Annotated in this window: 48 protein-coding genes (2 of these 48 running past the window's edge); 15 read left to right on the forward strand and 33 right to left on the reverse strand. The window is 73.8% G+C overall.

What is annotated here, in order from left to right:
• Positions 1-292, reverse strand: partial view of a GNAT family N-acetyltransferase gene (locus QP090_RS05155; protein ID WP_285937296.1) — the 5' portion only. 188 nt of this gene lie to the left of the window's left edge; only the first 292 of its 480 coding nucleotides appear in the window; it begins with the start codon at positions 290-292; its stop codon lies off the left edge, out of view.
• Entirely contained in the window at positions 292-1,329 is a 1,038-nt protein-coding gene (locus QP090_RS05160; protein ID WP_285937297.1) for an LLM class flavin-dependent oxidoreductase, read from the reverse strand. The genes QP090_RS05155 and QP090_RS05160 overlap by 1 nt, the downstream gene beginning before the upstream one ends.
• A gap of 91 nt (positions 1,330-1,420) precedes the next feature.
• Between QP090_RS05160 and QP090_RS05165 the strand changes: the two genes are divergently transcribed.
• The 5 genes from QP090_RS05165 (at position 1,421) to QP090_RS05185 (ending at position 6,701) form a co-directional block, all read left to right on the forward strand.
• Positions 1,421-1,822, forward strand: a complete 402-nt coding sequence (locus QP090_RS05165; RefSeq protein ID WP_285937298.1) for a Zn-ribbon domain-containing OB-fold protein — start codon at positions 1,421-1,423, stop codon at positions 1,820-1,822.
• Entirely contained in the window at positions 1,819-2,160 is a 342-nt protein-coding gene (locus tag QP090_RS05170) for a VOC family protein (protein WP_285937299.1), read from the forward strand. Before QP090_RS05165 ends, QP090_RS05170 begins: the two co-directional genes overlap by 4 nt.
• Positions 2,161-2,232: 72 nt before the next feature.
• On the forward strand, positions 2,233-3,804 hold the full coding sequence (locus tag QP090_RS05175) for a class I adenylate-forming enzyme family protein (protein WP_285937300.1): 1,572 nt from the start codon (positions 2,233-2,235) through the stop codon (positions 3,802-3,804).
• Between the two features lie 25 nt (positions 3,805-3,829).
• Positions 3,830-5,953, forward strand: a complete 2,124-nt coding sequence (locus QP090_RS05180) for an acetate--CoA ligase family protein (protein WP_285937301.1) — start codon at positions 3,830-3,832, stop codon at positions 5,951-5,953.
• Positions 5,940-6,701, forward strand: a complete 762-nt coding sequence (locus tag QP090_RS05185) for a glucose 1-dehydrogenase (RefSeq protein WP_285937302.1) — start codon at positions 5,940-5,942, stop codon at positions 6,699-6,701. Before QP090_RS05180 ends, QP090_RS05185 begins: the two co-directional genes overlap by 14 nt.
• Positions 6,702-6,755: 54 nt before the next feature.
• Here the strand turns inward: QP090_RS05185 and QP090_RS05190 are convergent, their stop codons facing one another.
• Positions 6,756-8,135 carry an amidase gene (locus QP090_RS05190; protein ID WP_285937304.1) on the reverse strand — a complete coding sequence of 460 codons (1,380 nt, stop codon included), beginning with the start codon at positions 8,133-8,135 and terminating at the stop codon, positions 6,756-6,758.
• Positions 8,136-8,206: 71 nt separating this feature from the next.
• Between QP090_RS05190 and QP090_RS05195 the strand changes: the two genes are divergently transcribed.
• Positions 8,207-8,791, forward strand: coding sequence for a TetR/AcrR family transcriptional regulator (locus QP090_RS05195; protein ID WP_285937305.1), 585 nt, complete (start codon positions 8,207-8,209; stop codon positions 8,789-8,791).
• Positions 8,792-8,808: 17 nt separating this feature from the next.
• On the opposite strand, the gene QP090_RS05200 is transcribed toward QP090_RS05195, so the two are convergent.
• The 6 genes from QP090_RS05200 to QP090_RS05225 form a co-directional block, all read right to left on the reverse strand.
• The gene (locus QP090_RS05200; RefSeq protein ID WP_285937307.1) at positions 8,809-10,509 is read right to left on the reverse strand and encodes a BCCT family transporter; all 1,701 of its coding nucleotides are present in this window, start codon (positions 10,507-10,509) and stop codon (positions 8,809-8,811) included.
• A 116-nt stretch (positions 10,510-10,625) separates the two neighbouring features.
• Positions 10,626-11,483, reverse strand: coding sequence for a TIGR03619 family F420-dependent LLM class oxidoreductase (locus QP090_RS05205; RefSeq protein WP_285937308.1), 858 nt, complete (start codon positions 11,481-11,483; stop codon positions 10,626-10,628).
• Entirely contained in the window at positions 11,480-13,192 is a 1,713-nt protein-coding gene (locus QP090_RS05210) for a hydantoinase B/oxoprolinase family protein (protein ID WP_285937309.1), read from the reverse strand. Before QP090_RS05210 ends, QP090_RS05205 begins: the two co-directional genes overlap by 4 nt.
• Positions 13,189-15,273 (reverse strand): hydantoinase/oxoprolinase family protein, encoded by a 2,085-nt coding sequence (locus QP090_RS05215; RefSeq protein WP_285937310.1) that lies wholly within the window; start codon positions 15,271-15,273, stop codon positions 13,189-13,191. Before QP090_RS05215 ends, QP090_RS05210 begins: the two co-directional genes overlap by 4 nt.
• A gap of 10 nt (positions 15,274-15,283) precedes the next feature.
• Complete coding sequence (locus tag QP090_RS05220) at positions 15,284-16,249, reverse strand: acyl-CoA dehydrogenase family protein (RefSeq protein WP_285937311.1); 966 nt, start codon at positions 16,247-16,249, stop codon at positions 15,284-15,286.
• Positions 16,246-17,364 (reverse strand): acyl-CoA dehydrogenase family protein, encoded by a 1,119-nt coding sequence (locus QP090_RS05225; protein WP_285937312.1) that lies wholly within the window; start codon positions 17,362-17,364, stop codon positions 16,246-16,248. The genes QP090_RS05220 and QP090_RS05225 overlap by 4 nt, the downstream gene beginning before the upstream one ends.
• A gap of 50 nt (positions 17,365-17,414) precedes the next feature.
• On the opposite strand from QP090_RS05225, the gene QP090_RS05230 reads away from it, so the two are divergent.
• A complete protein-coding gene (locus tag QP090_RS05230) occupies positions 17,415-18,203 on the forward strand; it encodes an SDR family oxidoreductase (RefSeq protein ID WP_285937314.1) in 789 nt (262 codons plus the stop codon).
• A 9-nt stretch (positions 18,204-18,212) separates the two neighbouring features.
• On the opposite strand, the gene QP090_RS05235 is transcribed toward QP090_RS05230, so the two are convergent.
• The 8 genes from QP090_RS05235 to QP090_RS05270 form a co-directional block, all read right to left on the reverse strand.
• Positions 18,213-18,638, reverse strand: coding sequence for an NUDIX hydrolase (locus QP090_RS05235; RefSeq protein WP_285937315.1), 426 nt, complete (start codon positions 18,636-18,638; stop codon positions 18,213-18,215).
• Positions 18,628-19,389 carry a GntR family transcriptional regulator gene (locus QP090_RS05240; protein WP_285937316.1) on the reverse strand — a complete coding sequence of 254 codons (762 nt, stop codon included), beginning with the start codon at positions 19,387-19,389 and terminating at the stop codon, positions 18,628-18,630. The genes QP090_RS05235 and QP090_RS05240 overlap by 11 nt, the downstream gene beginning before the upstream one ends.
• 174 nt (positions 19,390-19,563) lie before the next feature.
• The gene (locus QP090_RS05245) at positions 19,564-20,205 is read right to left on the reverse strand and encodes a PaaI family thioesterase (protein ID WP_285937317.1); all 642 of its coding nucleotides are present in this window, start codon (positions 20,203-20,205) and stop codon (positions 19,564-19,566) included.
• A gap of 71 nt (positions 20,206-20,276) precedes the next feature.
• Positions 20,277-22,337 carry an ATP-binding protein gene (locus QP090_RS05250; protein ID WP_285937318.1) on the reverse strand — a complete coding sequence of 687 codons (2,061 nt, stop codon included), beginning with the start codon at positions 22,335-22,337 and terminating at the stop codon, positions 20,277-20,279.
• Between the two features lie 124 nt (positions 22,338-22,461).
• On the reverse strand, positions 22,462-23,499 hold the full coding sequence (locus QP090_RS05255; RefSeq protein ID WP_285937319.1) for a DUF8017 domain-containing protein: 1,038 nt from the start codon (positions 23,497-23,499) through the stop codon (positions 22,462-22,464).
• A gap of 40 nt (positions 23,500-23,539) precedes the next feature.
• Positions 23,540-24,280: an ABC transporter ATP-binding protein gene (locus QP090_RS05260; protein WP_285937321.1), complete on the reverse strand. Its 741-nt coding sequence runs from the start codon at positions 24,278-24,280 to the stop codon at positions 23,540-23,542.
• Complete coding sequence (locus QP090_RS05265) at positions 24,277-27,045, reverse strand: ABC transporter permease subunit (protein ID WP_285937322.1); 2,769 nt, start codon at positions 27,043-27,045, stop codon at positions 24,277-24,279. Before QP090_RS05265 ends, QP090_RS05260 begins: the two co-directional genes overlap by 4 nt.
• 28 nt (positions 27,046-27,073) lie before the next feature.
• The gene (locus tag QP090_RS05270; RefSeq protein ID WP_285937324.1) at positions 27,074-28,321 is read right to left on the reverse strand and encodes an ABC transporter substrate-binding protein; all 1,248 of its coding nucleotides are present in this window, start codon (positions 28,319-28,321) and stop codon (positions 27,074-27,076) included.
• Positions 28,322-28,479: 158 nt separating this feature from the next.
• Here QP090_RS05270 and QP090_RS05275 point away from each other — a divergent pair, with 158 nt between their 5' ends.
• Positions 28,480-29,577, forward strand: a complete 1,098-nt coding sequence (locus QP090_RS05275) for a zinc-binding dehydrogenase (RefSeq protein ID WP_285938585.1) — start codon at positions 28,480-28,482, stop codon at positions 29,575-29,577.
• 24 nt (positions 29,578-29,601) lie between these two features.
• On the opposite strand, the gene QP090_RS05280 is transcribed toward QP090_RS05275, so the two are convergent.
• Together QP090_RS05280 and QP090_RS05285 are read right to left on the reverse strand one after the other, a co-directional pair.
• On the reverse strand, positions 29,602-31,209 hold the full coding sequence (locus QP090_RS05280) for a serine/threonine-protein kinase (RefSeq protein WP_285937325.1): 1,608 nt from the start codon (positions 31,207-31,209) through the stop codon (positions 29,602-29,604).
• 167 nt (positions 31,210-31,376) lie between these two features.
• On the reverse strand, positions 31,377-32,201 hold the full coding sequence (locus QP090_RS05285) for an LLM class F420-dependent oxidoreductase (protein ID WP_285938586.1): 825 nt from the start codon (positions 32,199-32,201) through the stop codon (positions 31,377-31,379).
• A gap of 172 nt (positions 32,202-32,373) precedes the next feature.
• On the opposite strand from QP090_RS05285, the gene QP090_RS05290 reads away from it, so the two are divergent.
• The 3 genes from QP090_RS05290 to QP090_RS05300 are packed head-to-tail and all read left to right on the forward strand — an operon-like array spanning position 32,374 to position 35,342.
• Positions 32,374-33,207: an alpha/beta fold hydrolase gene (locus QP090_RS05290; RefSeq protein WP_285937326.1), complete on the forward strand. Its 834-nt coding sequence runs from the start codon at positions 32,374-32,376 to the stop codon at positions 33,205-33,207.
• Complete coding sequence (locus QP090_RS05295) at positions 33,204-34,454, forward strand: LLM class flavin-dependent oxidoreductase (protein ID WP_285937327.1); 1,251 nt, start codon at positions 33,204-33,206, stop codon at positions 34,452-34,454. Before QP090_RS05290 ends, QP090_RS05295 begins: the two co-directional genes overlap by 4 nt.
• Before the next feature lie 6 nt (positions 34,455-34,460).
• The gene (locus tag QP090_RS05300) at positions 34,461-35,342 is read left to right on the forward strand and encodes a TIGR03619 family F420-dependent LLM class oxidoreductase (protein ID WP_285937328.1); all 882 of its coding nucleotides are present in this window, start codon (positions 34,461-34,463) and stop codon (positions 35,340-35,342) included.
• Here the strand turns inward: QP090_RS05300 and QP090_RS05305 are convergent.
• Complete coding sequence (locus tag QP090_RS05305) at positions 35,326-35,997, reverse strand: cyclase family protein (RefSeq protein WP_285937329.1); 672 nt, start codon at positions 35,995-35,997, stop codon at positions 35,326-35,328. The genes QP090_RS05300 and QP090_RS05305 overlap by 17 nt on opposite strands.
• Between QP090_RS05305 and QP090_RS05310 the strand changes: the two genes are divergently transcribed.
• Positions 35,996-36,865 carry a HipA family kinase gene (locus QP090_RS05310; RefSeq protein WP_432763010.1) on the forward strand — a complete coding sequence of 290 codons (870 nt, stop codon included), beginning with the start codon at positions 35,996-35,998 and terminating at the stop codon, positions 36,863-36,865. The genes QP090_RS05305 and QP090_RS05310 overlap by 2 nt on opposite strands.
• Complete coding sequence (locus tag QP090_RS05315; protein WP_285937331.1) at positions 36,862-37,272, forward strand: DUF3037 domain-containing protein; 411 nt, start codon at positions 36,862-36,864, stop codon at positions 37,270-37,272. The genes QP090_RS05310 and QP090_RS05315 overlap by 4 nt, the downstream gene beginning before the upstream one ends.
• Before the next feature lie 3 nt (positions 37,273-37,275).
• Here QP090_RS05315 and QP090_RS05320 read toward each other — a convergent pair whose 3' ends face one another.
• The 9 genes from QP090_RS05320 to dxr all read right to left on the reverse strand — a co-directional run bounded on the left by QP090_RS05320 (position 37,276) and on the right by dxr (position 49,687).
• Positions 37,276-38,190 (reverse strand): hypothetical protein, encoded by a 915-nt coding sequence (locus QP090_RS05320; protein ID WP_285937332.1) that lies wholly within the window; start codon positions 38,188-38,190, stop codon positions 37,276-37,278.
• A 138-nt stretch (positions 38,191-38,328) separates the two neighbouring features.
• Positions 38,329-39,240: a helix-turn-helix domain-containing protein gene (locus QP090_RS05325; RefSeq protein ID WP_285937333.1), complete on the reverse strand. Its 912-nt coding sequence runs from the start codon at positions 39,238-39,240 to the stop codon at positions 38,329-38,331.
• Positions 39,241-39,308: 68 nt separating this feature from the next.
• On the reverse strand, positions 39,309-40,151 hold the full coding sequence (locus QP090_RS05330) for a GNAT family N-acetyltransferase (protein ID WP_285938587.1): 843 nt from the start codon (positions 40,149-40,151) through the stop codon (positions 39,309-39,311).
• 96 nt (positions 40,152-40,247) lie between these two features.
• Positions 40,248-41,846 carry an alpha/beta hydrolase gene (locus QP090_RS05335; protein WP_285937334.1) on the reverse strand — a complete coding sequence of 533 codons (1,599 nt, stop codon included), beginning with the start codon at positions 41,844-41,846 and terminating at the stop codon, positions 40,248-40,250.
• Positions 41,847-42,057: 211 nt separating this feature from the next.
• Positions 42,058-43,647, reverse strand: a complete 1,590-nt coding sequence (locus QP090_RS05340; protein ID WP_285937335.1) for an alpha/beta hydrolase — start codon at positions 43,645-43,647, stop codon at positions 42,058-42,060.
• A 275-nt stretch (positions 43,648-43,922) separates the two neighbouring features.
• Entirely contained in the window at positions 43,923-45,563 is a 1,641-nt protein-coding gene (locus QP090_RS05345) for an alpha/beta hydrolase (RefSeq protein WP_285937336.1), read from the reverse strand.
• 274 nt (positions 45,564-45,837) lie between these two features.
• Complete coding sequence (gene ispG / locus QP090_RS05350; RefSeq protein ID WP_285937337.1) at positions 45,838-47,031, reverse strand: flavodoxin-dependent (E)-4-hydroxy-3-methylbut-2-enyl-diphosphate synthase; 1,194 nt, start codon at positions 47,029-47,031, stop codon at positions 45,838-45,840.
• 186 nt (positions 47,032-47,217) lie between these two features.
• Positions 47,218-48,429, reverse strand: coding sequence for a M50 family metallopeptidase (locus QP090_RS05355; protein ID WP_285937338.1), 1,212 nt, complete (start codon positions 48,427-48,429; stop codon positions 47,218-47,220).
• A 25-nt stretch (positions 48,430-48,454) separates the two neighbouring features.
• Positions 48,455-49,687: a 1-deoxy-D-xylulose-5-phosphate reductoisomerase gene (dxr, locus tag QP090_RS05360; RefSeq protein WP_285937340.1), complete on the reverse strand. Its 1,233-nt coding sequence runs from the start codon at positions 49,685-49,687 to the stop codon at positions 48,455-48,457.
• Between the two features lie 157 nt (positions 49,688-49,844).
• Here dxr and QP090_RS05365 point away from each other — a divergent pair, with 157 nt between their 5' ends.
• The gene (locus QP090_RS05365) at positions 49,845-50,816 is read left to right on the forward strand and encodes a trypsin-like serine peptidase (RefSeq protein WP_285937341.1); all 972 of its coding nucleotides are present in this window, start codon (positions 49,845-49,847) and stop codon (positions 50,814-50,816) included.
• Between the two features lie 10 nt (positions 50,817-50,826).
• Here the strand turns inward: QP090_RS05365 and QP090_RS05370 are convergent, their stop codons facing one another.
• From QP090_RS05370 to QP090_RS05385, 4 genes are all read right to left on the reverse strand, one after another.
• Positions 50,827-52,236 carry a sensor histidine kinase gene (locus QP090_RS05370; protein WP_285937342.1) on the reverse strand — a complete coding sequence of 470 codons (1,410 nt, stop codon included), beginning with the start codon at positions 52,234-52,236 and terminating at the stop codon, positions 50,827-50,829.
• Positions 52,237-52,858: 622 nt separating this feature from the next.
• On the reverse strand, positions 52,859-54,235 hold the full coding sequence (locus tag QP090_RS05375; RefSeq protein ID WP_285937343.1) for an extracellular solute-binding protein: 1,377 nt from the start codon (positions 54,233-54,235) through the stop codon (positions 52,859-52,861).
• Between the two features lie 402 nt (positions 54,236-54,637).
• Positions 54,638-54,985 (reverse strand): hypothetical protein, encoded by a 348-nt coding sequence (locus tag QP090_RS05380; RefSeq protein WP_285937344.1) that lies wholly within the window; start codon positions 54,983-54,985, stop codon positions 54,638-54,640.
• A 315-nt stretch (positions 54,986-55,300) separates the two neighbouring features.
• Positions 55,301-56,608, reverse strand: coding sequence for an aspartate aminotransferase family protein (locus QP090_RS05385; RefSeq protein ID WP_285937345.1), 1,308 nt, complete (start codon positions 56,606-56,608; stop codon positions 55,301-55,303).
• Positions 56,609-56,712: 104 nt separating this feature from the next.
• Here QP090_RS05385 and QP090_RS05390 point away from each other — a divergent pair, with 104 nt between their 5' ends.
• Positions 56,713-57,093, forward strand: partial view of a PucR family transcriptional regulator gene (locus QP090_RS05390; RefSeq protein ID WP_285937346.1) — the 5' portion only. 1,233 nt of this gene lie beyond the right edge of the window; 381 of the gene's 1,614 nt are visible here — the first part of the coding sequence; its start codon is at positions 56,713-56,715; the stop codon falls past the right edge of the window.

A 57,093-nucleotide genomic window follows, 5' to 3' on the forward strand; every position in this document is an offset into this window, starting at 1 on the left:
GCAGGGCCGACGACACGCCGTGGCCGCGGTGCCCGGGGTCCACGTACATCCGCTTGAGCTCCAGGTCGGGGCCGGTCCAACGCAGCGCGAGGTGCCCGACGGGGAGGCCGCCCGGGGTGAACGCGACCCCGGTGTAGGCGACGTCGCCGTCCGCCGGGTCGGGGTCCAGCGGACGGCCCGGGACGGACGGGAGCCGGTCGGCGTAGCGCTCCCTCAGCTCGGTGATCAGCCGGGCCCGGAGCCGGGCGGCGGCCGGATGGTCCCAGGCCACGGCCCGCACGACCGCGCCCATCAGGCCGCCGCCCGGCCGGCCGGGCGCGCGAGCCCGAGGCGCCCGCGCAGGGTCGCCGCCCCGTAGGCGGTCCGGAACGCCCCGCGGCGGCGCAGCTCGGGCAGGACGTGGCCGGTGATCGCCGTCAGGTCGTCCGGGAGGGCGCCGGGACGCAGCCGGAACCCGTCCAGCCCGGCGTCCCGCCAGTCGAGCATCAGGTCGGCGAGTTCTCCGGGCGTGCCGGTGAAGACCGCCGCGTCGGACGGGCACGGCGCGCCGAGCAGAGCGTCCAGGCGGGCCTTGCGGGCGGCGTCGAGGAACACGACCAGGTCGCCGTAGACGCGCAGGGGGGCGCCGGTCCGGCCCTCGGCGGCCTCGGCCGCGCGGACCTGCCCGACGATGCTGCGCGCCTGCTCCCGGTCGTGCGGGGTGACCATGACGAGGTCGGCGCCGCGCGCGGCGAACCGGTACGGGAGCGGCGCGTGCGCGAGCGCGATGACCGGCGGCTGACCCTGCGGTGACACCGGCGGGCGCTCGCGCCAGAGGCGGCGGACCTCGCGGGCGGCGCCGGCGGCCTGTTCCAGCAGCGGGCCGAGGCCCGCGGTGCCGTCCAGCTCGCCGGGCCGCAGCGCCCGCGCGGGCTCGGCGCCGAAGCCGGGCGCCTCGGCGCGCCGTCCGGCCTGGACGCGCCATCCGGTGCGGCCCCGGCCGAGCCGGTCGAGGGTGCCGAGCGCGGAGGCGATCCGGGCCGGCTCGGTGTACAGGGTGGTCACGGTCGGGACGATCCCGATCCGGGACGTCGCCGCCAGCAGGCGCGCGGCCACCAGCGCCATGTCGGGACGGCCCCGCACCGGGCCGTTCCCGTCCGTGCCGGGTTGCAGGACGAGGGCGTCCTCAAGGGTCAGGAAGTCGGCCAGGCCGCGTTCGGCCTCGGCGGCGAGCGCGGTCCAGTGGGAGGGGGCGAACGGTCCGGGCGGGGCGGCGGCCGGGTCGCGCCAGGCGGCGGGGTGCCATCCGCAGCCGTCCAGCGCCAGGGCGACATGCAGGTGATCGCTCACCCGACCAGCCTAACCAGATGGTCCTATGTCGCACCTTGGCCGGATCTGGACCTCTTGTCCGTCAACCAAGCGTGCGCTAGGTTGGCTCGCGATGGACCACCCGCGCCCCGCCCCGACGCCGAGCCCGCTGACCGCGCCCTACTGGGACGCCTGCGCGCGCGGCGAGATGGCACTGCAACGCTGCACCGGATGCGCCCGGTTCGTGCACGTCCCCGAACCGGTCTGCCCGTTCTGCGGCGGCACGGACCTGCGGTACGAGACGGTCGGCCCGCGCGGCGTCGTGCACACCTTCAGCGTCGTCCACCGGACGTTCCTCCCCGGCTTCACGCCGCCCTACGTCATCGCCTGGGTGGACCTGCCGGAGGGCGCGCGCGTCTTCGGCGACGTGATCGGCTGCCCGCCCGGCGACGTCCGGATCGGGATGCCGGTGGAGCTCCACATCACCGACACCGAGGGCTTCGGCCCGATGCCGCACTGGAGGCCCGCACCATGACCCGAATCGGCAACGTCCTCTACCCGGCCAAGGACGTGGAGCAGGCCGTCCGCTTCTACCGTGACGCGCTCGGGCTGCCGCTGAAGTTCCAGGACGGCGGCCGGTTCGCGGCGCTCGACGGCGGCGGCACCACGTTCGCGATCGCCGGGCCCGAGGAGGACGTGACCGGCGGCGAGCCCGCCATCTCGTTCAAGGTCGACGACGTCGCCGCGATGACCGCGACGCTCACCGCGGCCGGCGCGCGGCTGATCCGCGGCCCCGAGGAGGGCCCGCACGAGATCCGCGCCGTGCTCCGCGACCCCGCCGGCAACCCGTTCGTGCTCTACGCGAGCCGGTAGCCCCCCACCCCCTGCCCGCACCACGCCCCCCACCCCAACCCCCACCCCCGTCGGAGCAGAAGGAGCCGAGCCGTGGCGCGAGAGAACAGCCCGTTCAGCAACTACGCCTACGCGATCCTCACCGCGAACGCGCTGCGCACGCCAGACAAGGTGGCGCTGACCTACTGCGGCGACCAGAGCTTCACCTACGACCAGCTCAACCGGAAGGTCAACCGGGTCGCGCACGCACTGCTCGCGGCCGGGGTCGCGCCGGGCGACCGGGTGGCCTCGCTGATGAACGAGACGCTGCACGTCGCCGAGGTCTACCTCGCGCAGATGAAGATCGGCTCGACCGTCGCCGCGCTCAACCCCTACTGGCCGGCCGACACGCTGCGGCAGGTCGTCGAGCACTCCGAGTGCACCGCGTTCGTCTACGACGAGACGGTCGCGGCGCTGGTCGAGGCGATCCGGCCCGAGCTGCCGAACGTGAAGCTGTGGCTGCGGGTCGGCGGCGGCTCCGGCGACACCGTCGACGTCGACGCGCTCGCCGAGGGCGCGAGCGAGGCCGAGCCGCCGCTCGGCGGGTTCGGCGATGACCTGCTCGCGCTCTTCTACACCTCGGGCACGACCGGGCTGCCGAAGGCGGTCATGCACACCCACTTCGGTTCGCTCTCGCTGGCGCAGATGTGGCTGGACGTGGACCGGGACCGCGCGTCGGTGATGGGCACCGGCGCGATCATCTGGGGCATCGGCTTCCCCGCCCTGGTCGGCCCCTCGTTCTACGCCGGGATGACGCTCGTCCTGGAGCAGGACTGGGGGCCGGCCAACTTCCTCAAGGTCGTGCCGAGGGAGCGGGTCACCCACGTCAGCCTGATCCCGAGCTTCTTCGCCGCCCTGCTCGGCTCCGACGAGCACCGGGACGCCGACCTGTCGTCGCTCAAGGCGATCGTCCTCGGCGGCGAGCCGCTGCTCCCCGGGCTGCGCGAGCGGATCATGCAGCGGATCCCGGGCGCGGCGATCTACAGCTACTACGGGCAGACCGAGGCGCCCTACACCTGCTTCGGCCGGCAGGACGACGGCAGCCAGGACATCGCGTCGGTCGGCCAGGCACGGATGTCGTGCGCGGTGCGGATCACCGACCCGAACGGCGTCCGCGTCGTCGGCGAGGTCGGCGAGATCAACCTCAACGGGCCGAGCGTGATGGCCGGCTACGACAAGCAGCCGGACAAGACCGCCGAGGTGCTGCGCGACGGCTGGTACGTGGGCGGCGACCTCGGCCGCATGGACGAGGCCGGGTTCGTGTACGTGCTCGGCCGCCGCGAGGACTCCATCCTCAAGGGCGGGCAGTGGTCGCAGCCGGTGCAGATCGAGGAGGCCGTGACCGGGGTCGAGGGCGTCGCGGAGGCCGGGGTGGTCGGGGTCCCCGCGCACCCCGAGGGCAAGGACGCGGTCGAGCAGAGGATCCTCGCGGCGGTGGTGGCGCGCGCCGGCGCCTCCCTCGACGGGGAGGCCGTCAGGGCGGCCCTCGCCGAACGGCTCCCCGCGCACCAGGTCCCGGACGTGGTCGTGGTGACCGATGAGCTGCCGCACACCCAGGACGCGTCCGGCGGCCCCGGCAAGCTGCTGCGCCGCGGCATCCGCGACGCCTACGCCGACCGCGTGTGACCTGCCCCTTCTTCCGAGGACGTCGATGAGCCCCCTCCCTGAGCATGTCGTCAAAGCGTGGATCTCCGGGTTCGGGGTCGGCGTGCCGCGAGGCGCGACCGCCCCCGCCCCGGAGGCGCTCGAAGCCGCCGCGCAGGACCTGGCCCCGCCGCTCGTGGTGAAGGCGTACGGCCCGGGGCTGCTGCACAAGAGCGACGCCGGGGCCGTCCGGCTCGGGCTCGGCTCGGCCCGCGCCGCCGCCGGCGCGGCGGCCGAGATGCTGGACGCCCTCACCGCGGCCGGGATCGAGCCCGCGGGCTTCCTGGTCGAGGAGCAGTCGGCGGCGGGCGTCGAGGTCATCGTGGGCGCCGTCCGCGACCCCGCGTTCGGCCCGGTGCTGCTCGCCGGGCTCGGCGGGGTGTGGACCGAGGTGCTGCGCGACACGGCGCTGCGGCTGTGCCCGGTCACCGAGTCCGACGCCCGCGCCATGCTGGAGGAGCTGCGCGGCCGGGCCCTGCTGGACGGCCTCCGGGGCCGGCCCGCGGTCGACATCGAGGCCCTGGTCGAGGTGCTGCTCGCGGTCGGCGGCGCGGGCGGAGTCGCCGAGACGCTCGGCGACCGGCTCACCGAGTTCGAGCTCAACCCGGTGATCTGCGGCCCGGACGGCGCGGTGGCCGTCGACGCCCGCCTCATCACCTCCGTCCCGGTGGACCCGACCGCCGTCGCGCCCGCCCCCGCGCCGCCCGCGGGCCCGCCCGCGGCGGGCGACTTCGCGCGGCTGTTCGCGCCGCGCGGCATCGCGGTCGTCGGGGCGTCCACCAAGAAGCCCAACTTCGGGAACATGTTCCTCGGCTTCTACCAGGCCGCCGGATTCAAGGGCCGCCTGGTCGCCGTCCACCCCACCGCGAGCGAGATCGACGGCGTGCCCTGCGCGCCCTCGCTCGCCGAGGCGGGCCCGGACGTCGACTACGCACTCGTCGCCGTCCCCGCCGCCCGCTGCCCGGAGGTGGTGCGGGAGGCGGCCGGGATCCCGTTCGTCCAGGTGATGAGCGGCGGGTTCCGCGAGATGGGCCGTCCCGAGCTGGAGGACGAGCTGCTCGCCGCCGCGCGCGAGGCCGGCGTGCGGCTGCTCGGCCCCAACTGCATGGGCGTCTACGCCCCCGCCGGCGGCCAGACCTTCCTCGGCGGCACCCCCGGGCGGCCCGGCGGGATCTCGGTGGTCTCGCAGAGCGGCGGCCTGGCCGGCGAGGTCGTCAAGGTCGGCGAGCGGCGCGGCCTGGCCTTCGCCAAGGTCGCCACCGTCGGCAACAGCGCCGACGTCACCCCCGCCGACCTGCTCGGCCACCTCGCTGCCGACGACACGACCAGTGCCATCGGCCTCTACCTGGAGGACCCGCGCGACGGGCGCGGCCTGTTCGAGGCGCTGCGCGGCGTGGCCAAACCGGTCGTCGCGCTCATCGGCGGGCGCAGCGGCCAGGGCCGCGCCGCCGCCGCCTCGCACACCGGCGGCATGGTCGGCGACGCCCGGATCTGGTCGGCGCTCGCCGCGCAGGCCGGGATCACCCTGGTCACCGGCCAGGACGACCTGATCGGCGTGCTCGACGCGTTCGACCTGCACGGCGCCCGCGCCGCGCCCGGCAGCCCCGAGATCCTGGTGATCGGGCCGAGCGGCGGCGCCAGCGTCCTGGCCGCCGACGTCTTCGACGGCGCCGGGCTCGACCTGGCCGCACTGCCGGACCCGGCCCGCGACGCGCTGCGCGCGCTCGGCCTCGGCGCGGGCAGCTCGCTCGCCAACCCGCTGGAGGTCCCGGTCGGCCCGCGCGCCGACCCCGGCCTGGTCGGGCGGGCCGTGACCGCGATCCTGGCCGAACGCCGGTTCGCCGACGTCATCGCGCACGTCAACGCGCAGAGCTTCTTCACCTTCGGGACCAGCGCCGACCCGCTGCTGGCCTACACCCGCGGCGTCGGCGCGCTCCAGGCGGAGCTGCCCGGCACCCGGATCACCCTGGTGCTCCGGAACGCCGAGTGCGCCCCGCCCGGAGTGGAGGACGCCGTACGGGAGATCGCGCGGGAAGCCCGGATCCCGGTGTACCGCACCATGGAGGCCGCCGCCGTGGCGGTGGCAGCCGTGAAGAACCACGCGTCGAGGAGCGTTCATGGGACAGCTTGACGGCAAGGTCGCACTGATCACCGGAGGTGCGCGCGGCATGGGCAAGGCCCATGTGCGGCGCTTCGTGGCCGAGGGCGCCAGCGTCGTCTTCGGCGACGTCCTGGAGGAGGAGGGCGGCAAGCTCGCCGCCGAGCTCGGCGACGCCGTCCGCTACGTGCGGATGGACATCACCGAGCCGGCCGACTGGGAGACGGCGGTCGGCACCGCCGTGGAGGCGTTCGGCGCGCTGCACGTGCTGGTCAACAACGCCGGGATCATGCGGCACAAGACGATCGAGGAGATGCCGGTCGCCGAGTTCCGGCAGGTCCTGGACGTCAACCTGCTCGGCCAGTGGCTCGGGATCAAGTCGGTGACTGCGGCGCTGCGCGAGGCGGGCGGCGGCTCGATCGTCAACGTCTCCTCCACCGAGGGGTTCATCGGCGCCGCCGGCCTGGCCGCCTACAGCGCCAGCAAGTTCGGGGTGCGCGGGCTGACCAAGGCCGCCGCGCGCGAGCTCGGGCAGCACGCCATCCGGGTCAACTCCATCCACCCGGGCGGCATCATCACCTCGATGTCGATGCAGGACGACGTCGTCCAGGCGACCGCCGACCGCGCCGACGCCCTCATCGAGGGCCTCCCGCTGCGCCGCCTCGGCAGCACCCGCGAGGTCACCGGCCTGGTCGTCTACCTGGCCTCCGACGACTCCAGCTACTGCACGGGCAGCGAGGTGCTGGTCGACGGCGGCCTGGTCACCGGCTCGGGCTACTGACGCGGAGGGCGGGCCGCCGGCGCCGGATGGACCCCCGCGCCGGCGGCCCGCCGGTCAGCCGGGCCGCAGCGCGGCCCACCCCTCGACCGCCTCGAGCTGCGCGGCCAGGGAGATCAGCGTGGCCTCGTCCGAGTCGTGCCCGAGCAGCTGCGCGCCGATCGGCAGCCCGGACCGGCTGAACCCGGCGGGCACGTTCACCCCCGGCCACCCGAGGACGTTCCACGTCCACGCGTAGGGGCAGGCCGCGGCCACGCCCGACTGCGTCCGCTGGTAACCGGCCCCCTCGAACGCGCCGACCTTCAAGGGCAACTGCGCCGTGGTGGGCGTCAGCACCACGTCGGCGATCTGGAAGATCCGTCCGACCCGCTTCCGCAGCCCCGGATCCATCCGCCTGGCCAGCGGCAGCAGCCGCTTGCCGACCAGCCGCCCGATCCGCGCCTCCACCTCGGTGCGCCGCTCCGGACGGGGGCTCGGCAGCGAGTCCAACCAGTCGGCCACGCCCGCCGTGCCGCGCGGGACGAGCCCGAGCGCGACCAGCCCGTAGTCCGGATCCGCCGGGAACACCTTGTGCCCCAGCGACGTCAGCCGCCGCGCCAGCCGCTCGACCGCCGTCCGGATCTGCGGATCGAGCCTCCCGCTCACCCCGAAGGCGGTCGTGAACGACACCGCGATCCGCAGCCGCCCCGGCTCCCGCCGCGCCGCCTCCGCGAACGGCGTGACGGGCGGATCGAGCCGGTAGGCGTCCTCGGGATGGCTCCCGGTCAGCACGTCCAGGAGCAGCGCGGCGTCCCCGACGTTCCGCGCCAGCGGCCCCCACACCGTGATCCCGTTGAACGGGTCGCGCTGCGGGAACCCCGAGACCCGTCCCCGCTGCGGCTTGATCCCGACCAGGCCCGTCCACGCCGCCGGGATGCGCACCGAGCCCGCCCCGTCCGACCCGACCGCCGCCGCGACCATGCCCGCCGCGACCGCCGCCGCCGACCCGCCCGACGACCCGCCCGGCGTGTACGCGGGATTCCACGGATTGCGCGCCCACCCGTACTCCGGCGACTCGCTGAACGGCCACAGCCCCAGCTCGCAGGTGGTCGTCTTCCCCACGATGACCGCCCCGGCCGCCCGCAGCCGGCGCACCAGCTCGGCGTCCCGCGCCACCGGACGGTGCTCGCCGGCCACCGCGAACGGCGTCGTCTCCCCGGCCAGGTCGGTGTCGTCCTTGATCGCCACCGGCACGCCCAGCAGCGGCAGCCGCTCGTCCTCGGCCAGCCGCTTGTCGGCTTGGACGGCCTCGGCCAGCGCCGCCTCCGCCCGCACCACCCGGAAGGCCCCGAGCGAGGCGCCCTCCGCGATCCGCGCCAGCGACCCCTCGACCAGCTCCCTGGACGACACCTCCCCCCGCGCCAGCAGCCCGGCCTGCTCCGCGAGCCCCAGATCCACTCGGACCACCCCTATCGTTCGTTCGAACGAACGATAGAGCAACCGGCCGGAATAGGGAACACTGGAGCACGATGAACCCAGCACGCGACCGGATCCTGCACGCCGCCCTCCGCCTGATCGGCGAGCAGGGCATCGGCGCCGTGACCAACCGCGCCGTCGCCCGCGCGGCCGGCGTCTCGCTCGGCTCGCTCACCTACCACTTCCCGAGCCAGAGCGCCCTGCTCCGCGAGGCCCTCCAGAACTTCGTCGACGCCGAGATCGCCCGCGTCACCGCGCACGTCACCGAGCTCCGCAGCGCCGACCTCGACCCCGACCGGCTGGCCGACGAGGTCGAGAAGGCCATCGCCCGCTTCGCGCACGGCCCCGAGCAGATCGCCAACCTCGAACTGCACCTGCACGCCGCCCGCGACCCCGAGGTCCGCGCCACCTCCGTCCAGTCGGTCGACGCCTACGACCGCCTCGCGACCGCCGTCCTCACCGCGCTCGGCATCCCCGACCCCGAGACCAACGCCCCCGCCGTCGTCGCGATGCTCTACGGCCTGGCCGTCCGCCGCCTCGCCACCGGCGACACCTCCGCCGCCGGCACCGCCGACGCCGTCCGCCTCCTCCTCCGCGGCGCCCTCCCCCGACCGGCTCCCGGCCCGACGGCGGCGTAAAGGGGCCGAACGCCCCCTCAAGAGGTCGGCCGGTCGCCCCCGCCGCGGACGACGCCAAGCTCGAAGTCGCCGTCGTAGAGTTCGTGCCCGGTCTTGACCGCGGTCTCCACGGCCTCCACGCCGCGCTCGCCGCGCAGGATCAGCGGATCGCGGCGCAGGTCGCGCATCAGGGCCACGCACATGCCCAGCATCACCAGCATGAACGGGACGGCGACCAGGATGGTGAGGTTCTGGAGACCGGTGAGCGCGCTGTCACCGCCGCCGCCGATCAGCAGCATGATGGCCCCGACCGCGCCGGTCAGGACGCCCCAGACGACCACCACGCCGCGGCGCGGCTCCAGGGTGCCGTGCTGTGACAGGGTGCCCATCACGATCGAGGCGGCGTCGGCGCCGGACACGAAGAAGATGCCGACCAGGAGCATCACCAGGAGGGTGGCGACGCCCGCCAGCGGATACTCGTTCAGGACGGCGAACAGTTGGCCCTCCGGGGTCGCCTCCTTGGTGAGGCCGGCGCCGCCGGCCTCCAGGCTCGTCGCGGTGCCGCCGAAGACCGCGAACCAGACCAGGCTGACGGCGCTCGGCACCAGGATCACGCCGCCGACGAACTGCCGGATGGTCCGGCCACGGCTGATCCGGGCGATGAACATCCCGACGAAGGGGCTCCAGGAGATCCACCAGGCCCAGTAGAAGACGGTCCACTGCGCCAGCCAGGCGTCGATGTTGGCGCCCGCGGTGGCCTCGGTGCGCGCGACCATCTGAGGCAGCTCACCGATGAAGGAGCCAATGGAGGTGGGCAGCAGGTCCAGGATCTGGACGGTCGGGCCGAGCACGAAGACGAACAGCAGCAGTAACAGGGCCAGCACCATGTTGATGTTGGACAGCCACTGGATGCCACGGTCGATGCCCGAGACGGCCGAGGCGACGAAGGCGGCCGTCAGCACCGCGATGACCGTCACCAGCAGGCCGGTGCTGACCCCCGACAGCCAGCCGACCTCCTCGACGCCGCTGCCGATCTGGAGCGCGCCGAGGCCGAGCGAGGCGGCCGAGCCGAACAGGGTGGCGAAGATGGCCAGGATGTCGATGACCTTCCCGACCGCGCCGCGCGCGTGTCGCTCGCCGATGAGCGGGGTGAACACCGCGCTGATCGTCTGCCGCCGGCCGCGCCGGAAGCAGCTGTAGGCGATGGCGAGGCCGACCACCGCGTAGATCGACCACGGGTGCAGCGTCCAGTGGAAGAGCGTGGTCGCCATCGCGGTGCCGACCCGTTCCTGCGCCGGCGCGGTGGCCGGGTGGGTGCCAGGCGGCGGGTCGGCGAAGTGGGCGAGCGGCTCGTTCACCCCGTAGAACATCAGCCCGATGCCCATCCCGGCGCTGAACATCATCGCGACCCAGGAGACGGTGCGGAACTCCGGCTCCTCACCCTCGGTCCCGAGGGTGATCCGCCCGTAGCGGCTGAAGGCCAACCACAGCGCGAAGACCACGAAGCCGGACGCGGCCAGCACGAACGCCCACCCGGCGTTGTGCATGGTGCCGCGCAGCATGGAGGTGGACACGTCCTCGAGCGAGTCGGTGGCGACGCCGCCCCATACGATGAACGCCAGGATCAGCACGGCCGTGACGCCGAACACGACGAAGTCGGTACGGGGCGGCGGCGCGGCTGCCTCCAGCCCGCCCGGGGGTCGGTCGGGCGCGTCCGGCCGTGCGTGTTCGTCCGCCATGGTCCACGACCTACCCCGATCCGCGCCGAACGATCATTCCCGGGCGGACTCGCGGGGACGCGGACCGCCTGCTCAGGGGGTGCGCGAGCACCGGCGGCGGCAGAGGTCAAGGCCGTTCACCGGACGGCCGCGCCGTCCAGGCCATACTCGGCGGCGAACGCGGCGAGGCGCCCGGCGGCCTCGCGGGTGCGCCGCCACGGCCGGACGATCAGCCGGTCCACGCCGAGCCGCTCCCACTCGGCGACCTCGTCCGGCCCGGACAGCTCGTAGGCGTGCACGGTGACCTCGAACGGCTCGTCCGCGCGGCCCGCCTCCTCCCGCAGGGCGCGCAGCAGCTCCAGCCGCGGGCGGACCCGGTCCAGCGTCTGCGGCATGCTGATCCAGCCGTCGCACAGCCTCGCCGCCCGGCGCAGCGCCGCGCGGGACTCGCCGCCGGCCACGATCGGCAGGCGCGACTGCACCGGCTTGGGCTCGAACGCGACCTCGGGGAAGTCGAAGTGGTCGCCGTGGTGCTCGACCGCCTCCTCGGTCCACAGCCGCCGCGCGACCGCGATCGCCTCGTCGAGGCGGCGGCCCCGGGAGGCGAAGTCGACGCCGGCGGCGAGCCACTCCCCCTCGTACCAGCCCGCCCCGACGCCCGCGATGGCGCGCCCGCCGGAGACGTGGTCCAGGGTCGCGAAGGCGCGCGCGGCCACGAACGGGTGCCGCAGCCCGAACAGGTACACGGCGGTGCCGAGCCGGACCCGCCCGGTGACGGCGGCGAGCGCGCACAGGTAGGCGGGCGCGTCGAACAGGGGCGTCCCGGGCCGGATGCCCGGCTCCTCGGTCCCCGGGTACGTCGCGGTGGACAGGTCGGTCGCGAACACCAGGTGCTCGGGCAGCCACACCGACTCGAATCCGAGCCGGTCGGCGTCGACCGCCAGCTCCCGCCAGATCCCCGGGTGGACGAGCCCGAGCGGAACTCCGAACTTCACGTGGTCCTCCCGTCCGCCCGGTCGCGCCGCGCGTCCTCGGGGTCGCGTTCCTCGGGGAGGCCGTAGCCGCCGCCCCCGGACGTCTCGACCACCAGCGCCTCCCCCTCGGCGAGAGGCAGCCGGGTCGCCTTGGTGCCGAGCGGCTCGCGGACGCCGTCGGCCCGTTCGCGGTAGTAGCCGCCGGCGCGTCCGGGCCCGCCCCCGGCCGCGCCCGGCGGAGGCCGCAGCAGCCGGTCGCCGCGGGTGTCGACCCGCGCGTCCTCCAGCATGCGGATCACGGTGCGGGTGCCGAGCCCGCCGCGCCGCCGTCCCCGCCCGCCCGAATCGGGGATCAGGGAGACCTCCTCGACCCGGACCGGGAGCCGCGCCTCGATCGGCTCGGCCTGCGGGATGATGTTGCGCCCGCCGCCGAACAGCGCGCCGGTCGCGTCCGGCCCGTCGCGGGCGTCGCGGGCGCCCATCCCGCCGAGGTCGAACGACATGTGCAGCCACGGCCGCCGCACCCCGCTGATGCTGAACGCCTGGAGGATCCCCGACGCCGCCACGCCCTGCGCTCCCGAGGGGGGACGACCCCCCGCACCCCCCGAGACCCCCTCGTCATGCCCTCCCGAGGGGGGACGACCCCCCGCCTCATCGTGGGCGCCGCCGCGGGTGAGGGCGGCGAAGATGGCCTCCTCGGCCGCCGCGACCGTGCCGAACCGGCCGCCGCCGGGGAACGGGGGCGTGCAGTGCACCAGGGTGCCGGGCGGCATCCGGACGTCGACGGGCGTGAAGCACCCCTCGTTCATCGGCAGGCTCGGGTCGACGAAGCAGCGCAGCGCGTACATCACGCCGCCGTGCGTCTGGGAGAACCCCGAGTTGACCGGCAGCGGGACCTGCTCGTCGGTGCCGGCGAAGTCGACCACGACGCCGCCCGAGCCGTCCACCGTGACCGCGACGCGGACGAGGTGCCCGTCGTCCAGGCGGTACTCGCCGCCGTGCGTGCCCCCGGGGAGCGCGGCGAGGCCGGCGCGCATGCGCCGCTCGGTGTGGGCGAGGTAGTCCTCGATCCCGGCCGCGAGACCGGCGGGGGTGTCGGCTTCGGCGATCTCCTCCAGCCGCCGCGCCGCCACGTTCGTCCCGGCGATGAGCGCCCGCAGGTCCCCGACGAGCTTGTCCGGCGTGCGGCTGTTGGCGGCCAGCACCCGGACGAGGTCGCCGGCGAGCCCGTCCGCGGTGGCGATGCGGACGGGCGGGAGCTGCACGCCCTCCAGGAAGATGTCGGTCGCGTCGGAGGCCATGCCGCCCGCAGACAGGCCGGACAGGTCCGCGACGTGGATGAGCGTCCCGGTGTAGTACGCGGGGGCGCCGCCCAGGAACACCGGGCGGAAGACCAGCAGGTCGTTGGCGTGGATGCCGCCCTGGTAGACGTCGTTGAGGACGAACACGTCGCCGGGCGCCATCGTCTCGGGCGGGTACGCCCTGAGCACGTACGGCAGGGCGCTGCGCAGGCTGGTGCACTGGATCAGCGCGGTCGACAGCGAGTGCGCCACCAGCCGGCCGCGCGCGTCGAGGATCGCGGCGGCGGCGTCGGCGCCCTCCACGATGAACGTCGAGTACGCCGACCGGACGACGACGATGCTCGCCTCCTCCGCCGCCACGCACAGCGCGTTGCGGAGGATCTCGGCGGTCAGGTCAGGAGGGGGGCCGGGGGCCGCCGGACGGGTCATGCCGCTCCTTCGAGGAGAAGTGCGCCCTCGGCGTCCACGGTGCCGTGCCAGCCGGGCGGGATGAGCAGCGAGCACTGCGGTTCGGTGACGACGCACGGGCCGACGAGGTCCTCCCCCACCGGGCAGCTCTCGCGGGTCCGCACCGGCACGTCGCGGAACTCCCCGTCCAGCCACATCCGCCGCGTCCCGGACGGCCCGGCGGGCTGCGCGCGCCCGGGTCCCCGGGGCGCGTCCGCGTAGGACGGCAGGACGACGCGGACGCGCGCGGTGGTGAACTCCACCGGGTCGCGCAGGTCGATGCCGTACGACTCGTGGTAGCGCTTGTAGAACTCCCCGGTGGCGCGCTGCACCGTCTCGGGGGTGACCGGCCCGGCGGGCAGGTCGACCGTGAACGCGTGCGCCTGCCCGATGAACCGCACCCCGACCGACCGGGTGGTCACCGCCCCGCCGTCCACCCCGAGGTCGGCCAGCGCCGCGCGTTCGAGGCCGTCCAGCATCCGGGTCAGCTCGCCGAGAGCGTCGCGGGCGGCCGAGCACGACACGAGCGCGGCAGCCGGGGCAAGGAACGTGCGGGCCCGCTCGATCGCGAGATCGGCGTGCAGCAGCCCGACCGCCGACCCCACCCCGGCCTGCGGCGGGACCAGGACCCGCGCGATGCCGAACCGCTCGGCCAGCCGCGCGGCGTGCGTGGGCGCGGCACCGCCGAGCGCGACCAGGGTGAAGCCGCGCGGGTCGATGCCGCGCCGGACGGTCACCACGTGCACGGCCGCGCCCATCTGCGCGTTGGCGATGTCGTGGATCGCCGCCGCCGCGTCCACCGCGCCGACGCCGAGGGGCCCGGCGACGTGGCGTTCGATCGCGGCGCGGGCCAGGTCCGCCGACAGCCGGAACTCGCCGAAGCCGTCCGGGGCGAGGTAGCCGAGCACGAGGTCGGCGTCGGTGACGGTCGGGAGCTCTCCGCCGCGCCCGTAGCAGGCGGGTCCGGGGTCGGCGCCCGCCGAGCGCGGCCCGAGGCGGAGCGTCCCCGCGTCCACCCAGGCGATGGAGCCGCCGCCGGCACCGACCTCGGCCAGGTCGATCGCGGGCACCTTGATCGGCACCCCGGTGCCGGGGCGGCGCCCGCCGAAGCTGCCCTTGCCGCCGACCTGGAACTCGTGCGTGATCCCCGGCCGGCCGCCGCGGACCAGCCCGGCCTTGGCGGTGGTGCCGCCCATGTCGAAGGAGATCAGGTCGGCCAGCCCGCGCCGCTCGCCCTGCCGGGCGGCGGCGATCACCCCGGCGGCCGGACCCGACTCGATGGTGTAGACGGCGCGGGACGCGGCCAGCTCGGCGGGCAGCACGCCGCCGGCCGACTCCATCACGTGCACCGGCGCGGTCACACCGAGGCCGCGCAGCCGCTCGCCGAGCCGGCGCAGGTAGGCGGCCATGACCGGGCCGACGTAGGCCGACATCAGCGTGGTGGTGGCCCGCTCGTACTCGCCGAGCTCGGGCCACACCGACGACGAGGTCACCACCGGGACGCCTGACGGGAGCCGGGCCGCGACGATCCCGGCGAGGCGGTCCTCGTGCTCGGCGTTGGCGTAGGAGTGCAGCAGGCAGATCGCGACGGCGGAAACGCCGAGCGCGGCGATCCCGTCCGCGACCCGGCCGGCGGCCTCCTCGTCCAGCGGGCGCAGCACCGTGCCGTCGGCGGCGATCCGTCCGGGCACGGTGAAGCAGTGGCCGGGCGGGACGGGCGGGTCGGGCTGCTCGTAGGCCAGGTCGTACCGCTCCTCCTCCACCCGGGCCCGCCGCCCGAGCGCGAGCATCGACCCGAACCCCTCGGTGGTGACGAACGCGACGGGGACGCCGGTGCGTTCCAGGATCACGTTGGTGGCGAGGGTGGTGGCGTGCACGAACCGCCCGACGTCGCCCGGCGCCGTCCCGGACTCGGCCAGGACCTGCTCGACGCCGCGCAGCAGCCCGTCGGTCGGGTCGCCCGGGGTGGTGAGCGTCTTGGCGACCCGGACCCGGCCGTCGGCACCGGTGAGGACCACGTCGGTGAAGGTCCCGCCCACGTCGCTGGCGAGGGTGATGCTCATCCGGTCCTCCTCAGGGCAGGCGGGGAAGCGGGGTCCGCTCCAGCAGGTCGGCCCTCAGCCGGGCCCGGTGGAACCCGTCGCCGCCCCAGGCCGCGCGCAGCGCGAACACCCGGTTGAGCCAGAGCTGGAGGTCGAGCTCGCCCGTGTACCCGATCGCGCCGTGCACCTGGAGTGCGGTGCGGGCGGCGCGGTGCGCGGCGCGTCCCGCCGCGTTCTTGGCGGCCGACACGTCCCGGGACGCCGACGGCGCCTCGTGCGCGAGGGAGTAGGCGGCGCGGTGGACGAGCGGCGCGGCGAACTCCAGGCCGATCGCCACATCGGCGAGCTGGTGCTTGACCGCCTGGAACGAGCCGATGACCGTGCCGAACTGGCGCCGCTGCCCGGCGTATCCGACGGTCTCGTCCCGCAGCCGCCGGCCGAGCCCGAGGAGCTGGGCGGCGGTGGCGACCGCGGCCCGGTCGAACGCGGCGGGCGCGTCGGCGGTGGCGGTCAGGCCGTCGGTGAACAGCCGCCGCGTCGCGTCCACGGAGCCGTGGGCGGTCAGCGTGACGTCCTCCTTCGGGACGGCGGTCGAGCCCGCCACGATCACGTCGGCGAGGTCGGCGTCCGGGAGGTAGGGGGTGTCCGCGGGACGCGCCGACACCACCAGCGTCCCGTCCGCGATCGACGCCAGCCGCCCGGACGGGACCGACAGCGGCCCGACGACCGCCGTCTCGACCAGCGGGCCGGGCACCGCGGACCAGCCGGTCTCCTCGTAGGCCAGGACGGTGTCGAGCGGGGTCAGGCCGAGCCCGCCGTGCTGCTCCGCGACGTGCGCGCCGAGCAGCCCGATGTCGGCGAGCGCCCGCCACGCCGGTCCGGGACGGGCCGACCCGTCGCCGGCGGCCCGGACGCTCTCGGGCGGGCAGGACTTGCCGAGCACCTCGCGGACGGCCTCGGCCAGCAGCCGCTGGTCTTCGGTGAAGGAGAACCTCATCGTGGCAGCCCCAGGACGCGTTCGGCGATGATGTTGCGCTGGATCTCGTTCGTCCCCGCGTAGATGGGCCCGGCGAGCGCGAACAGGAACCCGTCCAGCCACGGCCCGGACGCGGGCGCGCGGGGGCCGAGGAGCTCCAGGGCCAGCTCGTGCATGCGCAGGTCCAGTTCGGACCAGAAGACCTTCATCAGGCTGGACCCGGCGCCGAGCTGGGCGCCCTCGGCCAGGCGGGCGGCGGCGGCGAAGGTGTGCAGCCGGTAGGCCTCGCTGTCGGTCCACGCCTGGACGGCCGCGTCCCGCAGGGTCTGGTCGCCGCTGCCGCGGGCCAGCTCCAGCAGGCGGTCGGCCGTGGCCATGAACCGTCCCGGGCTGCGCAGCGTCAGGCCGCGCTCGGAGCTGGTGGTGGCCATCGCGACCTTCCAGCCCTGTCCGACGCCGCCGAGCACGCCGTCCGCGGGCACGCGGACGTCGTCGAAGAAGATCTCGGCGAAGCCGTGCTCGCCGTCGAGCTGCGCGATCGGCCGGACGGTGACGCCCGCGCTGTCCAGCGGGAGCATGAAGTAGGTGAGGCCGCGGTGCCGTTCGGACTCGGGATCGGTGCGGAACAGGCCGAAGCACCAGTCGGCGTACACGGCCCGGGAGCTCCAGGTCTTCTGCCCGTTCAGCCGCCAGCCGTCGCCGTCGGGGGTCGCGGTCGCGCGCAGGGCCGCGAGGTCGCTGCCGGCCTCGGGCTCCGACCACGCCTGCGCCCAGACGTCGTCCGCGCGGGCCATCCGGGGCAGGTGCCGGGCCTTCTGCCCATCGGTGCCGTAGGCCATCAGCGTCGGCGCGAGGAGGAAGATCCCGTTCTGGCTCACCCGTCCGGGCGCACCCGCGGCCCAGTACTCCTCCTCGAAGATCAGCCAGTCGATCAGGTCGGCGCCGCGCCCGCCGTGCTCCTCGGGCCACGACACCGCCGACAGCCGGGCCGCGGCGAGGGCCCGTTCCCAGTCCCGGTGCCGGTCGAAGCCCTCGGCGGTGTCCATCGAGGGCAGCGGGCCGGGCGCGTTCGCGGCGAGCCACCCGCGCACCTCGGCACGGAACGCCTCCCGGCGCGGGGAGAAGGTGAGATCCACACGACCTCCGAAGATAACCAACCTAGCGACCGCTTGGTACGCTAGCGCCCATGATGCTGAAGGGCAAGGTCGCGGTCATCACCGGCGCGGGCCCCGGCCTCGGCCGCACGCTCGCCGTCCTCATGGCCCGCGAGGGCGCCGACGTGGCCGTCGCCGCCCGCAGCGCCGCCACCCTGGACGACACCGCGGGCCGGGTACGGGCCGAGAACCGCGCCGCGCTGCCCGTCCCGACCGACGTCTCCGACCCCGACCAGGTGCGCGACCTCGCCGCCGCCGTCATCGACCGCTTCGGCCGCGTCGACGTGCTCGTCAACGCCGCGTTCCCCGGCACCCACCGCAGGAACGTCCTGGACATGGACGCCGCCTACCTGGAGCAGTGGCGCCGGACCGTCGAGACCGCCACCTTCGGCACCCTGCTGTCGTGCCGCCACTTCGCGCCGCACATGGTGGCCGCGGGGGGCGGCTCGATCGTCAACCTGACCTCGATGTCGAGCCGCGCCGGCTACGCGGGCCGCAGCGACTACGCCGCGGGCAAGGCCGGCGTGCACCTGCTCTCGCACTGCCTCGCCGACGAGCTCGGCCCGTCCGGCGTGCGCGTCAACTGCGTCGCCCCGGGCTGGATCGCCAGCGACGTCCTGGAGGACTGGATGCGCACCCGGGCCGCCGCCGAAGGCGTCCCCTACGAGGACGTCCTCGCCCGCGACGTCGGCGCCATGGCCCTCCGCCGCATCGCCACCGAGGAGGACGTGGCCCGCGCGGTGATCCACCTGGCCTCCGACCACGCCAAGGCCACGACCGGCGCCACCATCGACGTCAACGCCGGCCAGCACTTCACCTGACGCGCCGCCTCAGAGCAGCCGATCGCCGTCGTGCACCCGCACGAACGGCCCGCCCGCGAAGGCGTCCACGACCCGCACGCCCCGCGCTTCCGGCATCCGCTCCACCGCCTCGTCCACCGTGAGCCAGGCGACCTCCGCGGCCTCCGGGGTCGCATGCCCGCCGCCCTCGACCACACGGCAGCGGAAGGCCAGCGTCACCACGCCCAGCACCATGTTCTTGTAGACACCGGTGAGCACCTCGGACGCGACCGTGACACCCGTCTCCTCCAGCACCTCACGAACGACCCCCACCTCCGGCCGCTCGTCGAGCTCGAGCACCCCGCCCGGCGGCACCCATCGGCCGTCGTCCGAACGCCTGATGGCCAGGACACGTCCGTCCGTCCGCACCACGACCCCGGTGACACTCACCGAGTGCAACGGCGGCTCAGCCCTCATCGCCCGCCGCCCACTCGTACGACAGCCTCCACAGATGGCTCGGGAACACGTTGAGCGCGACCTCCAGCGGCTCGTCACCCTCGCCCAGGGCGAGCCGCTGCACCTCGAGCACGTACTGGGCGCGGCTGATGCGCAGAAAGTCCATCTCCTCGGTGAGCGGGCGCCGCGCCTCGGTCTCCTCCACGAAACGGACCACCTGGTGGCCGCGCTCCGCGAGCCGCCGATAGATCCCCGCAGGGCCGGTGTCGGGCAGGGCGAGATCGACGCTGCCCGCCTTGGACAGTGGAATGTAGGACGCCGCCATCTGCACCGGACGCTCGTCGGCGAACATGTGCCGCCTGCGGACCAGCACCTGTTCACCGGCCGGGACGCCGAGCAGCCCGGCGACGCCTTCCGTCGCGCCGACGGCCTCCACCTGGACCAGCTCGGTGCGCGGGCTGAGGCCGGCGCTCCTCATCTCCTCGGCGAAGCTGCTGCCCGCACCATCGCCTCGCGCGGGGATGCGCCGGACGCGCTTGACCATCGCCTTCTCAAGGACGAATGATCCGCGCCCGTGCTCGGTCCGGATCAGTCCCTCGGCCTCCAGCAGCGTGATCGCACGATTGATCGAGGTCTGGTTCAGCCCGTGCCTGCGTGCCAGTTCGGGCTGGCTGGGCAGGGCGTCTCCGGGGCCGAACTCACCGCGGACGATCGCCGCGCGCAGATCGTCCGCGACCTGGCGATAGCGCGCCCTGGGCCGCTCCAAGCCCATCTTTCCCCCTTGGCCGATGCCCCCTGTGTCGACCATAGCGGCGCGCATCCGGCGCCCTGTCCGGAGCAGTCTGGAAACACGTAGGGGCCGTCGTCGGTGAGGGCGCCCCGGCAGACCTCAGCACCCGGCGACTGTTCACTTGACGGGTCCACTCGTCTCGCTGGCGGCTCCGGTTCAGCCGGCGGGGATGACGAACATCGCGGTGGCCTCGACCGTGGTGCGGCCGTCGGGCCCGATGACGCGCCCGTCCACGAAGGTCTTGCGGCCCTCGGCCCGGACGGCCTTGGCCTCGACGGTGAGCCGGGCGCCGTACGGGGTGGGGCGGCGGTAGCGCAGCTCGAGCGTCGCGGTCATCCCGGGCGTCCCGTTCGCCGCCGCGGCGACGCCGAGGACCTGGTCGAGCACCAGCGCCGACACGCCGCCGTGGACGAAGGACGGCGGGCCCTCGTAGACGGCGCTCAGCGTGAACTCGGCGCGGGCGGTGCCGTCGGGCAGGATCTGGATGTCGACCGGCGGCGCGACCGGGTTGAGGGGGCCGCCGACCGGGCCGGCGAGCTGCCTGACCAGGCCGTTGGCGCCGAGCTCGGCGATCGGCGGCGCGTCCCGGCGGACGGCCGACAGCCGGGCGGTGAGCAGCGCGACCTCGGCGGAGACGTCGGCGACCTCCTCCTTCGGGGCCCCGGTGAGGACCACGGCCTCGATCAGCTCGCGGACCCTGGCCGCGAGGCCCGCGAGCACCGCCACCTGGTCCTCGTCCATCGCGTGCGGCTCCCGCGCCACCATCGCGCGCTGCATCGCCGCTTCCGCCCCGCTCATCCAGCCTCCCCAGCCGCACCATGTCCGAACATGATTCTAGAAGGCCGGACGGGACGCGGCCGACGGCGGGGTCAGGGGGCGCGCGGATCGTCGCGGGCGAAGCCGACGGTCTCGTCGACCGTCAGCGCCATGCCCCGCTCGAAGTGCTCGGCGAAGCGGTCGGGACCGAGGGCCTCGCGCGCCCGCCCCTCCAGCTCGCGGTGCAGGTCCTCCAGCGCCGGGTCGCCGAGCCTCGGCACCCCGACCTGGGCGGGGAACCGGGCCGCCGCGCCGAGCAGGACCGCGCCGTCGGCGTAGCGGCGCTGCCGCGCGTAGACCCAGCCGAGCAGCTCGAACCCGTTGGTCAGTCCCACCAGGTCCTGGACCCGCCGGAACCCGGCCAGGACGGTCCGCAGCTCCCGCGCGCACCCGTCGACGTCATCGAGGAACCAGTGCGCGAGCGCCTTGACGTAGGCGATCCAGGAACGGGCCCAGACCTCGGCCGGCGCGTCCTCCAGCAGCCGCAGCGCCTCGTCGCACTCGGCCAGCGCGGCCTCGGACGCGCCGGACTTGGCCCGGTGGAAGCCGCGCAGCATCCGGAGCATGATCAGGTCCTCGCGCGGGCCGCGGACCAGCAGGATGCCGAGCGCCTCATCGAAGCACCGCCCGGCCCGCCCGGCGTCGCCCATGAACGTGGCGGCGGTGCCGAGGGTGCGCAGCGCCCGCCCGCAGCCGATGTCGTCGCCGCGCCGTCCGGCGAGCCTGAGCGCCTCGTCGGCCAGCGGCATCGCCCGCGGCGACTCGCCCTGGTTGGTGCGCAGGTAGGCGCTGCGCCAGAGCGCGTCGGCCCGTTCGGGGAACGGGCCGGTGACCGCGGCGAGCCCCCGGTCCAGCCAGTAGCGCCCCTCGGTGAAGCGCGACCGGCACAGCCAGCCGCTCCACAGCGAGGCCGCGAGCCGCAGCCCGGCTCGTTCCTCGCCCGGGACGGTGAAGCAGAACTCCAGCGCCGCCCGGACGTTGTCGCGCTCGGCGTCCAGCCGCCGCAGCCACCGGTCCTGGTCGTCGGTCAGCCAGGCCGCGGCGGCCCGCCCGGCCAGCCGCGCCAGGCAGTCGCGGTGCCGGGCGCGCAGCGGCTGGACGGGCTCCACCTCCTTCAGCCACGCCGCGCCGTACTCGCGGAGTGTGTCGAGCATGAGGTGGCGGCCGTCGGCGGCGCGCTGCACGATCGACTTGCCGGCGAGCCCGGCCAGGCACTCGGCCACCGCCTCCCGGTCCAGCCGCGAGTCGGCGCAGACCTCCTCGGCCATGGCCCGGTCGAAGCCGCCCGCGAACACCGAGAGCCGCGCCCACAGCAGCCGCTCGGGCGGGGTGCACAGCTCGTGGCTCCAGCCGATCGCGGTGCGCAGGGTCTGGTGCCGGACGGTCTCGGACGGCCCGTCGCCGAGCAGCCAGAACCGGTCGTCGAGCCGCTTCAGCAGCCCTTCCAGCGACAGCGTCCGCAGCCGCACCGCCGCCAGCTCGATCGCGAGCGGGATCCCGTCGAGCCGGCCGCACAGCAGCACGACCACGTCGCGGTTGGCGGCGGTGAGGGTGAACCCGGGCAGCGCGTCGCGGGCGCGAGCGGCGAACAGCTCGACCGCCTCGCCGCCCGACCGGGTCACCTCCAGCGGCGGCACCGCCAGCACCTGCTCGCCCGGCAGGTCGAGCGGCTGCCTGCTGGTCACCAGCACCCGCACGCCCGGGCAGGCGCGCAGCACCGTCATGGCGAACGCGGCGCAGTCGGCCACCAGGTGCTCGCAGGTGTCCAGGATCAGCAGGCAGCGCCGCGCGCGCAGGCACTCGACCAGCAGGTCGATGGTGGGGACCGCCATCGAGTCGCGCATGCCCATCGACATCGCGACCGTGTCGGCGAGGAGCGCGCCGTCCCGCACCCCGGACAGCTCGACCATGCACACGCCGTCGGGGTGATCGCCCGCCAGCTCGCGCGCGGACCGCATCGCGATGCGGGTCTTGCCCACCCCGCCGGGGCCGGTCAGCGTGACCAGCCGCGCCCGCTCGAACGCGGCGCGCACCGCACCGAGCTCGCGGGTCCGCCCGACGAACGCCGTCGCCTCCTCGGGCAGCTCGTCCTGGGGCCGCCACGCACGGTCCATCGTCTCGCCTCTCACCCGTACCCGGCACTGCCCCCGTGCCTCCAAGTATGGGTCCGGTCACCGGGTACGCCAGAGAATTTCACCGATTCGCGAATCTGTCCGGACGAGGACCGCGGGACGGCGGTCAGCTCGGGCGGACGCTGCCGACGATCCTCTTCAGGTCGCGCGGGGACGCCGCGTCCCCGACGCCCTGATCGGAGAACAGGACGAACACGGTGGTCTTGCCGGCGGCGGTCCCCGTCGCCGGGACCGCGAGGGCGTGCACCACCGCGCGCGGCGGGACGCATCCGCCGGGCGCCTTGACCAGCACGTCCGCGCGGACGTGCACGGCGTTGACCCGGCCCACCCGCACGGTCTCGGCGGGCGCCAGCGACACCGCGGGCGCCAGGGCGCCCTCGCGCGCGTAGGCGCCCGCCGCCCACGTGCGGGCCGCGTGCCCGGCCACCTGGGCGGGCACGCCGTCGACGTACTGGTTGAAGCCGGAGGCGGCCCGCTCGGCGGGCTCGCCGCAGTACCCCTCGCGGAACACGGCGGTGGCGCTCATCGCCGCCGTCGGCTTGCCGCCCGCGTCCTCGAACCCGATGAGCAGGTCGGGGCTCTTGACCCGCCACGATCCCGGGACGTCGTAGGTGAGCCCGTACTTCCCGCTGCTCACCGCCTTCCAGCCCTTCACCCGCGGCGGGACGGTGCTGACCGGCTCGGGCGGCTGGGGCTTCGGCGCGGCGGTCGGGACGTCGTGCCGCAGGTTCCCGGCGACGTCGCCGGAGTCGGCGAAGAAACCGGCGAGCTGCCGCCCGGCCACCACCAGCACGACCAGCAGCACGAACGCGAACGGGACGTACACGGCCGGGCCCCGGCGGCGGCGGCGCGTCCCGCCGTCGAGGAGGACGCGCGCGGACGAGGAGGGCGCGTCGTCCTCGGGGGCACGCCCGGGGAAGGCGGGCACCTTTTTGAAGTCGGGCGGCTTGGCGAAGCCGGACGACTGGGCGAAGCCGGACGGCGGGGCGGAATCGGACGCTCCGGAGGAGGAGCCCGACCCCGGCGGCCGGGACTTGCCGGAATCGTCCGGCCGGTCCCAGTCCTGCCCGGGGAGGGGGTAGGGATTCGTCCGGCCCCTCGCGGCGCCCTCCCCCGTCCCGCCCGGCTCCTCGTCTTCGCGCATGAGCGGTGACCGTAGCGCACCTTTCGCCCGTTCGGCGGCCTCAGCCGAGATAGGCCGCGCGGACCGCGGCGTCCGCCCGGATCCCGGCCGGGTCGCCGTCGGCGATGACCGTGCCGAGATCCAGCACGACGATCCGTTCGCAGGCCGCCATGACGAAGCCCACATCGTGCTCGACCAGCAGGACGGTGGCGTCGAGGGCGCCGATGACGGCGGCGAAGAGCGCGGCCTGGTCGGCGTCGAGCCCGGAGGTGGGCTCGTCCAGGAGCAGGACCGAGGGGTCGTCGGCGATGGCGCGGGCCAGCTCCACCATCCGCCGCTGCCCGATGGGCAGGTCGGCGGCGTAGTCGGAGGCCAGGGCGCCGATGCCGCACCGCTCCAGCACCTCGGCGGCGCGGTCGCGGCGCTCGCCCTCCAGGCGGCGGCGGGCACGCCGGCCGACGAGGTCGGCGGCCAGCCCGCCGCCCCCGCCGCGCCACTCGACGGCGGCGAGCACGTTGTCCAGGACGGTCAGCCGTCCGAACACCTGGGGCCGCTGGAACGTCCGCCGCACCCCCAGCCGGGACCGCTGCACCGCCCCGGTCGACGTCACGTCCTCGCCGCGCAGCCGCACCGCGCCAGACGTGGGCCGGCGCAGCCCGGTCACCACGTCGAACAGGGTGGTCTTGCCGGCCCCGTTCGGCCCGATCACCCCGCAGGTCTGGCCCTCCGCGACCGTGAAGCTCACCCCGCTGAGTGCGTGCACGCCGCCGAACCGGACGCTGACGTCCTCGATTCCGATCACCGGTCTCCCTCCATCCCGCCCGCGCCCTCCGGGGCGAGGGGCCGCCCGCCGCCCGCCGTCCCGATCCCGAGGTAGGCCGCGGTCAGCCGGTCCTCGTCGACCTCCGCGCGGTCGCCCGCCCAGGAGATCCGGCCGAGCCGCATGAACGCGACGGTGTCGGCCAGCGCGAGGACCTCGCTCGCCTTCTCCTCCACCACCAGCAGCGCGACGCCGCGGTCGCGCAGCTCGCCGAACAGCTCGAAGACCTGCTCGACCACCAGCGGCGCCAGCCCGAGCGACGGCTCGTCGGCGACCAGCACCCGGGGCGGCCGGACCAGCGCCGGGGCCAGCGCCAGGATCTGCTGCTCGCCGCCCGACAGCGCGCCCGCGGCGACCGTGCGACGTCCGGCGAGCTTCGGCAGCCGCTCGTACACCCGCGCCCGGTCGGCGGCGGACGGCAGCCAGACCGTGAGGTTCTCCTCGACGGTCAGCGCCGGGAACACCCCGCGTCCCTCGGGCGCGAGGTAGACGCCCTGGCGGGCCCTGCGGTGGGCGGGCCAGGCGGTGACGTCGGTCCCGTCCAGCAGGACGCGCCCGGCAGTCGGGGCCAGCATCCCGCCCGCCACCGCGCACGCGGTGGACTTGCCCACGCCGTTCGCGCCGAGCAGCGCGACGACCTTCCCCGCCGGGACCTCCAGGTCGACGCCGCGGAGCACGGTCGCGTCGCCGTAGCCGGCCACGACGCCCTCGAGCCGCAGCACGGGACCGGCGGCGCCGCCGGTCCCGGCCGGGACCGGCTCGGCGGCGGGGGCCGGTCCCGTCCCACTGCGGGCGACGGCGACGGCGACGGCCTTCGCCTCGGTGAGCCGTTCCTGCCTCTTGCGGCGCCGGTAGCGGCGCTCGGCGAACTGGGCGAGGATCCCGTCCGGGTGCCGGGCGAGGACCATCCCGCCCAGCCCGAAGAGGATCAGCCCCACGTACTGCGAATCGGTGATCTTGGACAGCACCTCCGGGGACAGCGCCATGATCAGCCCGCCCAGCACCGCCCCGCCGATCCGCCGCACGCCCTGGAGCACCACCACGGCCAGCCAGACGAACCCAGTCAGCGCGGGCAGGTCGGTCGCGGTGATCTGCCCGTTGAACGTCGCGTACAGCACGCCGCCGAGCCCGGCGATCCCGGACGCCAGCGCGAACAGCGTGATCTTCGCGCGGGTGCCGGAGATGCCGATCGACTGCGCGGCGGCGGGCGCGGAGCGGACGGCGAGGATGGCGCGTCCGGACGCGGAGCGTTCCAGGTTGCGGATCAGGAGCGCGACCAGGCCGATGACGGCCAGGAGGAGGACCACCCGGACGCGCGGGTCGTTGGTGTCGGCGAAGCCGAGGGAGAACGCGGGGAGCTTCCAGCCGACGGTCCCGTTGCTGAACGCGTCGATCTGGAACAGCACCTGGTCGGCCAGCAGCGCCAGCGCCAGCGTCGCCAGCGCCAGCACCCGGCCGCCCAGGCGCAGCGCGGGCAGCGCCACCAGGATCCCGGCCGCGACGGCCGCCAGCACCCCGATCAGCACCGCGAGCGGGAAGGGCAGCCCCTTGCTGAACGCCAGCCCGGCCGACAGCGCGGCCAGGGCCGCGAACGACGCCTGCGCCAGGTTCACCATCCCGCCGATGCCGGTCACCACGACGAACGAGCAGAAGATCAGCGCCAGCACCAGCCCCTGCGCGACCAGCCCCACCCAGTAGTCGTCGCCCAGCGCGAACGTCCACACCAGCAGCGCCGCGACCGACAGGCTCCACGGCAGCGCGCGCCGCCAGCGCGGCAGGTCGGCGAGGTAGTCGGGCGGCGGTGCGTCCTCGGCGATGGACCCGGCCGTCCGCCCCCGGGCCCGGCCCAGCACCAGCAGCCCGCCGAGCAGCAGGATCGCCGGGACCGCGGTGCGGAATCCGGTGACCTTCTCGGCGAAGTCGGCGTAGCCGGCGACCAGGTTCTGCACGACGCCGAGCGCCAGGCCCGCCGCGAACGTCACCGGGATCGACTGCAACCGTCCGAACACCGCCGCCGTCGCCGAGGCGAACAGCAGCACGGTGAACGCGTTGGAGTCCAGGCCGAGCGCGGGCACCGCCAGCACCCCGGCCAGCCCCGCCAGCGTGGAGCTCAGGATCCACGCCTGCGCCGAGGCCGCGTCGGCGTCCACCCCGCGCAGCGCGGCCAGCCCGCGCCGGTCGACGGTCGCGCGCATCCGCAGGCCGAGCGGGGTGTGCCGCATGACCGCCCACAGCGTCCCCGCCGCCAGCACCGCGAGCGCGAACGTGGTCACCTGGTCGGAGTCGATGCCCACCCCGCCGAACGGATGCCAGGTGTGCACCGGCCGCGGCCCGAGCCCGCGCGCCGACGCGCCCTCGGTGACCTTCGGCAGATCCGCGCCGAACGTCTCGACCAGCACGTCCACAGCCCACAGCCCGAGCGCCGGCAGCGCGATCGTCAGGCCGATCGTCGCCACGATCTGCGCGGTCTCCCCCGCCGCGGCCAGTCCCCGGAACATCAGCCGGTGCAGCAGGTAGCCGAGCAGCGGCGCGACCAGGACGATCGCGACCGGCCCGCTCACCCACACCGGCCAGCCGAGGCCCGCGGTCAGCTCGAAGAAGATCAGCGCGGTCAGGAACCCGACGGCGCCGTGCGCGAAGTTGAACACTCCGGTGGCCGAGTACGACAGCGTCAGCCCGGACGCCATCAGCGCGAAGACCGCGCCGGTCACCAGCCCGCTCAGGACGTAACCGAGGAGTTCGGTCACGGGTCACCTCCAGGTGCGCCGGGTACCGCTAGAGGACGGTGTTGTCAAAGCACTTGAGGTGCTGGGCGACCTTGAACGCGCCGCCCTCCAGCTTGACCAGCGCGCCGCAGCCGTTGGAGGCGGTCTTGGCGGCCGGGAACTCGATGCGGCCGAAGCCCTTGTTCTGGTAGCTGAACGCCTCGGCGGCCTTCATGAACGCCTCGCGGGTGAGGTCCTTGCCCGCCTTCTCCGCCATCTTGAGGAAGACCTCCGCGGACCAGTAGCCGGTGGCGGCGTGCAGGTCGAGCACGGCACCCGCACCGCCCGCCTTCTCCAAGTCGGCCTTCATCTGCGCGACCTCGGGAATGTCGGACTCGTACGGCTCGAACTGCGGGGCGGCGAACACCCCGTCCAGCGCCGCGGTGGTCTGCGGGTCGCGCAGGACGTGCGGGTCGTAGGAGGTCGCGTCGGTGATCAGGCCCTTGAAGCCGGCCTTCTTCAGCGCCGAGTACAGCCCGGAGTTGAACTTGCCGCCGGCCATCACCGAGACCAGCACGTCGGGCGCCCTCCCGCCGGGCCCGCTCTTCATGATCTTGTTGACGTACGGGGACCAGTCCTGCGGGGGCGCCTGCGCGGGCAGCGCGGCCGAGGTGCCGGCCATGCCGAAGCCGGCGGCGGTGAACGACTTGGACATGGTGGAGATGGCGTACTTGCTCGCGGTGGAGTCGGTGGCCTGGATCCAGACGGTCCTGCCCTCGGCCCCGCCGAGCTGCGCGGCGACCTGGTGGCCCCACCAGGTCTGGGTCTTCTGGCCCGGCTGGGGGGCCAGGCAGCCGTTGAACCCGAACGCGCTCTGCTTGCCGCACCAGAACGGACCGGTGGCCCAGCCGATCCACGGCACCTTCTGCTGCTCCAGGAACTCGGCGCCGCCGAACTGCGGCGCGCTGACCGGCACGAGCGCGAAGACCTTCTCCTTCTGCACCAGCTTCCGGGTCGCCGCGGCGCCCTTGTCGGGCGTCATCCCGTCGTCCTCGGCGCCGACGAACTCGATCTTGCGGCCGTGCACGCCGCCCTCGGCGTTGGCCCGGTCGAAGCGGGCCTTGGCGCCGAGCTCGGCGCCGCCGGTGGAGTAGCCGGTCGCGCTGGTCTCGGTGAGCACCCCGCCGATCTTGATGGAGTCGCCGGTCACCCCGGCCGTCCCGGCACCGCCCGACGCCTCGTTGCCGGTGGCGCAGGCCCCCAGCACGGTGGCGACCGCCGCGAGGGCGGCGGTCCGCAGCATCGTGGACGTCTTCATGGCGCCTCCAGGCACATTGACGGGCACGTTCGAGGCGACGGCACATGATGTGACCTAGCGCTCGCTTGGTCCGGAGGGTAAGTTCGCCGGGGAGAGCCTGTCAACGGGTCTACCTGGCCTCCTGTACGAAAGTGAGCCACGAAGTGACGAGCACGGTGATGCGCGCGGCGCTGCTGCGGGAGTACGGCGCCCCCCTCCAGATCGCCGAGGTGGAGGTCGGCGCGCCCCAGTCCGGCGAGGTGCTGGTGAAGATCGCGGCGTCCGGCGTCTGCGGCTCCGACCTCAAGGCCATCGACGGCAGGAGCCCCGTCGTGTCGCACCTGCCCTGCGTGCTCGGCCACGAGAGCGCGGGCGTGGTCGAGGCCACCGGGCCCGGGGTGACCTCGGTCCGGCCCGGCGACCATGTGATCATCGCGATGAACGGGCCGTGCGGCCGGTGCCGCAACTGCTCGCGCGGCCGGGCGTTCCTGTGCAGCGGCAAGGCCCGGATGACCGCGATCATGGGCCTGATGGCGGACGGCGGCACCCGGCTGAGCAGCGGCGGCGAGGTCGTCCGGCCCTACATCGGGATCGGCGCGTTCGCCGAGAAGGCCGTGGTCGGCGAGGCGATGTGCGTCAAGGTGAGCCCGGACGCCCCGCTCGACCTGCTCGCGCTCACCGCGTGCGGCGTGGTCACCGGCGTCGGCGCGGTGCTCAACACCGCCCGGGTCGAGGCCGGGTCCAGCGTGCTGGTGGTCGGCTGCGGCGGGGTCGGGCTGAACGTGGTCCAGGGCGCGGTGCTGGCCGGCGCCACCACGATCATCGCCGCCGACGTGGCGCCCGGGAAGCTGGAGATGGCGGCCCGGTTCGGCGCCACCCACACCGTCCTGTCCGACGACCTGCCCAAGCAGGTCGGCGAGATCGTCCGCGGCGGCGCCGACTACGCCTTCGACGTCACCGGCGTGCCCGAGGTGCTGGCCAGGACGTTCGCCGCGACCCAGCCGGGCGGCACCACGGTGATGGTGGGCAGCCCCGCCGCCGGGAAGGACCTGGAGATCCCGCCCGGCCAGCTCTTCGGCTCCCGGCGGCTGATGGGCACCCAGGGCGGCGACGCCACGCCCGCCCGCGACCTCCCGCTGCTGGTCGACCTGTACCGGCGCGGACGGCTCAACCTGGAGGGACTGGTCAGCGAGCGGGTCCCGCTCGAGGCCGTCAACGAGGCCGTCGCCCACGTCCGCTCGGGCGCCGTCGCCCGCTCGGTCATCGTGTTCGACTGACCGGCGCCCGGCCGCCCCACCGGCTCAGGAGCGGGTCATCGTGCCGGACACCCCCCAGGTGCGGCCCTTCTCGGTGCCGGTGTAGTTGAACAGGATCGTGCGGGGGCCCTTGCGGGTCACCGTGACCGTCCCGGAGTCGACGCACTTGTCGGGACGGTCGGTGATCCGCTCGCGCAGCGTCAGCGTGCCGCCCGCGTGCCCGGCGAAGCTCTCGACCCCGCCGCAGCCCTGGTCGGGGTACCTGATCCGGCCCGGGCCCCGGCCGGCGGGCAGGGTGAGGATCACGTTCAGCATCTTGCCGTCGCTCTGCCGCAGCCGCCCCTTCCAGGTGCCCTTGTAGGCGGCGGGGATCCCGGTGGGCGGCGGCTTCCGCGTGGGCTTCGGCTTCGGCCGCCTGGTCTTGGACCGCGTGGGCGAGGCCTTCGGCTTCGGCTTCGAGGAGGTGGCGGACGGCGTGGCCACCGGCGGGGGCGGCTGCGCGCCGGTACCGCCGCCCCGGTCGCTCAGCACGACGATCCCGACCACGGCGGCCACCGCGACCGCGATCACGGCGGCCGACACCGCGACGACCCCGGACACGCGCCGCGCGGGCGCGGGCCCGTACGCGGAGGGCGGATAGGGGCCCGCCGCGTTCACCATCGTCGCCTGCATCGCGCCCGGTGCTGCACCCGCACCTGAACCCGGTCCTGCACCTGGGCTCGCGCCCGGCCCCGGCCCCGCGCCCTGTCCCCAGCCGGGGCCCGCGGCGCCTCCGGTGACCGCGCCGCCCGCGGCGGCGTGCAGCGCCGCCGGGGGCATCGGGCCGGTCGCCTGGACCTCCTGCTCGCCGAGCAGGGTGCGCAGCGCCTCCGGGGCCGGCGGGCGGGCCGCCGGGTCCTTGGCCAGGCAGCGCAGCACGAGGTCGCGCAGCGGCCCGGTCAGCTCGCCGAGGTCGGGGTCGTCCCGCACGATGCGGCCGACCACCGCGGTCAGCGTGTCGTCCCCGAACGGCGGCCGTCCGCACGAGGCGAAGACCAGCGTCGCGGCCCACGCGAACACGTCGGCGGGCGGCCCGGCCCGCTCGCCGGAGAACTGCTCGGGCGCCATGTACGCGGGGGTGCCGATCATGCCGCTGGACGTGATCGTCGCGCCGTCCAGCGCGCGGGCCACGCCGAAGTCGATGACCCGCGGGCCGTCCGGCCCGAGCAGCACGTTGTGCGGCTTGAAGTCGCGGTGCACCACGCCCGCCTGGTGGATCGTGACGAGCGCGGTCGCCGTCCCGACCGCGAGCCGCTCCAGGGTGCCGCCGGTGCGCGGCCCGTCGGTCGTGACCACGCGGTGCAGCGAGGGACCGTCGACGTACTCGCTCACGATGTAGGGGCGGTCGCCCGCCAGGTCCGCGTCGAGCACGGCCGCGGTGCAGAATCGCGAGACCCGCTTGGCGGTCTCCAGCTCGCGGATGAACCGCGCGCGGGCCTCCGGATCGTTGCCGAGCCCGGTGCGCAGCAGCTTGACCGCGACCCGCCCGCCCCCGCCGCTCACGGCCTCGCCCGCGTAGACGACGCCCTGGCCGCCCGAGCCGAGCCGCCCGGACAGCCGGTACGGCCCGAGCCGGCGCGGATCCTCTGGGCGCAGCGCTTCGGCCGCTGGCATGGCCCCTCCCCCGGTAGGTGAGGCGCCGCCGAGCCGCGCCCAGTTCACGTTGATCTCCCCGATGATCTCCCTTTGGGGCGAAAGGAACGCTACTGACCGATCAGTCCGGCCGCTACTCGAACCGGGCCGGACGCGCGGAAGGCATGCTCAGGACCGCCGCACCGGTGCTACAGGTGGGCGCGCGCGTACTCGTCCAGGACGGGCAGGACCACCTCCCGTCCCGCCGCGGGCACGCGCAGCACGACCTCCTCGATGCCGAGCGAGGCGTAGTAGCCGAGCTTCTCGCGGGACGGCAGTGTCCCGAACGGGATCACCGGCACCGTGTCCCGCCCGGCGGCGGCGCACGCCTCGCGCAGGGCGGGCAGCGCCTCGCGGATCCCGGCGCCGCCGATCGGCATCCATCCGTCGCCGTACTCGGCGATGTGCGCGAACAGCGTGGGGCCGGGGGCGCCGCCGAGCAGCACCGGGACGCGCCCGGCCGGTTTGGGCCACGACCAGGTCGGCGCGAAGTCCACGAACTCGCCCTTGAACGCCGCCTCGTCTGCGGTCCACAGCTCCCGCATGGCCAGCACGTGCTCGCGGGCCATCGCCCGCCGCCGCTTCCACGGGACGCCGTGGTCGGCGGCCTCCTCGGCGTTCCAGCCGTACCCGACGCCGAGGGTGAAGCGCCCGCCGGACAGCCGGTCGAGGGTGGCGATCGCCTTGGCGGTGACGATCGGATCGCGCTGCGCGGGCAGCGACACGCCGGTCCCGAGCCGGATCCGGCTCGTCACCGCGGCCGCCGCCGCGAGCGCCACGAACGGGTCGAGCGTGCGGGCGTACTCCTCCGGCAGGTCGTCCACCCCGGTGGGGGCCGGGGTGTCCCTGGCGACCGGGATGTGGGTGTGCTCGGGCAGGTAGAGGGAGGCGAAGCCGCGCTCCTCGGCCTCCCGGGCCAGGTCGTGCGGCTCCATGGTCAGGTCGGTGGCGAACATCGTGACGCCCAGCCGCATGCTCACAGGCTCCTCCTCGCGCGACACGGGTCACACCCTATCCACTCGACCAAGCGATTGCTCGGCTGTTCGGATTTGATGTAGCGTGCGCTTGTTCGGGAAGTCGCGGCCGGGAGGCCGCGACCGGTGGACCGGCCCCGCAGGCCGGCCGGGAGAACAGAGATGAGGTCCCATGCCCTTCGCCGACCTGGGGGACGTGCGTCTCTTCTACACCGACGACGCGCCCGGAGACGGCGCCGCGGACGGCACCCCCGTCCTGCTGGTGCACGGCTTCGGCGCGGACGGGCTGGACTGGGCCTGGCACATCCCCGCGCTCCGCGCCGCCGGCCACCGGGTCATCGTCCCCGACCTGCGCGGCCACGGCTCGTCCTCGGCCCCCGAGGACGGCTACCGCCCCGAGGACCTGGCCGGCGACCTCGCCCGGCTGCTGGACCACCTCGGCGTCGGGCGGGCCGTCATGTTCGGCCACTCGATGGGCGCGATGGTGGTGACCGCGCTCGCCCTCGCCCGCCCCGGCCTGGTGCGGGCGCTCGTCTGCGCCGATCCGGGCTACGGGCAGCCCGAGGAGGTCGCCTCGTTCCTGCCCGCGCTGGTCGACGGGCTGCGGCAGGACCCGCACGCGGCCGTCCTCCGCATGGAACCGGTGCTCTACGTCCCGGGCACCCCGGCGTTCGTCCGCGCCTCGCACACCCGCAAGATCCTGGCCACCCCCGCGCACGTGCTCTCCCAGGCGTTCCCGGCCATGTTCACCGCCGCCGGGGCATGGGGCGCACGGCCCGGCTCGGACGGCCCGGTGGCCGCCCGCACCTGCCCAGTGCTGACGATCTGGGCCGACGAGAAGTCGGCGGCCTGGGAGAACGCACTGCTCAAGCATCCCGCCTCCAAGGCCGTCGCCTGGCCCGGGAGCGGGCATCGGCTGCACGAAGAGCGGCCGGACAGATTCCTGAACGCCGTCAAGGACTGGCTAGAGGAACTCGACAAGCTCGACAAGGAGAAGTCCGCGTGAAGTTTTCCATCTTCCTGAACCCGCAGATCCCCGGGTCGGGCTGGGCCGCCGAGGAGAACGCCAAGGCCAGGCGGCCGATCGGACGCGACGTCGAGTCGTACCAGAAGCTGCTGGACGAGGTCCGCGAGATCGCGGTGCACGCCGACCAGATCGGCTTCGACGCGCTGATGATGACCGAGCACCACTTCCACTCCGAGGGGTTCGAGTTCTCGGTCAACCCGCTGATGTTCCTGACCGACCTGGCCGCCCGCACCGAGCGCATCCTGCTCGCGCCGCTCGGCCTGGTGCTGCCCGCCTGGGACCCGATCCGGGCCGCCGAGGACGTGGCGCTGCTCGACCACTTCTCCAAGGGCCGGCTGCGCCTCGGCGTCGCCCGCGGCTACCAGGCCCGCTGGGCCAACGTGCTCGGCCAGCGCTGGAACGCCGCCGCCGCCCGCTCGGACGGGTCCAAGTCCGACAACCGCAACTTCGACGTCTTCGGCGAAGTCCTCAAGATCATGAAGATGGCGTGGGCGAACGACAACCTGCGCTACAAGAGCGACGTGCTCGACTACGAGGTGCCCAACCCCTACAGCGGCATCGAGGGCTGGCCCGCGCAGGAGTGGACCCAGACCTTCGGCGCCCCCGGTGAGATCGACGAGAACGGCGTCATCCAGTCGGTCTCGGTCTGCCCCAAGCCGTACCAGAACCCGCACCCCGAGCTGTGGCAGCCGTTCACGGTGTCGGACCGGTCGGTCATCCGGGCCGCGCAGGAGGGCATCATGCCCTGGATGTTCACCCCGAATCCCGACGACCACGCCGCCAAGGCCAAGCTCTACCAGGAGGAGTGCGCCAAGCAGGGCCAGGACTACGCGCTCGGCGAGCACACCGGCATCCTGAAGATCGTCGGCATGGCGGACACCCGGGAGGAGGCCATCGCCACCTACGGCAAGGGGATGCAGAAGGACTTCGCGTCGTTCTTCGGCCCGTTCGGGTACCTGGAGGTGCTCCGCAAGAAGGAGGACGACAGCCACAAGCCCATCTCCCCGGAGAAGGGCGACTTCAAGCGCATGAACGAGGTCGAGATGGCGCTGCTCGGCACGCCGGACGACGTCAAGCGCGGCATCCAGCGGATGCTAGACCGGATGCCCGACCTGGAGTGGTTCGGCCTGTTCATGCAGGGCCAGCAGGGCGTGCTGCCGCTGGACACGGTCAAGCGCAACCTGGAGATGTTCGCCACCAAGGTGATCCCCGAGTTCCAGGACTGAGGGATCGTGGAGTTCTGGCTCGGGGCGGCTTTCGTCGACACCCACGAGTACGTCGGGCTCGCGCGGGCGGCCGACCGGCTCGGCTACGACACGGTCGCGGTGTCGGACCACATCTTCTACACCGACTACGACGCGTCCTACCCCTACACCGAGACGGGCGCGCCGCCGTACAAGCCCGGCACGCACTGGCCGGACGTGTGGGTCACGATCGGCGCGATGGCGGCGGTGACCGAACGCGTGCGGTTCGCCACCAACGTCTACATCGCGCCGGCCCGTGACCTGTTCACCGTGGCCAAGGCGGTGTCGACGGCCGCCGCGCTGTCGGGCGACCGGACGACCCTCGGCGTCGGCGTCGGCTGGTGCAAGGACGAGTTCCTCCAGACCGGCCAGGACTTCCACACCCGCGGCAAGCGGCTGGACGAGATGGTCCCGGCGCTGCGCGAGCTGTGGAAGGGCGGCCGGGTCGAGCACCACGGCGCGTTCTACGACTACGGCCCGCTGAGCATCGCCCCCGTCCCCGGGGCGCCGGTCCCGGTCTTCATCGGGGGCGACAGCGACGCGGCGCTGCGCCGGGCCGCCCGGATCGGCGACGGCTGGATCGGCAACCGGATCTACTCCGAGGACCAACTGGAGGATCTCCTGACCCGTCTGGAGGGCTTCCTCGCCGAGCACGGCCGCACCCTGGCCGACCTCGACGTGATCGCGCCGATCGGCGCGCTGCCGACCGCCGACCTGTACCGCAGATGGGCCGACCGGGGCGTGACCGGCACGATGGCGGCGCCCTGGTGGCTGGCCACCGAGGGCGAGAAGGCCGCGCACGGCACCGCGCCCGGCCTCAAGATCGCCACGATGGAGCGGTTCGCCGAGGAGGTCATCGCGAAGATGTGACGCGGGCGACCGCGCGGACGGGCGCGCCGTCGCCCGCCAGCGCGATCGGGAAGAGGCTCACCTCGACGCGCCGGCCCGCCTCCTGGGCGTCCAGGAGGCGGTCCAGCGCAGTGAGGTTCTCGGCGATCACCGTCCCCGCGCCGCACAGCACCCGGTGCGCCGCGAGCGTGAAGCCCTCGTCGCCGGGCGGCGGGGTGCGGTCCACGCTGAGCGCGTCGATCCCGACCGTCCGGACCCCGGCGGCGACGATCGCCTCGGCCGCCGCGGCCGACGGGTAGGGGTGCGCGAGGTACTCCGCGCTGCCCCAGTACCGCGACCATCCGGTCGCGATGAGCAGGACCGTGCCGGGCCCGAGCCCGTCCGGAAGGGCCTCCGGGCCGATGGCCGAGCGCGGCGCCATCCCGCGCGCGTCCAGGACCACCGCCGGGCCCGTGAACCGTTCGAGCGGGATCTCCTCCAGCCGCGGCAGCGCGTCGTCGATGTGGAACGGGGCGTCCACGTGCGTGCCCGACTGCGACCCGAGGTGCAGCCGCGCGAGGTTCACCCCGTCGCCCGCCGCCGTCAGCGCCGGGACGATCTCCACCTCCGGGTCCCCCGGATACACCGGCATCCCCGTGACGAGCGGCACGGACAGGTCCACCAGCTCAACCGACATGCCGCCAAGTATCGCGCGGGCACCCGATAGCGTGTGGCGCGTGCTGCCACTAGTCAACGCCGTCCGCTATGTGACACCGCTGCGCGAGGGCGGGTCGCTGCCGGGGATCGTCGAGTGCGACGACCTCGGCACGTACGTGATGAAGTTCCACGGCGCCGGCCAGGGCCGCAAGGCCCTGATCGCCGAGGTCATCGCCGGCGAGCTGGCCCGCCGGCTCGGGCTGCGCGTCCCCGAGCAGGTGGTGATCGAGCTGGACCCGGTGATCGGCCGGCACGAGCCCGACCCCGACGTGCAGGACCTGCTCAAGGCCAGCACCGGCTGGAACCTCGGCTCCGACTTCCTGCCCGGTTCGCTCGGCTTCGACCCGCTCGGCTGGCGCCCGGACGCGGCGCTGGCCTCCCGGGTGCTGTGGTTCGACGCGTTCATCGGCAACGTCGACCGGAGCTGGCGCAACCCCAACATGCTGGTCTGGCACGGCCGGGTCTGGCTGATCGACCACGGCGCGAGCCTGATCTTCCACCACGCCTGGGCCAACGCCGAGCGGCTGTTCTCGGGCCCCTACGACGTCGACGACCACGTGCTGACCCCGTACGCGAGCGAGCTGGCGGCGGCCGAGGCCGAGTTCACGCCGAAGATCACCGAGGCGGTGCTGCGGGAGGTCGCCGCGCTGGTGCCGGACCGCTGGCTGGAGGGCGAGCCGGGCTTCACCGGCCCCGCCGCGCTCCGCGACGCCTACGTCGACCTGCTCCTCGCCCGCGCCGGCCGGCCCCGCGACTGGCTGCCCGACCTCGCCGTGTCGGCCCGCCGGCCCGACACCACCGCCCGCCGTGGCGAGAACCGCCCCACCTGGCTCGGCGGCCCCGTATGACGCCCCCGAGCGAACGGGGGGCACTCCCGCGGGAGCAGCTCTTCGAGTACGCGGCGCTGCGGGTGATGCCCCGGATCGAGCGGGGCGAGGTGATGAACGTGGGGGTGGTGGTCTACTGCCGCGCGCTGGAGTTCCTCGGCTGCCGCACCCGGGTCGACCCGGAGCGGCTGCTCGCGCTGGACCCGGGGCTCGATCTGGAGGGCGTCCGGACGGCGCTGAAGGGTGTCGCGGCGCTGTGCGGGGGCGGCCCGCACGCGGGGCAGGCCGGGGACGAGCCGGCGGGGGTCAGGTTCCGGTGGCTGACCGCGCCGCGCAGCACGGTCGTCCAGCCGGGGCCGGTGCACGCGGGGCTCACCGGGGATCCGGACGCCGAGCTCGGGCGGCTGCTGGAGCTGCTGGCCGGCTGAGGGTCAGTCCCACTCCCAGCGGATGCCGTGGTAGCCGGCCGGCATGCCGAACTCGATGAAGTGCGCGCTGTGGTAGCTGGAGGTGCGCAGGTCGGCCGAGTCCTTCAGCGCGGTGTGCCCGTCGGGCCGCCAGGTGCGGTGGCAGCGGGCGGGCAGGGCGGACGGGTGGAACCGCACCTCGATCAGGTACTCGTGCTGGGGGGCGCGGAACCCGCGACCCTCCTCGGTCACCTCGGGGCCGGTCTCGTCGAACCCGAACCCGTACTCCAGCAGGTAGGTCTCGCCGCGGCCGAGCGCGCGGTCGAACAGCAGCTCGGCGGCGATCAGCCCGCTGGCCTCGTCCATCCGGACGCGGCCGAACCGGCAGCCGCGGGCGGTGCGGGACGAGGGCAGGACGCGGTGCGGATGGTGGTAGACGGCGATCCAGCGGTCGACGCCGCGCTGCTGCGCCTGGAACACCGCGCGGGTGTGCACCTCGCGCAGCTCCCGGTGGGGGCCGATGACGTACTGGTCGTGCAGGCTGAGCCCGCTGAGCCGCCGCTCGCCGCGGGTGCCGATCTCGTCGAGCAGGTCGCGGACGCCGGGCTCGGGGCACAGCTCCTCGACCGGCAGCCACGGGCCCGCCGTCCGTTCCGCGGACGGCTTGAGGAGGGTGAGCAGGGAGTGCCGCGGCAGTTCGAGGATGACCTCCAGGCCGCGGACGGCGCGCAGCGAGTCGGCGCGCTCGGGCCGGGTCCGGCCGCGCTGCCAGTAGCTGAGGGTGGAGAGGCTGACCGCGACGCCCTGCTGCTCGAGGCGGCGGCGCAGTGCCTCCAGGCTGAGGCCGCGGGCCTGGATCGCGGCGTGGAGGGCGACGTTGAACGGACCGTACTGAAGTAGCTGGAGGAGGTCCTCCTCGGTGACGCTCTGCACCGCCATCGGCCTCCGGATCGGCTCCGGCCGGCCCCCGTCGACGGCCTTGACAACAGCATTTTCACCTTCAGCGCTCACTGTAAGACCACCGGCTGCCAATGCCAATCGGCAACTTCTGCCAACAACTGCCCGGTCGCGTTCGCATCAGTCCCATTCCCATTCGATGCCGAGGATGCCCCGCCGCACGTCGCCCACGGCCAGGTGCGCGCTTCCCGAGGTGCCGATCCACAGCTCCGCCGCGCGCCGCTTGGGCGCGTCCCCCGTCTCGCGGGAGAAGCCGTAGCAGCGGGCCGGGAACATGTCGGCGTGGAACTGCACGACCGCGAGGTAGTCGCGCACGGGCCGCGGGAAACGCCGCTGGTAGTCGAGGTGCTCGGGTCCGCCGGGGGGCAGGTGGAGCTCGTACTCCACGACGGCGGTGTCGCCCGCCGCCAGGACCCGGTCGAGGACGAGCTCGAAGGCGAACAGCCCCCCGCCGCGCCGGATCCGGCCGGGCCGGCAGTAGCGCAGCCCGCCGAGCTCGGGGCCCTCCGGGATCGCGGGGACGGGATGCGCGCAGACGACCCGGTCGATGTCGTCGCCGGTGGCGCGCAGGACCTCGCGCACGGTGAGGGTCAGCGGGCGCCGGTCCAGGCCCAGCCGGTACAGGTCGTGCCGGCTCAGCCGTTCCAGCCGGTGGTCGCCGGACCGGTCGAGCTGCGCGACGAGCCCGGCGTACCGGGCCGGGTCGGACCAGAGCCCGGCGGCGGCGCGGCCCCGCCCGCCGCCCGGCGCGGCGGCCCGGACGGGGCCGGCGCGGCCCGGCGCCCCCGGCGCGGGGACGGCGGCGGGCGCGGGGTCGTCCAGCAGCTCGGTCAGCGTCCCGGCGGGGACGCGCAGGACCTCTTCCAGCATCGCGACCACCGCCCGGGAGCGCGGGCGGCTGCGGCCCCGCTGCCAGTAGCTCAGGGTGGCCACGCTGACGGCGAGGCCGCGCTGGCCCAGCCGGTGGCGGATCCGCTCCAGGGTCAGACCGCTGTCCTGGACCGCCTGCCGTAACGCGCCGGCGAACTCCACGGGCGGATCGTACCGGTCCGTGGTGGTCTCGCAGATCCGCCGACCGCCGGTACCCCCGGTTCCGGATGTCAGAAAAGGACCGACATGAAACGGCTGATCTCGATGAGGCCGACGCGGTGGTAGGTGGCGCGGGCCCGCGCGTTGTAGTCGTTGACGTACAGCGACACGGTCGGCGCGATCGAGCGGAGCGCCTCGTCGACGACCGCCGCCATGCCGGGCGCCGACAGGCCCCGGCCGCGCAGGTCGGGCGGCACCCAGACGCCCTGCACCTGGCAGGCCCTGGGGGTGACCGCGCCCACCTCGGCCTTGAAGACCACCCGGCCGTCGTCGATCCGGGCGAACGCGCGGCCCTCCCGGATGAGCTCGGCGACGCGGGCGCGGTAGAGGACGCCGCCGTCACCGGCGTTGGGCGAGACGCCGACCTCCTCGGTGAACATCGCCACGCAGGCCGGGTAGACGATCTCGAACTGGTCCATCGCGACCCGGCGCACCCCCCGGTCGAGCGGCACCTGCGGGGCCGTCGAGGTGGCCATCACCGGCTGCGCCGCGCGCACCGCGCGGGGCGGCCCCCAGTAGGGCGCGAGGATCTCCCACAGGTCGGTGACCGCGTCGATCGGGCCGACGATGGACGAGCAGCGCCGGCCCTGCGCCCGGGCCCGCTCGGCGAACGCCCGCACCGCGTCGGGGCCGGCGGCCACCGGGATGAGGTTGGCGCCGGAGTAGCACAGCGCCGCGAGCCGCCCGTCGCGGACGTAGCCCCAGACCTGCGCGCCGAGCCGCCGCGGGTCGAGCCCCGCGGCGTGCACGCGGGAGCCGACGAACACGTTGGCGACCGGATCGGCGTCGAGGATGGCCAGCGCCTCGTCCCGGTACCGGTCGTCGAGCAAACGCACGGGCAGCGACCCGAGCATGCGCACGGCTACCGGCTCCGGTAGGGGAACGGGCCCCGGACGGGGTCCAGCGCAGTGAACACCACGCCGACCAGCCTATGACTTTCGCGAACCGGTCTACGCCACCGGCTCCTGTACCGGCCGGTCGCCTCCACCGGACGCGCGCCCGTTCCGCTTGGCCGGACGGGCCTTCGGCGGGGCGGAGGCGGGGCAGGTGGCGTCCGGACCGGGCCGGTTGCGCGGCAGCGAGCCGTCGCGCAGGTAGCCCGCCACAGCGGGGTCGACGCACTTGTCGCCGCCGAGCGTGATGCCGTGGGTACCGCCTCCGACCTGCGTCACCAGCCGGGCCGACGGGAAGGTCCGGCTCATCTCCAGGGCGCCCGCGTAGGGGGTCGCCGCGTCTTCGGTGCCCTGCACCAGCAGGATCGGCGGCAGGCCCGCGCGGCCCCGAACCTCGGGCGGCGGCCCGCCGGGCACTGTCCACGTGGCGCAGGGGGCGTTGTACCAGGCGTTGCTCCAGGTCTCGAAACGGTAGCCCTCCCGATACTGGCGCCGGCTGTCGTCGTGCCACCGCTTCCAGTCGCGCGGCCAGGCGGCGTCGCGGCACTGGACGGCGTTGTAGACCGCGTAGTTGTTCTGGTCGAGCCAGGTGGGCGGCTGCCATGCCTTGCGCAGCGGGCCCGGGTCGTGCCGCACAGCGAAGGCCGAGAGCGCGGCGGCGTGGGCGGCCCAGTCGCGGTCGCCGTACCCGTCGGCGAGGAACACGTCGTCCAGTTCGGACGGCCCGACCCGCCCGCCGAGCGGCTTGGCGGCGAGGGCGGCGCGGACCTTGGCGTAGGAGCGGCCGACCTCGGCGCGGGTGCGGCCGAGCCGGTAGACCCGGGCGTTGCGCGCGATCCACCCGAAGTAGGTCCGGATCCGCTTCTCGAACGCCACGTTCTGGTCGAGGTTGTCCTGGTACCAGACCCCGCTCGGCCGGACCACGCTGTCGAGCGCCATCCGCCGGACCCGGCCGGGGAACATCGTGGCGTACACCGCGCCGAGGTAGGTGCCGTACGAGTAGCCGAAGAAGTTGATCTTGTCTTGGCCGAGCGCGGCCCGGATCGCGTCCAGGTCGCGCGCCCAGTTCGCCGAGCCCATGTGCGGGAGGATCCGGCGGTACTTGGCGCCGCAGTCGCGGGAGTAGGCGGCGGCCCGCGCGCGCCAGGCGCGCTCGGCGGCGGCCGTGGCGGGGACGGTGTCGGCGCGGGGGCGCCCGGGGTTCTGGTACTTCTCCCCGCAGCTCAGCGCGGGCCTGCTGGCCCCGACGCCGCGCGGGTCGAAGCCGATCCAGTCGTAGCCGGCCGCGACGTCGGGCGGCATCCCGTTGGTGAACAGGGCCGGCAGGTCGCGGCCGTGCGCGCCGGGACCGCCCCGGTTGAGCAGCATCACGCCCTGCGAGCGGGCGGCGGTGTGCCGGGCCCGGGTGAGCGCGAGCGTGATCTTCTCGCCGCCCGGTCTCCGGTAGTCGAGCGGGACCTGGACGTTCGCGCAGTCCAGGCCCTTGATCCGCTCCTTCTCCAGCGGGTCCTTGTCGGGGCAGCGCGTCCAGGAGACGGCGCCAGAGGGGCGGGGGGCGGGGCCCGAGTCCAGCGCGGCGGCTGCGGTGACGGTTCCCAGGGCGACAGCGGCGGCGACCGCACCTGCGGCGGCGCTCTTTCCAGCGGCGTTCAGCACTCCCGCTTTCTACCGCTGCCGGGGCCGTCCGCCACTGACCCTGGATTCGCGCGTTTCCCCCCGCAACCAGGTCAAGCCCGTCGGGTCCGGCCGCGGCAGGCCGTCCCTCCCGGGGCCTCGGGAGGGACGGCCCGCCACGGACCGGCGTTCTAAGCCCGGCCGACGGACGGCTCATAGGCAACCGTGCCACAAGCGGCCGGGCCGGAGGGGTCTACCGGCGGCCGACCGGCAGGTCCTTGCCCTTCGGGGTGGCCGCGGCCTTGACCGCGGTCGGGTTCGGGTCGTTCAGCTCCGGCAGCGCCTGGCAGGTCGCGTCGGCGCCCGGCCTGCTCTTGGGGAGCGCGCCGGTGTCGAGGTAGGCGGCGACCTTGTCGTCCAGGCACGCGTTGCCGTTGAGGGTGTTGGCGTGCGTCTTGCCGCCGATCTCCTCCACCAGCCGGGACGAGGGGAACGCCTTGTGCATCGCCAGGCCGCCCGCGACCGGGGTCGCGCCGTCCAGCGTGGACTGGACCAGCAGGATCCCCGGCATGTCCTTGCCCTTGAGCTTGAGCGCGGGGCCGCCCTTGACCGGCCAGAAGGCGGTCGGGGCGTTGTACCAGACGTTGCTCCAGGTGTTGAAGCGGTAGCCCTGCTTGTTCAGCTTGACCGCGTCGTCGTGCCACTTGCTCCAGTTGCGCGGCCACTTGGCGTCGGCGCCCTGCACCGCGTTGTAGACGGCGAAGCCGTTGTCCTCGCCGCCGGTGTTGAGGTTGTCGAGCAGCGCGGCGGGGTCCTTGTCGTTCACCCAGGCCGACAGCGCCTCGGCATAGGGGATGTAGAAGCCGGTGTTGTAGCCGGCGTTCAGCACGATGTCGTCGAGCTCGTCCGGCCCGATCTTGCCGGCGATCGGCGACCTGCCGGCGTCCGCGCGGACCTTGTAGTAGCGGGCCTCGACCTGCTTCTCGGTGCTGCCGAGCTTGTAGATCGAGTTCCACTTGGCGGCCCAGGCGAACCAGAGCTTGATGTTGCGCTCGAACGCCTTGTCCTGCTCGAGCTGCGCGTCGTACCAGACCGTCTTCGGGTTGACGTTGCCGTCCCACACCATCCGCCGCACCCGGTTCGGGAACAGCGTGGCGTAGGTCGCGCCGAGGTAGGTGCCGTACGAGAAGCCGTAGTAGTTGATCTGCTGCTGGCCGAGCGCGGCGCGCAGCGTGTCCAGGTCGCGGGCCGCGTCGGTGGTGCGCATGTGCGGCAGCATCCAGCCGACCTTCTTGGCACAGTCTGCGGCGTACTTCTTGGACTTGGCGACCCAGGCCCGCTCCTCCTTCGCCGACGCCGGCACGTAGTCCGGGCGGATCGGGTCGGAGTAGTTCGGGTCGCAGCTCAGCGCGGGCTTGCTGGAGCCGACGCCGCGCGGGTCGAAGCCGATGATGTCGAACTTGGCGGCGGTGGCGCCGTGGCCGATCGCGCCGAACCAGCGGGGCAGCGCGGCCGAGTAGGGCAGCCCGCTGCCGCCGGGACCGCCCGGGTTGACCAGCAGCACGCCCTGGTAGTTCTCGGTGTCGGTGGCCTTGACCCGGGACACCGCGATCGAGATCTTGCGCCCGTTGGGCTTGCGGTAGTCCAGCGGGACCGGGAGCTGCGCGCACTCGGCCTTGTTCATCGGGTCATCCGGCCCGCTGACCTCGCACTTGCCCCAGGCGACGCCGGACGCGGCGGTCGCTGCGACCGGGACCGCGGTGGCCGCGTTCGCGGTGACGGCGACGGCGGTGCCGCCGACGCCCACGGCCGCCGCGGCCGCGACGAGAACGATCCTCTTCACCAGACCCCCTTGATCCGGCGGGGCCGCGCGCGCCGGTGCGGGCCGCGGCCGAACGCCGAAAAATAGCCGATAAGTGGATAAACGGAGATTGTGGCGCCAGCGGCACCGCGGACGGCAGAGGCCGTCGTGAGTGGATGCGAAATCGTGACGTGATCCACGGAACTTCGTGATCTCTCATCGCGTTGGGGTCCCGGCCGTACGGCCGGGACCCCGGCGGCGAGGCGGTGTCGCCCGTCAGGACGACGGCACCCTCGCGATGGGCCGTGTCGGCCCGGCTACTTCAGCGCGCCGTCCAGGGACGTCGCGGCGCCGACCTTGCTCCTGGTCTGAGCGGCGGACTCGGTGGCCGGCACCGGGTCACCGAGCTGCGGGACGTGGACGGTGTCCGGCTTCGGCCGCTTCCCGGTCAGGAAGTAGGCGTCGAAGTAGGCGTCCACGGCCGCCGAGCCGCGGTGCACGATGCAGTGCGTCCGGTCGCCGTCCTGGACCACCAGGCGCGAGCCCTTGAGCCGGCTGTGCATCTCCAGGGCGCCGGCGTAGGGGGTCGCGGCGTCGGCGGTGGACTGGAACATCAGGATGTTCTCCGGCACGTCCTTGCCGTGGCCGATGTTCACCGGCTTGCCGGCCTTGGCGGGCCAGGTGATGCAGGGGGCGTTGTACCAGGCGTTGCTCCAGGTGAGGAACGGGTGCTTCTTGTGCAGCTTGTCGTTGTCGCGCTGCCACTTCTTCCAGTCGGTCGGCCACTGCACATCGGTGCACTGGACGGCGTCGTACACCGCGTAGCCGTTGTCGTCGGCGCCGCCGGTGGTCTGCGCGCCGAAGGTGCCCGCGAAGGTGGCGGCGTCGCCGGTCTTGTAGGCCGCCAGGCCCACGCCGTACCCGTGCCAGATCGCCTGGGTGCGCCGGTAGGCGGCGTTCTGGATGACGTCGGTCAGCTCGTCCGGGCCGACCGCGAGGGTCTGGCCGCTGGACGGGTCGGTGTAGGTGACCGGCTTGCTCGCCAGGTCCTTGCGCAGGCCGTAGAAGAACCTGCGCACCGCGGCCTGGGACGAGCCCAGGTGGTAGACCGAGTCGTACTTGGCCAGCCAGCCGAAGTAGTACTCGATGTTCTGGTCGAACGCGACGTCCTGGTTCAGGTTGGTGTCGTACCAGACGCCCTTCGGCCCCACGTTGCCGTCGAGGACCATGCGGCCGACCGTCTTCGGGAACAGCGTGGCGTACGCCGAGCCGAGGTAGGTGCCGTAGGAGGCGCCGTAGTAGTCGAGCTTCTTGCTGCCGAGGGCGGTGCGGATCGACTCCAGGTCGTTCACCGAGTCGATGGTCTTGATGTGGTCCAGCAGCCCGATCCTGTCGGCCTTCTTGCACGCCGCGGCGTAGCCCGCCGACTTCTTCAGCCAGGTCGCCACCGACGCCCTGTCACCGGTGCCGTAGTCCGGCCGCGGCGCGTTGGTGTAGTCCGGGTCGCAGGTCAGCGCCGGGACGCTCATGCCGACGCCGCGCGGGTCGAACCCGATGACGTTGAACGCCTCGCGCATCGGCGCGGAGTTCTGGGCGAACACGCGCGGGCCGAACAGCGCCCCGCCGCCGCCGGGGCCGCCCGGGTTGACCACGATGTCGCCCTTGGCCGCACCCTTGCCGGTGTGCGGGGTCCGGGTGAGCTGGAGGGTGATCTTCTTGCCGCCGGGCCTGGCGCGGTCCAGCGGGACGGCCAGCTCGGCGCACTGCACGATCTTGGAGACCGGGTAGATCGCGTCGTAGTTGTCGGCCACCGTCTTGACGAAGTCCGCGGGGCAGGTGTGCCAGTTCAGCGCGGCGGTGTCCGGTCTTCCGGAGGGACCGGCCGCCTGGGCGCTCGCGGCCCCGAGCCCGGTGAACCCGAGCCCGGCCACCGCGGCCAGCACAACGATCTTCTTCACATATCCCCCTTTGAGTCACGACTCCGAGCGAGTCGGACATACGGGCCAAATGTGAAGATTGTTACGCTCGCCGGCGCTCAGGCGGCAGGGGCTTTCGTCAGTGGATGCACAATCGTGACAAGATTCTCGGAACCCGACAATACGCAAGAACGTTCCGAAACGCGGCGACCTCCGGGAACGCCCCGGGACCCCGGGAACGCCCACGGGACCCCCGGGAACGCCGAAGAGGCCCCCGGGATCACCCAGGGGCCTCTCGCGTGTCTTCTCGCGCGGACTAGCTCACCACGACCTCCGCGCCGGGGCCGCTCACCGACCCGTCCTCGCCGATCTCGATGCCCATGTCGTCGGCGATGCGCATGGCCTCTTCGATGAGGGTCTCGACGATCTGGGCCTCGGGGACGGTCTTGACGACCTGACCCTTGACGAAGATCTGGCCCTTGCCGTTGCCCGAGGCGACACCCAGATCGGCCTCACGAGCCTCACCCGGACCATTGACCACACAACCCATCACCGCCACCCGCAGCGGCACCGGGAAATCCTTCAGACCCGCAGTGACCTGCTCAGCCAGCGTGTACACATCAACCTGGGCCCGGCCACACGACGGACAGGACACAATCTCCAGACCCCGCTGCCGCAACCCCAGCGACTCCAAGATCGCCGTACCGACCTTGACCTCCTCGACCGGCGGCGCCGACAGCGACACCCGGATCGTGTCACCGATCCCCTGAGCCAGAAGAGCACCGAACGCCACCGAGGACTTGACCGTCCCCTGGAACGCCGGCCCCGCCTCGGTCACACCCAGATGCAACGGATAATCACACGCCGCCGCAAGCAGCCGATACGCCTCGATCATCACCACCGGATCGTTGTGCTTCACCGAGATCTTGATGTCACCGAACCCATGCTCCTCGAACAAAGAGCACTCCCACAACGCCGACTCCACCAACGCCTCAGGCGTCGCCTTCCCATACTTCTCCAGCAGCCGCTTGTCGAGCGACCCCGCGTTCACACCGATCCGGATCGGCACCCCCGCCCCCGACGCCGCCCGAGCGATCTCACCGACCTTGTCATCGAACTTCTTGATATTGCCCGGATTCACCCGCACCGCCGCACAACCCGCGTCGATCGCGGCGAACACGTACTTGGGCTGGAAGTGGATGTCAGCGATCACCGGGATCGGCGACTTCCGCGCGATCGCGGGCAACGCCTCCGCATCGTCCTGCGAAGGAACCGCCACCCGCACGATCTGACAACCCGACGCCGTCAACTCAGCAATCTGCTGAAGCGTCGCATTCACATCCGCCGTCAACGTCGTCGTCATCGACTGCACCGACACCGGCGCATCCCCACCCACCGGCACACCACCCACCATGATCCGCCGCGACACCCGGCGCGGCGCCACCGGGCGGGCGGGCGCCTGCCCCTCGCCCTCGCCGCGGACCATCGGAATACCCAGTGAAACGCTCATCCCTCTCCTCTGGCTTGTTCTGCTCCTCCGGGAGCAACCCCCAGACCCCGCAGAAGGAGGGCCGCACCGACCGCTCGCCCCGCTTTCGGCTGGCCCCTACCACCCTAAGCGCCGAGCACGTATGGGGTGACGTGGACGGGTCAGCTACATAGTCACGATCTGACTACCTTCTGTGACTTGATCGTACTATTGAGGCAGCCGAAGCGGATTGACCAGGTCGGCGAGGATCAGCAGCACCCCGAACCCCACCAGGACCAGGACGGCCAGATAGGTGATCGGGAGCAGCCTGGTCATGTCGACCGTGCCGGGATCGGGGCGGCCCCGCAGCCGCGCGATCTGGGCGCGGGCTCGCTCGTAGGCGACGACCGCCAGGTGCCCTCCGTCCAGCGGCAGCAGCGGCACGACGTTGAGCGCCCCCAGGAAGATGTTCACCGAGACGACCAGCGACAGGAACAGGGCGATCTTGTCGCGCCCGGAGCTGTGTGAGGAGAAGATCTGGCCCGACACGTCGGTCGCCCCGACCACGCTGCCGACCTGGCCGCCGGGCGTGCTGCCCCGGTCGGGCGAGAACAGCCGCGGGATCGCGGCCGGCAGGCCGGCCAGCGCCCGGCCGATGCCGGCGACGGCGGTGCCGACGCCGCGCGCGGCGAAGACCGTCGCGTTGAGCGGGCCGACCCGCTCGTATCCCTGGCCGGTGACCTTCGCCGACATCCCGAGGAACGTCTCGCCGGCCACCCGCGCCGGCCGCACGGTCAGCGTGACCGGCCCGGCCGCCCCGCCCGGCCCGGAGGGCCGTTCGACGACCACCTGGACGGGCCGTCCGGGCGGCGCCGCGGCGATGGCCGCGCGCAGCTCGGCCCAGGTGCGCACCCGCGTCCCACCGAACGAGACGACGCGGTCGCCGGCGCGCAACCCGGCCTCCTTGGCCGGGGACGGCGGGCGGCCCCGCTCGCAGACGTCCTGCAAGGTGGCCGGGACGCACGCGCTGACCTGGTCGACGGTGGTGCTCGCCGAGCCCGGGACGCGCACCCCCACGGCCATCGCCATCACCATGAGCAGCACGAACGCGAAGGCGAAGTTGGCGGCGACGCCGGCCCCGATCACGATCGCGCGGCGGCCGGCCGGCTGGCGGTAGAAGGCGCGCGGCCGGTCAGCCTCGTCGATCTCCTCCAGCGGGGTGTAGCCGACGATCTTGACGAAGCCGCCGAGCGGGATCGCCTTCACCCCGTACTCGGTCTCGCCCCGCCGCCGCGACCACAGCGTGGGCCCGAAGCCGACGAAGTACTGGGTGGCCTTCATCCCGAACCGCTTGGCGGTGAGCAGGTGGCCGCCCTCGTGCAGCATCACCGAGGCGAGCAGCGCGACGACGAAGGCGACCGCTCCGAAGAGGAAGGCCATCGCGCTCCTTCGCCGTGCCCATCGGTCAGGCGGGCGCGGTGAGCTCCCCGGCTCGCGCGCGCGCCCGCTCGTCGGCCGCGAGGACGTCGTCCAGGGTCAGGCCCGCGCCGGCGCCCGCCGCCCGATCGTCGGGCACCTGCTCGTCCACTACCCGCGTGATCGTGTCGACTATCCCCAGGAACGGCAGCCGTCCGGCACGGAACGCCTCGACGCACTCCTCGTTGGCCGCGTTGTAGACCGCCGGCGCGACACCGCCGAGCTCGCCGACCCGGCGGGCGAGCGCCACCGACGGGAACGCCTCGTCGTCGAGCGGGAAGAACTCCCAGGTGTGGGACGCCGTCCAGTCCAGGCCCGGGGCGGCGTCCGGGACGCGGTCCGGCCAGTCCAGCCCGAGCGCGATCGGCAGCCGCATGTCGGGCGGGCTCGCCTGGGCGAGGGTCGAGCCGTCGGTGAACTCCACCATCGAGTGGATCACCGACTGCGGGTGCACCATCACCTCGATCCGGTCGAAGGGGACGTCGAAGAGCAGGTGCGCCTCGATCACCTCCAGCCCCTTGTTGACCAGCGTCGCCGAGTTGATCGTCACGACCGGGCCCATGCTCCAGGTGGGGTGGTCCAGCGCCTGCTCGGGCGTGACGCCGGCCAGCTCGCCGCGGGCCCGGCCGCGGAACGGCCCGCCGCTGGCGGTCACCACCAGCCGCCGCACCTCGTCCGCGCGCCCGCCGCGCAGGCACTGGGCGAGCGCGGAGTGCTCGGAGTCGACCGGGACGATCTGGCCCGGCCGGGCCCGCTCCTTGACCAGCGGGCCGCCGACGATGAGCGACTCCTTGTTGGCCAGCGCGAGGGTGCGCCCGGCGTCGAGTGCCGCGAGGGTGGAGGCCAGGCCGAGCGCGCCGGTCACACCGTTCAGCACCACGTCGCTCTGCCAGGCGGCGACCTCGGCGACCGCCTCCGGCCCCGCGACGATCTTGGGGATGGGGTAGTCGCCGGTGGCGTAGCCGCGCCGCTGGGCCTCGGCGTAGAAGGCGAGCTGGAGCTCCTGCGCCGCGGACGCCTTGGCCACCGCGACGATGTCGGGGCGGAACTCCAGGGCCTGCTCGGCGAGCAGCCCGACCCGGTCGCCGCCGGCGGCCAGCCCGGCCACCCGGAACCGGCCGGGGTTGCGCCGGATCACGTCGAGGGCCTGGGTGCCGATCGAGCCGGTGGAGCCGAGCAGGACGACCTCGCGGGCGGCCGGGGCGGCGTTCGAAGGTGACATCACGGGGTCCATTGTCGGCCATGGCGGACCGGTGCGGGGGCCGCCCGGCGCGTCGGCCCGACATGCGCGAACGGCCAGAACTACAAGAACGCCCCGGACACCTTCGTCCAGATCTGCCACTAGTCGCGGCAAATATCGCGAACGTAGCTTTCGGCGCATGAGACGCTCCCCGCGCACCATGACCCTCGCCGCGCTGGGCGGCGCGGCACTGACCCTGCCGCTGCTCGCCGTCCCCGCCGCCCAGGCCGCCACCGCCCCGACCCCGGTCCCCTCTCCGTCCGCCCGCGCGCAGGCCACCGGCGGCGCCGAGCAGCAGCGGGTGCTGCGGTTCTGGACGCGGCAGCGGATGGCCTCGGCCACCCCGATGGAGAAGCTCTTCAAGCCGAAGGGCGTGGACCTGGCCGCAGTGCGGCGCGGTCTCGCCAAGCTCGTCCCGATGTCGGTCCCGAACGGCGGCGCCGCCTGGACTGGCGGCGGGGCCGTCACCAAGACCGCCGGCCGGGTGTTCTTCACCTACCAGGGCCGCACCGCGTCCTGCTCCGGCGACGCGGTGACCAGCACCAACAAGAGCACCGTCGTCACCGCCGGGCACTGCGTGAAGCTCGACGGGGCCTGGCACACCGACTGGGTGTTCGTGCCCGGCTACAAGGACGGCGACCGTCCGTACGGGACGTGGACCGCGAGCAAGACGCTGTCCACACCCCAGTGGACCGCCAGCGAGGACCTCAACTACGACGTCGGCGCGGCCGTGGTGAACCCGGTGGACGGCAAGAAGCTCGTGGACACCGTCGGCGGGCAGGGCATCGCGTTCAACCAGGCGCGCGGCCAGTCCATGTACGCGTTCGGCTACCCGGCCGCCGCCCCCTACGACGGCTCCAAGCTGACCTATTGCAGCGGGACGGTCATCGACGACTTCCTTCAGAGCAGCGACCTCGGGCTGCGCTGCGACATGACCGGCGGGTCCAGCGGCGGGCCGTGGTTCCTGAACTTCGGCGAGTCGGCGGGCACGGGCATCCAGAACTCGGTGAACAGCTTCAAGTACAACCTGCCGTTCCTGTCCGACTACATGTTCGGCCCGTACTTCGGGACCGACGCGCAGAACCTGTACAACACGGCTCAGTCCTCGTAGCCGGGCCCGGCTACGAGCCGTCCGGCCGGTCGCGCGGGAGCGGGTCGCGCAGCAGCGGGAGGCGGAGGACGAAGCGGGCGCCGCGCTCGCTGTCTCCGATGTACAGCCGTCCCCCGTGCGCGTTCGCGATCTCCCGCGCGATCGGCAGGCCGAGGCCGCTCCCGCCGGCGTCCTTGCGGCGCGAGGAGGCCAGCCGGGTGAAGCGCTCGAACACGCGCTCCCGGTCCTCGGGCGCCACGCCGGGCCCGTCGTCGCGGACCTCCAGCACCGCCTCGCCGCCGTCCGCCCGGACCTCCACCTCCACCCGGGCGTCGGCGTGCCGGTCGGCGTTCACCAGCAGGTTGAGCAGCACGCGGGCGAGCTGGAGCCGGTCGCCCTCCACCAGCACGCCCGGCTCGGAGCGGACCGTCACCGGCAGGCGCAGCGTGCCGCGCGCCACCTCGGCCTCCGCCAGGTCGCCGAGGTCCAGCGGCGCCCGCGCGGGCTCGGCCCCGGAGTCCAGCCGGGCCAGGGCAAGGAGCGCGTCCACGATCTGGTGCAGCCGCTCGGCGTCGCCCAGGGCGTGCTCCAGCGTCTCCCGGGGGTCGGTGCCCGCCGGGTCGTCCAGCGCGAGCTCGATCCGGGTGCGCAGGCCGGTGATCGGCGAGCGCAGCTCGTGCGAGGCGTCGGAGACGAACCGGCGCTGGTGCTCCACCGCCCGCTCCAGCCGGTCCAGGGTGGCGTTGACGGTGCGGGCCAGCCGCTCGATCTCGTCGTGGGTGCCCGGCACGGGCATCCGGCGGCTCAGGTCGGACGCGGTGATCTCGGCCATCTCGGTCTCGATCGCCGCGACCGGCCGCAGCGTCCGTCCCACCGCGCGCCACATCCCCCACGCGGCGAGCGCGAGCACCACGACGCAGAGTCCGGCCATGACCGACTCCAGGAGGTAGTTCCCGAGGATCCACGGTTGCGGGACCGCCGCGTACACCGTCACGGGCCCGTACGCCTTGGCCACGACGTCGAACCCGACGACGATGACGCAGTCGGGCAGCAGGTCGCTCCGCGCGCAGACCCTGGTGTCGACCCGCGTGTCGAGCCGGCTCGGCCGCGCCCTGGTGATCGGCGGGCGGCCCTGGAGCGGGGCGCTGGAGGCCACCACCCGGCCGGAGCCGGCGGAGACCACTTGGACGAGCACGCCGCTCTGTGCCGGAATGTGGGTGGGCAGCCGTCCCGCACCGGCCGCGACCGCGACCTCGCGGGCCGCGCGGGCCGCCACGTCGGTGCGATGGCTCAGGATCAGATGGTGCAGCAGCGCCGCGGTGACCAGGACGGCGGCCAGCAGCAGCGACCCGACGACGCTCATCGCGAGCAGCGTCACCCGCGCGCGGATCGAGCGCGGCCGGCCCGGCCACGCGCTCAGCGGGACGGTCGTCGCCGGCATCTCTCCTTTGTATGCCCCGCGCCTCCAACGACCGGTAAAGGATCACTCCCGCCACCCCGCCGCGGCCCGCCGACCTTGGGGACGGAACCGACACGTCAGCCTTTACCACCCCTTTCACCTGCGGTAGCGGCGAGCACACCCTTGGCGACCTATAAAGGAATCACGTGAAGTCGACTCCCGCCAGGGGGATGGGCATGGGCCAGACCGACGAGCCGAGGTTCGACCCGGGTGCGCTGACCACCGCACAGCGCCAGGGCGCGGCCTGCGTCGTCTGTCGGAAGCAGTGGCCCCGGCCGCGCACGCGCGTCGGCCGCCTGCCGGATTCGTCCGGGGTGTTCGCGTGCGAGGAATGCGCACCCGCCCTGCCGGCAACCCGCGAAGCGGGCTCTCCGGGAGCCGACCACGCACGCCGGACGACCGGCCGGGAGGCCGGTTCCGGCGGGGGCGCCGGTCTTCGACCGAGGCGGGCGCCCCGGAGGTCTCTCCTGGAGGAGGGTGACCCGGGCATTCGGGGGGAAGCCCGGGACCACCCGACAGGCGTGCCCGGCTGGGGGCGGCCGGGCGCGCCGGAGAGACCGTCGCGCGGGCGGGGGGCCCGCCCGCGCAGCCCGTCCCCGCCGCGTTAGCCGGGACCCCGCCGGGCGGGGTTGGTCGCCTCGATCCACTTCTTGGTCCACTCAGCGTAGTCGGTGCAGTCGCCCTTGCCGGGCTTGCCCTTCTTGCCGGTGCCGCACGCCTTGGCCGGGGTGTGCGCGAAGATCACCTCGTCGAGGTAGCCGCGGTCGCCGACCCGGTAGGCGTCGCAGAACTCGCGCTTGAGCCGGTCGCCCGAGCACGCCTGCGGGTTGGCCGGCGCGACCCCGGTCCACTCGGCCACCTGCTGCTGGACGTCGGGCGAGGCGGTCCACTGGAGCCACTGGTACATGCAGTTGGGATGCTGGACGCGGGCACCGATCATCCAGGCGTTCATCCAGCCCGTGACGCCCTCGGAGGGGACCGCGGTCTGCACCGGCCGTCCGGCCCGGTTCAGCACGTCGGCCTGGTACGGCCACACCACGCCAAGCGCGGCGCTCTGCTCGCCGCCCGGCCCCTCCGGCCTCACCTTGGGTGCGTCCGTGCCCGTCGGGGTGGGCGTCGCCGTGCCGGACGAGGGGGGCGCGGGCAGCGGGGAGGACGCGGGCGGGGGCGCGTCGCCGCTCCGGCCCGTGGCGCCGCCGAGCCCGGTGCCGCCCCCGGCGAACGCACTGATCGCGTCGGCGGGGAGCTGCCAGTACTCCTTGACGTGCGGGCGCTGCTTGGCCAGCACCTTCCCGGCGGCGTCGAGCTGCTTGGCGGTCAGCGAGTAGGGGTCGCCGATGTGGAGCTTGCGCTCCTTGTCCTTGAGGTAGAGGGCGGCCTCGGCGATGGCGAGCGGGCTGTCGCGCATGATGAGCCGCCCGGAGTAGCGGCGGGCCTGTTCCGGCTCGAACAGGGCCGCCCAGCTCGACGGGGCCGGCTGGACCGTCCGGGTGTCGTAGGCCAGCAGGTTCGAGCCCCATGTGAACGGGACGCCGTAGAACCTGCCGTCGCGCTTGAGCAGGCCGCGCAGGCGCGGTTCGAGCTTCTTGTAGCCGTCGACCAGGTTGGGGTTGACGGCGACGACCTGGCGGTCGGCGATGAGCCGCCCGGACACTTCGGGCGGCGCCGACACACCGTCGTAGCGCCGGTTGGGGTCGCTCATGAGGTCGGCCATCTCCTCCGGGGAGCGGGCGGCCTTCCAGCCGACCTTGCAGCCCGTGCGCTTCTCGAACGGGGTGACCCAGTCGACCCGGGGGTCGCTGCCGCCGTTCTCCACGTAGCCCGACAGCGAGACCAGGTTGATGGTGCCCTCGCCCGGGCCGAGCGTGCTGGCCACCCGCACCGCACCGGCCGGTTCATCGTCGCCGCTACAGGCGCCGAGACCCGCCGCCGCCAGCACCGTGGTCACCACCAAGGCCGTCACCTTGGCCCTCAACCGCATGTCGCTCCCGATCCGTCCACCGGGCCGTCCCCCGCGCGGACGGGCCCGTCGGCGCAGCGTAGCGCCTCCGGCACCGTGAGGCCGCGTGCGGCGCCGCGAGGACGCGCGGCGCGGGACGGCACGGGAGCGCATTCCACCCTTCCCGTCGTGCCGAACATCTCCGCGCGATTCGATCGCCGGCCACCGGACGGGGATCCACCATCCCCGCCTTTATGAACCATTCACAAAGCCATTTTCGGACGGATTGGCTGCGGCGAAGAGAGCCGCCGCGGCCCGGGGGGCGGTGGGTGCTGGCGTCCGTGCCACACACGGAGGTTGCTGGAGAGGGGTGTGGCACGGGCTGCCGCCCATCCCGGGGCCGCGGCGGCGCCGGCGTGCGTGGCGAGGTTGGGGAACAGCGGATCACCTTGCAGTGCCGCTCGGCCACGCGGACGCCGGCACCCGGCGGAACGGGGACGGTGTGACGCCCTCGAGACGGAGGAGATTCGAGGGGCGTCGCCCGTCCTGCCGGGGGTCGCGGGACGGCCGGAGGCCGTCGTCGGTCATCGGATTCCCTACTGCGGAGTGCTGGATCACCTCGATCAGTGCGATGAGCCGCTGCGGGGTCTCGGCCTCGACGAAGTCCCCGCCGCCCCGGCCCCGGGGCGGCAGCGCCCACCAGTGGGCGGTGAACGGGCCGAACCAGACGGTCCAGCCGGGGTAGCGCCGGCCGAGCGCTTCGACCTCGGCGGCGTGGTCGTCAGCAGTCATCGCGCGGCTCCCTGCGCCGGACCCCGGACCTCGATCCTGACTCCGAATCCCGACCTTTTACTTATTCATCCCATTTAATTGGGATATTTAGATTGTGTCCGCGGTCACAGGACGAGTCAACACTTGTAGCTATTATTTGTCGAGGCGGCGGAGACGAAAATTGACGACGAGAACTCCCAGGCGGAAGAAGTTCCCGACGCTGCGAAGGAACGGCGCGAAGGGGCGGCGCGGTTCGCGGCGTTTATCGCTCTCTGGGTGATTCATCCCACCGGCCCGAACCTCAGGTGTCCGATCCGGTCCCGCCGATCGATCCGGTCAGGTCCGCACCGCCTCGTCCACGCTCTCCAGCGCGCCGATCAGGATGCCCAGCCCCTCGGCGGCCTCCTCGCCGGTCAGGTTCAGCGGCGGCGCCATCCGCAGCACGTTGCCGTACAGGCCGCCCTTGCCCACCAGCAGACCACGTGCGCGCGCCGCCTCCATCGCCGCCGCGGCGAGCGCCGGGCCCGGCCCGCCGGTGCCGGGGTCCACGAGCTCGACGGCGAACATCAGCCCCTTGCCGCGCACCGCCCTGACGCTCGGCAGCCGCCCGGCCGCCTCCTCCAGCCCGCCGATGAGGAACGCGCCCTGCTTGGCGGCGTTGGCCTGGAGGTCGTGGCGCAGCACATAGTCGAGGGTCGCGTTCGCGGCGGCCATCGACAGCGGGTTGCCGCCGAACGTGGACAGCCCCACGGCGGTCGGCCCGTCCATCAGCTCCCCGCGCGCGACGACGCCGCCGACGGCGAAGCCGTTCCCCAGCCCCTTGGCGAACGTCATCATGTCCGGGACCACACCGTGGTTCTCGATGCCGAAGAACCCCTGGCCGGTGCGTCCCCACCCGGTCTGCACCTCGTCGGAGACGAACAGGATCCCGTGCTCGTCCAGCACCTCCTTGTAGGCGGCGAACAGGCCGTCCGGCGCCATCGTGAACCCGCCGACCCCCTGGATCGGCTCGGCGATCAGCGCGGCGACGTCACCGCCGGCCGCGGCGGCGAGCACATGCCGCAGGTCCTGCACGCAGGCGTCGATGTACGCGGCGTCGGGCATCCCGGCGAACAGCGGCCGGTCGCGGTCGGCGCCGTGCAGGAAGTGCACGTTGAGCGGCGAGTACGGCACATTCGTCCACGCCCGGTTGCCGGTGACGCCCATCGCGCCGAAGGAGCGGCCGTGGTAGGCCTGCCGCATCGCGAGGACCTGGTCGGTCCGGCGGGCGCGGACGGCCAGCAGCAGCGCGGTCTCGTTCGCCTCGGTGCCCGAGTTGGTGAAGAAGACCTTGGCGTCCGGGATCCCGGACAGCCGCGCGATCTTCTCGGCCAGCTCGACCTGCCCGCGCAGCAGGTACGCGGTCGAGGTGTGCACGACACCGGTCGCGAGCTGGCGCTCCACCGCCTCCCGCACCTCGGGCACGGCATAACCGATCATGTTGCTCAGGATGCCGGTGAAGAAGTCCAGGTACCGGCCGCCCTCGGCGTCGGTCACGCGGGCGCCCGCGCCACCGGCGATCTCGATGGGTTCGTCGTAGTTGAGCGCCAGCCAGGACGGCATGACCGCCCGGTGGCGCCTGAGCAGACGCGCGTGTTCCGCCATGACCGGAGTCTGCTCGGAACGCGCGCGCCCGAATCCCGGTGAATACACCCTGTAAGGCCGCTGCCCCGCTGTGTTGACAGCATGTCCCGATATCATCCGTGCCGATGCTTCCGACCCTGGACGACGTGCTCCAGCTCGACGCGGTGCGCCGCGGGCAGCCGCGCGTCGTCGCCGGCGCCGACCGGACCGGCAACCGGATCCGCTGGGTGCACGTGGCCGAGGTCGACGACATCGCGCACCTGCTGCACGGCGGCGAACTGGTGCTGACCACCGGCATCGCCCTGCCCGACGACCCCGGCCGGCTGCGCGCCTACATCGCCGAGCTGGCCGAGGTCGGCGTCAGCGGGCTGATGGTCGAGCTCGGCCGCCGCTACGCCCGCGCCCTCCCGGCCGCGCTGACCGCCGCGGCCGAGCACCACGGCCTCCCGGTGGTCGTGCTCGCGCACGAACCGGTGTTCGTCGACATCACCGAGTCGGTGCACGCG

The organism is Actinomadura xylanilytica, assembly GCF_030283145.1.
Taxonomy (GTDB): Bacteria; Actinomycetota; Actinomycetes; order Streptosporangiales; family Streptosporangiaceae; genus Spirillospora; species Spirillospora xylanilytica.

What these genes read in the sequence shown, in the direction of transcription:
- QP090_RS05270 (WP_285937324.1), bottom strand. Translation starts at nt 28,321, where the DNA reads ATGAAGACGTCCACGATGCTGCGGACCGCCGCCCTCGCGGCGGTCGCC.
- QP090_RS05380 (WP_285937344.1), bottom strand. Translation starts at nt 54,985, where the DNA reads ATGACTGCTGACGACCACGCCGCCGAGGTCGAAGCGCTCGGCCGGCGC.
- QP090_RS05310 (WP_432763010.1), top strand. Translation starts at nt 35,996, where the DNA reads ATGCCGCCAAGTATCGCGCGGGCACCCGATAGCGTGTGGCGCGTGCTG.
- QP090_RS05255 (WP_285937319.1), bottom strand. Translation starts at nt 23,499, where the DNA reads ATGCGCGAAGACGAGGAGCCGGGCGGGACGGGGGAGGGCGCCGCGAGG.
- QP090_RS05165 (WP_285937298.1), top strand. Translation starts at nt 1,421, where the DNA reads ATGGACCACCCGCGCCCCGCCCCGACGCCGAGCCCGCTGACCGCGCCC.
- QP090_RS05250 (WP_285937318.1), bottom strand. Translation starts at nt 22,337, where the DNA reads ATGGACCGTGCGTGGCGGCCCCAGGACGAGCTGCCCGAGGAGGCGACG.
- QP090_RS05180 (WP_285937301.1), top strand. Translation starts at nt 3,830, where the DNA reads ATGAGCCCCCTCCCTGAGCATGTCGTCAAAGCGTGGATCTCCGGGTTC.
- QP090_RS05290 (WP_285937326.1), top strand. Translation starts at nt 32,374, where the DNA reads ATGCCCTTCGCCGACCTGGGGGACGTGCGTCTCTTCTACACCGACGAC.
- QP090_RS05235 (WP_285937315.1), bottom strand. Translation starts at nt 18,638, where the DNA reads ATGAGGGCTGAGCCGCCGTTGCACTCGGTGAGTGTCACCGGGGTCGTG.
- QP090_RS05185 (WP_285937302.1), top strand. Translation starts at nt 5,940, where the DNA reads ATGGGACAGCTTGACGGCAAGGTCGCACTGATCACCGGAGGTGCGCGC.
- QP090_RS05285 (WP_285938586.1), bottom strand. Translation starts at nt 32,201, where the DNA reads ATGCGGCTGGGCGTCACGATGTTCGCCACCGACCTGACCATGGAGCCG.
- QP090_RS05240 (WP_285937316.1), bottom strand. Translation starts at nt 19,389, where the DNA reads ATGGGCTTGGAGCGGCCCAGGGCGCGCTATCGCCAGGTCGCGGACGAT.
- QP090_RS05215 (WP_285937310.1), bottom strand. Translation starts at nt 15,273, where the DNA reads ATGAGCATCACCCTCGCCAGCGACGTGGGCGGGACCTTCACCGACGTG.
- QP090_RS05305 (WP_285937329.1), bottom strand. Translation starts at nt 35,997, where the DNA reads ATGTCGGTTGAGCTGGTGGACCTGTCCGTGCCGCTCGTCACGGGGATG.
- QP090_RS05245 (WP_285937317.1), bottom strand. Translation starts at nt 20,205, where the DNA reads ATGAGCGGGGCGGAAGCGGCGATGCAGCGCGCGATGGTGGCGCGGGAG.
- QP090_RS05330 (WP_285938587.1), bottom strand. Translation starts at nt 40,151, where the DNA reads ATGCTCGGGTCGCTGCCCGTGCGTTTGCTCGACGACCGGTACCGGGAC.
- QP090_RS05280 (WP_285937325.1), bottom strand. Translation starts at nt 31,209, where the DNA reads ATGCCAGCGGCCGAAGCGCTGCGCCCAGAGGATCCGCGCCGGCTCGGG.
- ispG (WP_285937337.1), bottom strand. Translation starts at nt 47,031, where the DNA reads ATGAGCGTTTCACTGGGTATTCCGATGGTCCGCGGCGAGGGCGAGGGG.
- QP090_RS05355 (WP_285937338.1), bottom strand. Translation starts at nt 48,429, where the DNA reads ATGGCCTTCCTCTTCGGAGCGGTCGCCTTCGTCGTCGCGCTGCTCGCC.
- QP090_RS05385 (WP_285937345.1), bottom strand. Translation starts at nt 56,608, where the DNA reads ATGGCGGAACACGCGCGTCTGCTCAGGCGCCACCGGGCGGTCATGCCG.
- QP090_RS05365 (WP_285937341.1), top strand. Translation starts at nt 49,845, where the DNA reads ATGAGACGCTCCCCGCGCACCATGACCCTCGCCGCGCTGGGCGGCGCG.
- QP090_RS05275 (WP_285938585.1), top strand. Translation starts at nt 28,480, where the DNA reads ATGCGCGCGGCGCTGCTGCGGGAGTACGGCGCCCCCCTCCAGATCGCC.
- dxr (WP_285937340.1), bottom strand. Translation starts at nt 49,687, where the DNA reads ATGTCACCTTCGAACGCCGCCCCGGCCGCCCGCGAGGTCGTCCTGCTC.
- QP090_RS05210 (WP_285937309.1), bottom strand. Translation starts at nt 13,192, where the DNA reads ATGACCCGTCCGGCGGCCCCCGGCCCCCCTCCTGACCTGACCGCCGAG.
- QP090_RS05375 (WP_285937343.1), bottom strand. Translation starts at nt 54,235, where the DNA reads ATGCGGTTGAGGGCCAAGGTGACGGCCTTGGTGGTGACCACGGTGCTG.
- QP090_RS05220 (WP_285937311.1), bottom strand. Translation starts at nt 16,249, where the DNA reads ATGAGGTTCTCCTTCACCGAAGACCAGCGGCTGCTGGCCGAGGCCGTC.
- QP090_RS05195 (WP_285937305.1), top strand. Translation starts at nt 8,207, where the DNA reads ATGAACCCAGCACGCGACCGGATCCTGCACGCCGCCCTCCGCCTGATC.
- QP090_RS05370 (WP_285937342.1), bottom strand. Translation starts at nt 52,236, where the DNA reads ATGCCGGCGACGACCGTCCCGCTGAGCGCGTGGCCGGGCCGGCCGCGC.
- QP090_RS05320 (WP_285937332.1), bottom strand. Translation starts at nt 38,190, where the DNA reads ATGGCGGTGCAGAGCGTCACCGAGGAGGACCTCCTCCAGCTACTTCAG.
- QP090_RS05315 (WP_285937331.1), top strand. Translation starts at nt 36,862, where the DNA reads ATGACGCCCCCGAGCGAACGGGGGGCACTCCCGCGGGAGCAGCTCTTC.
- QP090_RS05170 (WP_285937299.1), top strand. Translation starts at nt 1,819, where the DNA reads ATGACCCGAATCGGCAACGTCCTCTACCCGGCCAAGGACGTGGAGCAG.
- QP090_RS05230 (WP_285937314.1), top strand. Translation starts at nt 17,415, where the DNA reads ATGATGCTGAAGGGCAAGGTCGCGGTCATCACCGGCGCGGGCCCCGGC.
- QP090_RS05200 (WP_285937307.1), bottom strand. Translation starts at nt 10,509, where the DNA reads ATGGCGGACGAACACGCACGGCCGGACGCGCCCGACCGACCCCCGGGC.